The 57671-nt window shown below is 37.8% G+C and carries 45 protein-coding genes and 1 other RNA gene (2 of these 46 cut by a window edge); 25 read left to right on the plus strand and 21 right to left on the minus strand.

All coding sequences use genetic code 11. The features are described from left to right. From murD to ligA, 13 genes are all read left to right on the plus strand, one after another. Positions 1-411, plus strand: partial view of a UDP-N-acetylmuramoyl-L-alanine--D-glutamate ligase gene (murD, locus tag ACFIMW_RS03490; protein ID WP_375608232.1) — the final stretch only. It extends 984 nt beyond the left edge of the window; 411 of the gene's 1395 nt are visible here — the last part of the coding sequence; its start codon lies off the left edge, out of view; it ends in the stop codon at positions 409-411. 141 nt (positions 412-552) lie between these two features. Continuing rightward, on the plus strand, positions 553-1707 hold the full coding sequence (locus tag ACFIMW_RS03495) for an FtsW/RodA/SpoVE family cell cycle protein (RefSeq protein ID WP_375606967.1): 1155 nt from the start codon (positions 553-555) through the stop codon (positions 1705-1707). Beyond that, positions 1700-2836, plus strand: a complete 1137-nt coding sequence (locus ACFIMW_RS03500) for a UDP-N-acetylglucosamine--N-acetylmuramyl-(pentapeptide) pyrophosphoryl-undecaprenol N-acetylglucosamine transferase (protein ID WP_375608233.1) — start codon at positions 1700-1702, stop codon at positions 2834-2836. Before ACFIMW_RS03495 ends, ACFIMW_RS03500 begins: the two co-directional genes overlap by 8 nt. Beyond that, positions 2820-4247 carry a UDP-N-acetylmuramate--L-alanine ligase gene (murC, locus tag ACFIMW_RS03505; RefSeq protein WP_375606969.1) on the plus strand — a complete coding sequence of 476 codons (1428 nt, stop codon included), beginning with the start codon at positions 2820-2822 and terminating at the stop codon, positions 4245-4247. Before ACFIMW_RS03500 ends, murC begins: the two co-directional genes overlap by 17 nt. Beyond that, positions 4225-5202 carry a UDP-N-acetylmuramate dehydrogenase gene (gene murB, locus ACFIMW_RS03510; protein ID WP_375606970.1) on the plus strand — a complete coding sequence of 326 codons (978 nt, stop codon included), beginning with the start codon at positions 4225-4227 and terminating at the stop codon, positions 5200-5202. The genes murC and murB overlap by 23 nt, the downstream gene beginning before the upstream one ends. Before the next feature lie 239 nt (positions 5203-5441). Continuing rightward, positions 5442-6362, plus strand: coding sequence for a D-alanine--D-alanine ligase (locus ACFIMW_RS03515; protein WP_375608234.1), 921 nt, complete (start codon positions 5442-5444; stop codon positions 6360-6362). After that, complete coding sequence (locus ACFIMW_RS03520) at positions 6350-7261, plus strand: cell division protein FtsQ/DivIB (protein WP_375608235.1); 912 nt, start codon at positions 6350-6352, stop codon at positions 7259-7261. The genes ACFIMW_RS03515 and ACFIMW_RS03520 overlap by 13 nt, the downstream gene beginning before the upstream one ends. After that, a complete protein-coding gene (ftsA, locus tag ACFIMW_RS03525) occupies positions 7258-8559 on the plus strand; it encodes a cell division protein FtsA (protein ID WP_375608236.1) in 1302 nt (433 codons plus the stop codon). The genes ACFIMW_RS03520 and ftsA overlap by 4 nt, the downstream gene beginning before the upstream one ends. A 63-nt stretch (positions 8560-8622) precedes the next feature. Beyond that, a complete protein-coding gene (gene ftsZ, locus ACFIMW_RS03530; RefSeq protein WP_375608237.1) occupies positions 8623-10386 on the plus strand; it encodes a cell division protein FtsZ in 1764 nt (587 codons plus the stop codon). Between the two features lie 213 nt (positions 10387-10599). Then, positions 10600-11484 carry a UDP-3-O-acyl-N-acetylglucosamine deacetylase gene (gene lpxC / locus ACFIMW_RS03535; RefSeq protein WP_375608238.1) on the plus strand — a complete coding sequence of 295 codons (885 nt, stop codon included), beginning with the start codon at positions 10600-10602 and terminating at the stop codon, positions 11482-11484. Between the two features lie 158 nt (positions 11485-11642). After that, complete coding sequence (locus ACFIMW_RS03540) at positions 11643-12536, plus strand: outer membrane protein assembly factor BamD (RefSeq protein ID WP_273790773.1); 894 nt, start codon at positions 11643-11645, stop codon at positions 12534-12536. A 6-nt stretch (positions 12537-12542) separates the two neighbouring features. Then, positions 12543-14204 carry a DNA repair protein RecN gene (gene recN, locus ACFIMW_RS03545; protein WP_375608239.1) on the plus strand — a complete coding sequence of 554 codons (1662 nt, stop codon included), beginning with the start codon at positions 12543-12545 and terminating at the stop codon, positions 14202-14204. A gap of 113 nt (positions 14205-14317) precedes the next feature. After that, on the plus strand, positions 14318-16477 hold the full coding sequence (gene ligA, locus ACFIMW_RS03550) for an NAD-dependent DNA ligase LigA (protein ID WP_375608240.1): 2160 nt from the start codon (positions 14318-14320) through the stop codon (positions 16475-16477). 419 nt (positions 16478-16896) lie between these two features. Here the strand turns inward: ligA and ACFIMW_RS03555 are convergent, their stop codons facing one another. From ACFIMW_RS03555 to ACFIMW_RS03570, 4 genes are all read right to left on the minus strand, one after another. Continuing rightward, a complete protein-coding gene (locus ACFIMW_RS03555) occupies positions 16897-17592 on the minus strand; it encodes a hypothetical protein (protein WP_375608241.1) in 696 nt (231 codons plus the stop codon). Positions 17593-18498: 906 nt separating this feature from the next. Next, on the minus strand, positions 18499-20325 hold the full coding sequence (locus ACFIMW_RS03560) for an aminopeptidase P family protein (protein WP_375608242.1): 1827 nt from the start codon (positions 20323-20325) through the stop codon (positions 18499-18501). 17 nt (positions 20326-20342) lie between these two features. Beyond that, positions 20343-21212: a 50S ribosomal protein L11 methyltransferase gene (locus ACFIMW_RS03565; protein ID WP_375606978.1), complete on the minus strand. Its 870-nt coding sequence runs from the start codon at positions 21210-21212 to the stop codon at positions 20343-20345. A 26-nt stretch (positions 21213-21238) separates the two neighbouring features. Further along, the gene (locus tag ACFIMW_RS03570) at positions 21239-21820 is read right to left on the minus strand and encodes an SCO family protein (protein WP_375608243.1); all 582 of its coding nucleotides are present in this window, start codon (positions 21818-21820) and stop codon (positions 21239-21241) included. Between the two features lie 139 nt (positions 21821-21959). Here ACFIMW_RS03570 and ACFIMW_RS03575 point away from each other — a divergent pair, with 139 nt between their 5' ends. After that, complete coding sequence (locus ACFIMW_RS03575; RefSeq protein ID WP_375608244.1) at positions 21960-22589, plus strand: DapH/DapD/GlmU-related protein; 630 nt, start codon at positions 21960-21962, stop codon at positions 22587-22589. 56 nt (positions 22590-22645) lie between these two features. On the opposite strand, the gene ACFIMW_RS03580 is transcribed toward ACFIMW_RS03575, so the two are convergent. The 5 genes from ACFIMW_RS03580 to ssrA all read right to left on the minus strand — a co-directional run bounded on the left by ACFIMW_RS03580 (position 22646) and on the right by ssrA (position 26644). Further along, positions 22646-24985, minus strand: coding sequence for an ATP-dependent helicase (locus tag ACFIMW_RS03580; protein ID WP_375608245.1), 2340 nt, complete (start codon positions 24983-24985; stop codon positions 22646-22648). A 120-nt stretch (positions 24986-25105) separates the two neighbouring features. After that, complete coding sequence (locus tag ACFIMW_RS03585) at positions 25106-25357, minus strand: ribbon-helix-helix domain-containing protein (protein ID WP_375608246.1); 252 nt, start codon at positions 25355-25357, stop codon at positions 25106-25108. 10 nt (positions 25358-25367) lie between these two features. Continuing rightward, entirely contained in the window at positions 25368-25550 is a 183-nt protein-coding gene (locus ACFIMW_RS03590) for a DUF4169 family protein (protein WP_375608247.1), read from the minus strand. A gap of 8 nt (positions 25551-25558) precedes the next feature. Further along, positions 25559-26104, minus strand: coding sequence for an SspB family protein (locus ACFIMW_RS03595; RefSeq protein ID WP_375608248.1), 546 nt, complete (start codon positions 26102-26104; stop codon positions 25559-25561). A gap of 183 nt (positions 26105-26287) precedes the next feature. After that, positions 26288-26644: a transfer-messenger RNA gene (gene ssrA / locus ACFIMW_RS03600) on the minus strand. A 96-nt stretch (positions 26645-26740) separates the two neighbouring features. On the opposite strand from ssrA, the gene ACFIMW_RS03605 reads away from it, so the two are divergent. After that, on the plus strand, positions 26741-27046 hold the full coding sequence (locus ACFIMW_RS03605; RefSeq protein ID WP_375608249.1) for a DUF2853 family protein: 306 nt from the start codon (positions 26741-26743) through the stop codon (positions 27044-27046). A 68-nt stretch (positions 27047-27114) separates the two neighbouring features. Here ACFIMW_RS03605 and ACFIMW_RS03610 read toward each other — a convergent pair whose 3' ends face one another. The 3 genes from ACFIMW_RS03610 to ACFIMW_RS03620 all read right to left on the minus strand — a co-directional run bounded on the left by ACFIMW_RS03610 (position 27115) and on the right by ACFIMW_RS03620 (position 32633). Next, positions 27115-28422 (minus strand): MFS transporter, encoded by a 1308-nt coding sequence (locus ACFIMW_RS03610; protein WP_375606985.1) that lies wholly within the window; start codon positions 28420-28422, stop codon positions 27115-27117. 683 nt (positions 28423-29105) lie between these two features. Continuing rightward, positions 29106-30416: an MFS family transporter gene (locus ACFIMW_RS03615; protein WP_375608250.1), complete on the minus strand. Its 1311-nt coding sequence runs from the start codon at positions 30414-30416 to the stop codon at positions 29106-29108. A 909-nt stretch (positions 30417-31325) separates the two neighbouring features. Further along, complete coding sequence (locus ACFIMW_RS03620) at positions 31326-32633, minus strand: MFS family transporter (protein ID WP_375607008.1); 1308 nt, start codon at positions 32631-32633, stop codon at positions 31326-31328. Between the two features lie 221 nt (positions 32634-32854). Between ACFIMW_RS03620 and ACFIMW_RS03625 the strand changes: the two genes are divergently transcribed. The 7 genes from ACFIMW_RS03625 (at position 32855) to ACFIMW_RS03655 (ending at position 41677) form a co-directional block, all read left to right on the plus strand. Then, positions 32855-33649, plus strand: coding sequence for a thymidylate synthase (locus tag ACFIMW_RS03625; RefSeq protein ID WP_375606987.1), 795 nt, complete (start codon positions 32855-32857; stop codon positions 33647-33649). Continuing rightward, on the plus strand, positions 33646-34155 hold the full coding sequence (locus tag ACFIMW_RS03630; protein ID WP_375606988.1) for a dihydrofolate reductase: 510 nt from the start codon (positions 33646-33648) through the stop codon (positions 34153-34155). Before ACFIMW_RS03625 ends, ACFIMW_RS03630 begins: the two co-directional genes overlap by 4 nt. Positions 34156-34273: 118 nt before the next feature. Then, the gene (gene hflK / locus ACFIMW_RS03635; protein ID WP_375608251.1) at positions 34274-35413 is read left to right on the plus strand and encodes an FtsH protease activity modulator HflK; all 1140 of its coding nucleotides are present in this window, start codon (positions 34274-34276) and stop codon (positions 35411-35413) included. Positions 35414-35415: 2 nt separating this feature from the next. Beyond that, positions 35416-36354 (plus strand): protease modulator HflC, encoded by a 939-nt coding sequence (gene hflC, locus ACFIMW_RS03640; protein WP_375608252.1) that lies wholly within the window; start codon positions 35416-35418, stop codon positions 36352-36354. Between the two features lie 151 nt (positions 36355-36505). Continuing rightward, positions 36506-38029, plus strand: a complete 1524-nt coding sequence (locus ACFIMW_RS03645; RefSeq protein WP_375608253.1) for a Do family serine endopeptidase — start codon at positions 36506-36508, stop codon at positions 38027-38029. Positions 38030-38733: 704 nt separating this feature from the next. Beyond that, a complete protein-coding gene (miaA, locus tag ACFIMW_RS03650) occupies positions 38734-39606 on the plus strand; it encodes a tRNA (adenosine(37)-N6)-dimethylallyltransferase MiaA (RefSeq protein WP_375608254.1) in 873 nt (290 codons plus the stop codon). A 271-nt stretch (positions 39607-39877) separates the two neighbouring features. After that, a complete protein-coding gene (locus ACFIMW_RS03655; RefSeq protein WP_375608255.1) occupies positions 39878-41677 on the plus strand; it encodes an acetolactate synthase 3 large subunit in 1800 nt (599 codons plus the stop codon). 760 nt (positions 41678-42437) lie between these two features. On the opposite strand, the gene ACFIMW_RS03660 is transcribed toward ACFIMW_RS03655, so the two are convergent. The 4 genes from ACFIMW_RS03660 to ACFIMW_RS03675 all read right to left on the minus strand — a co-directional run bounded on the left by ACFIMW_RS03660 (position 42438) and on the right by ACFIMW_RS03675 (position 45728). Further along, complete coding sequence (locus tag ACFIMW_RS03660) at positions 42438-43340, minus strand: TauD/TfdA family dioxygenase (RefSeq protein WP_375608256.1); 903 nt, start codon at positions 43338-43340, stop codon at positions 42438-42440. Next, positions 43330-44016, minus strand: a complete 687-nt coding sequence (locus ACFIMW_RS03665) for an MFS transporter (protein ID WP_375608275.1) — start codon at positions 44014-44016, stop codon at positions 43330-43332. The genes ACFIMW_RS03660 and ACFIMW_RS03665 overlap by 11 nt, the downstream gene beginning before the upstream one ends. Then, positions 43977-44330, minus strand: a complete 354-nt coding sequence (locus ACFIMW_RS03670; protein WP_375608276.1) for a hypothetical protein — start codon at positions 44328-44330, stop codon at positions 43977-43979. Before ACFIMW_RS03670 ends, ACFIMW_RS03665 begins: the two co-directional genes overlap by 40 nt. Before the next feature lie 471 nt (positions 44331-44801). Continuing rightward, on the minus strand, positions 44802-45728 hold the full coding sequence (locus tag ACFIMW_RS03675) for a D-2-hydroxyacid dehydrogenase family protein (protein WP_375608257.1): 927 nt from the start codon (positions 45726-45728) through the stop codon (positions 44802-44804). Between the two features lie 1012 nt (positions 45729-46740). Between ACFIMW_RS03675 and ACFIMW_RS03680 the strand changes: the two genes are divergently transcribed. The 3 genes from ACFIMW_RS03680 to ilvC all read left to right on the plus strand — a co-directional run bounded on the left by ACFIMW_RS03680 (position 46741) and on the right by ilvC (position 50990). Continuing rightward, positions 46741-47862, plus strand: coding sequence for an ATP-dependent RecD-like DNA helicase (locus tag ACFIMW_RS03680; protein ID WP_375606996.1), 1122 nt, complete (start codon positions 46741-46743; stop codon positions 47860-47862). 84 nt (positions 47863-47946) lie between these two features. After that, positions 47947-48681 carry a pyridoxine 5'-phosphate synthase gene (locus tag ACFIMW_RS03685; RefSeq protein WP_375606997.1) on the plus strand — a complete coding sequence of 245 codons (735 nt, stop codon included), beginning with the start codon at positions 47947-47949 and terminating at the stop codon, positions 48679-48681. A 1289-nt stretch (positions 48682-49970) separates the two neighbouring features. Beyond that, complete coding sequence (gene ilvC / locus ACFIMW_RS03690; protein ID WP_375608258.1) at positions 49971-50990, plus strand: ketol-acid reductoisomerase; 1020 nt, start codon at positions 49971-49973, stop codon at positions 50988-50990. A 116-nt stretch (positions 50991-51106) separates the two neighbouring features. Here ilvC and ACFIMW_RS03695 read toward each other — a convergent pair whose 3' ends face one another. From ACFIMW_RS03695 to ACFIMW_RS03715, 5 genes are all read right to left on the minus strand, one after another. Beyond that, positions 51107-52498 (minus strand): amino acid permease, encoded by a 1392-nt coding sequence (locus ACFIMW_RS03695; RefSeq protein WP_375606999.1) that lies wholly within the window; start codon positions 52496-52498, stop codon positions 51107-51109. 951 nt (positions 52499-53449) lie between these two features. Next, the gene (locus ACFIMW_RS03700) at positions 53450-54850 is read right to left on the minus strand and encodes an amino acid permease (RefSeq protein WP_375608259.1); all 1401 of its coding nucleotides are present in this window, start codon (positions 54848-54850) and stop codon (positions 53450-53452) included. A 758-nt stretch (positions 54851-55608) separates the two neighbouring features. Next, complete coding sequence (locus tag ACFIMW_RS03705; protein ID WP_375608260.1) at positions 55609-56241, minus strand: LysE family translocator; 633 nt, start codon at positions 56239-56241, stop codon at positions 55609-55611. Further along, positions 56238-56846, minus strand: coding sequence for a fumarylacetoacetate hydrolase family protein (locus tag ACFIMW_RS03710; RefSeq protein WP_375608261.1), 609 nt, complete (start codon positions 56844-56846; stop codon positions 56238-56240). Before ACFIMW_RS03710 ends, ACFIMW_RS03705 begins: the two co-directional genes overlap by 4 nt. After that, on the minus strand, positions 56839-57671 hold the 3' portion of the coding sequence (locus ACFIMW_RS03715) for a C-terminal binding protein (protein WP_375608262.1). It continues 157 nt past the right edge of the window; 833 of the gene's 990 nt are visible here — the last part of the coding sequence; the start codon falls outside the window, past its right edge — the gene reads right to left on this strand; it ends in the stop codon at positions 56839-56841. Before ACFIMW_RS03715 ends, ACFIMW_RS03710 begins: the two co-directional genes overlap by 8 nt.

Genomic DNA, 57671 nt, shown 5'->3' on the forward strand with positions numbered 1-57671 from the left:
CAGCAGGTGCGTAAAATGGGGGCGGTTTTGTTTATCAATGATAGCAAGGCGACTAATGCAGATGCAACAGCTCCTGCTCTTTCCACCTTTAATGATATTTTTTGGATTGTTGGGGGACAGGCGAAAAAGGGAGGAATAGAGTCTCTTAGAGAATTTTTTCCTAAAATTCGTAAAGCCTATTTGATTGGGAGTGCGGCGGAAGAATTTGCTCGCATTATTGGATCTGCTTTTCCCTTTTCTATGAGCTTAACTTTGAAAAATGCGGTGCGTGAAGCAGCTGTTGACGCAATAGGTTGTAAGGCAAAAGAGGTGACGGTTCTTTTGTCACCTGCTTGTGCAAGTTATGACCAATTTAAAAATTATGAAGAACGGGGCGAAGCATTTGTCTCTTTTGTGATGCAGTTACAATAAAAAGCATCAGTTATAAAAAAATATTTTTGCGTTAAGACTCCAGAATCTTTTTTTGTGTAATTTAGTTTTTAAAGTGTTTGTTAAACAGGCGGGGAACCATATCACTTTGAAACAATTTATAAAACGGATAAGGCGGATATCATGGTTACGCGTGCAGATAGAGACCCAATTGCTAATTGGTGGTGGACGATTGACCGCTCTGTCTTTGCAGCTTGTTTAATTTTAATGGGGATTGGCATTATGTTGTCTTTTGCTGCCAGCCCCACGATTGCAAAAAAAATCGGAATTGCTGATAGTTTTTATTTTGTTCGGTGGCATATCATTTTCAGCATTTCAGCATTTTTTACGATGGTGACCATTTCTTTTTTTTCAATTCCTAATATTCGTCGTTTATGTGCTCTTTTGCTTATTGTAACGCTTGCTCTTATGGTTGCAACCTTATTTTGGGGTCCAGAATTAAAGGGAGCACGGCGGTGGATTGTGCTCTTTGGTTTTTCTGTACAGGCTTCAGAGTTTATGAAGCCAGCTTTTGTGGTTATGTCCGCTTGGCTTTTTTCGGAACAGATACGCAGGAGGGGAATTCTAGGTTATACGTTAGCGATTGTACTTTATGGCATTTGTTGTGTGCTTCTGGTTTTGCAGCCTGATATTGGACAAACACTTTTAATAAGTGCAACATGGGGTGGTTTGTTTTTTATTGCTGGTGTGCCTCTAGCCGTTATTTTTCTCTTTCTCATTTTAGGTGCTGGAGGAATTGTTTTAGCTTATCTTTTTCTGTATCATGTGCGTGAGCGTATCAATGGTTTTTTGACAGGTGAAGGAGATACCTTTCAAGTAGATGTTGGACGTGAGGCTATTTTGAATGGTGGTTGGTTTGGGCAAGGTCCTGGGGAGGGAACAGTAAAACGTATTATTCCTGATAGCCATACAGATTTTGTATTTTCCGTTGCTGCTGAAGAATATGGTATTATTCTTTGTTTATTAATTATGATGCTTTTTGGTTTTATCGTTATGCGTTCATTGTATATAGCAATGAATACACGTGATTGCTTTATACGTCTTGGTATTACTGGCATAGCAATGATGATTGGCTTTCAATCAGCTATTAATATGGCCGTTAATCTTCACTTAATTCCTCCAAAAGGCATGACATTGCCTTTTATTTCTTATGGTGGTTCTTCGATGGTGGCGATTGCGTTTTCAATGGGCATTTTGCTCAGTTTAACACGTCGTTGGCCAGAAGCACGCCTTTCAGCTTTTTCTTCCTCTTCTGTCTTGGATACGCCTTATGAATGATAAAAAAGTTATTGTTTTGGTGGCTGGTGGTACAGGTGGACATCTTTTTCCTGCTGAGTCCCTTGGTGTTGAATTAAGGGAGCGTGGATATGATGTTCATTTAATAACAGATGAAAGAGCACGCCCTTTTGTTCGGTGCTTTGATGAAGAGCATACACATATCGTTTCATCGGCAACATTTATACGCCGCCATCCTTTTGCTCTGATAAAGACGTTTTGGTCTTTACTAAGGGGAATGGGGCAATCGTTGGCGTTGTTTTATAAATTACGTCCTGTTCTTGTTGGAGGATTTGGGGGATATCCGAGCTTTCCTCCTCTTTTTATTGCGGCTTTAACAAAGCGTGTGACATTTATTCATGAACAAAATGCTGTTATGGGGCGTGCCAATCGGATGTTGGCAATTTTTGTGCGTGCAATCGCTGGTGGTTTGTTGTCGCCAAATGGCGCTTATGCCCATAAAATGCTTTTAACGGGGAATCCTGTCCGTGAGGCTGTGCTGAAGGCGGCCGAAATTCCTTATCATTCTTCAGAGGGGGAAACGCCATTTAATTTTTTGATTTTTGGTGGTAGCCAAGGGGCTTCTGCTTTTTCACATATTGTTCCAGAAGCCATTGCGTTACTCGATGATAAGAACCGTAAACGCTTGCGAATTGTACAGCAAGTTCGCGGTGAAGCAGGAGGGTTGATCAAAATCTATCGTGATATGGGCGTACAAGCAGAGGTTGCTCCTTTCTTTGATGATATGGCTGAACGTATGGCACATGCTCATTTTATTTTGTCGCGCGCTGGGGCTTCATCCGTTTGTGAGATAGCGGTGATTGGTAGACCTGCTTTGCTTGTTCCCTATCCCCATGCTTTAGATCATGATCAGGCTGCCAATGCAGCTCTGCTTGCTCGTGTAGGTGGTGCGCAAATTGTATCAGAAAAAGATTTAAATGCACAAAAGCTTTCTTCTCTTTTAATGCACGCTTGTTGTGCGCCCCATTTATTAGAAAAACAAGCGCTTGCTGCAAAAAAAGTTGGGCAACCTCATGCAACCCGTTGCCTTGCTGATATGGCTGAATCCTTAATTGCAGGGCGATTGTTGTCAGATATAAAAGAGGAGCTTTTTAATGAAAATGCCACTTGATATAGGCGTTATCCATTTTATCGGAATCGGGGGGATCGGTATGAGTGGAATTGCGGAGGTTTTTTATAATCTTGGCTATAAAGTTCAAGGGTCAGATCAAGTTGAAAGTGCAAATGTTGAACGTTTACGGAAAAAAGGAATTAACGTTCATATAGGTCATTGTGCTGAAAACTTAGGGAATGCAGAGGTTGTTGTTTTTTCTACTGCCGTTAAAAAAACAAATCCTGAGTATATTGCTGCAAAGGAAAGACATTTGCCGCTTGTCAGACGTGCAGAAATGCTGGCGGAGCTGATGCGGTTTCGGCGTGCAATTGCAGTGGGTGGTACACATGGTAAAACAACAACCACATCAATGGTCGCAGCCCTTCTTGATGCTGGTCATTTTGATCCAGTGGTGATTAATGGCGGTATTATTAATGCTTATGGTACGAATTCTCGTACAGGAGATGGCGATTGGATGATTGTTGAAGCTGATGAAAGTGATGGTACATTTTTAAAGCTGCCTGCTGATATTGCTGTTATTACTAATATTGACGCTGAGCATTTGGATCATTATGGAAGTTTTGATGCTGTGCGTGAGGCTTTTCGGCAATTCGTAGAAAATGTTCCTTTTTATGGTTTTGCTGTTTTGTGTCTTGATCATCCAGAGGTTCAGTCATTGGCGGGCCGTATTGATGATCGTTGGGTGATCACTTATGGTAAAAATCCACAAGCGGATGTTCGTTTTCTTAATCTTTCGATGGATGGTCAAAAAACGCATTTTGATGTTCTTGTTCGCTCACGCAAAACAGGAAGAAAGATTGAGTTAAAAAATTTGCTTTTGCCCATGGCAGGGCAGCATAATGTTGCCAATGCAACGGCGGCGATTGCTATTGCGCATGAACTTGGCATTTCAAATGAAGCTATAAAAAGGGGCTTAGCAGAATTTGGCGGAGTAAAACGGCGTTTTACGCGAATAGGAAGTTGGCGTGGCATTGAAATATTTGATGATTATGGACATCATCCTGTTGAAATAAAGGCAGTTTTGCGTGCTGCACGTGAGAGTGCAAAAGGGCGTGTTATTGCGATTGCACAACCCCATCGGTATTCGCGTTTGTATCATTTATTTGATGATTTTGCTGCTTGTTTTAATGATGCAGATACAGTGTTGATTACGCCCGTTTATGCGGCTGGTGAAGAACCTATTGTAGGATTTGGTTCTCAAGAATTGGTAGAGCATATTAAAATGGCTGGTCATCGTGATGTGCGCTTAATACATGGTCTGGAAGATGTTGTGTCTCTTGTCTCAACATTTGCTCAGGCAGAGGATTATGTGGTTTTTCTTGGTGCTGGCAATATCACACAATGGGCGTGTGCATTGCCTCATCAGTTGTCGGTATTTGATGGTCATGATAAATTTTCAGCACATTGATGGTGAGGCGTTATTGGCGCAATTGCAACCACTGTTGGGGGGTATAAGAGGCAAGCTTACACCTAACGTTGAGATGCGTAAGGTGACGTGGTTTCGCACTGGTGGGTTGGCAGAACTTTTTTATCAGCCTGTTGATGAGGAAGATTTAGCTCTTTTCCTTCAAAATTTGCCTGAATTTATTCCTGTAACAATTGTAGGAATAGGTTCTAATCTGCTGGTGCGTGATGGGGGTGTTCCTGGTGTTGTGATTCGTCTTTCACCAAAAGGTTTTGGGCAAGTGCAACAAGTTTCTCCAAAACGTTTTTTAGTTGGTGCAGGTACGGCCGATAAACATTTAGCTACCGCTGCTTTAAAGGCAGAAATCGCGGGTTTTCATTTTTATCACGGTATTCCTGGTGGTCTTGGAGGGGCACTCAAAATGAATGCGGGTGCAAATGGTGTTGAAACCGCAGCACGTGTTGTTGAGGTTTATGCGCTGGATCGTAAAGGAAAACGTCATATTTTGAGTTTGAAAGATATGCATTATTCCTATCGCCATTGTGATATTCCTGAAGGGTTTATTTTTACTGCTGCTTTATTAGAAGGACAAACCGGTAATAAAGATGATATTCGTGCTGCTATGGATGAAGTTGCCCTCCATAGGGAAACAGTGCAACCTATTCGTGAAAAGACCGGTGGATCAACTTTTAGAAATCCTGAGAATATATCTGCGTGGCGCGTGATTGATGAGGCAGGGTGTCGTGGTTTACGGATTGGTGGTGCTCAGATGAGCGAAATGCACTGTAATTTTATGATCAATACAGGGCAAGCAACAGGATATGATCTTGAAGCATTGGGAGAAACAGTGCGTGCACGTGTTTTTGCACATTCAGCCCACCTTTTACAATGGGAAATAGAGCGTATTGGTCAATTTGAGCGTGGTCGAAGTGTTCCTCCTTTTGATCCATTTCATTGATTTATTGTTCACTAAAAAAGTGAAAATAAAAAATTGAGTCATTTCAAAGAGATAATAAAAAATTTCTATTAAGAATCAATAAATTAACAAAGAATCTCTTGCATCAAGCTTTTGAGTCTGATTCATTATGCAAAATGCTAGGTTATTGATTCGCAAGGATAAACTTTGTTTTTTCCTGTATGTGGTGCTGATGTATTCTATATAGACTACATATAGTATGCGAAAGAGGGTGATTTATTATGAAAGATAAACATATAGCTGTATTAATGGGAGGTTTTTCTTCTGAACGGTCTGTAAGTTTATCTTCAGGGGCGGCTTGTGCTGATGTTCTTGAAATGCAGGGGTATCGCGTGAGCCGCGTGGATGTTGACGCTCATATTGCTTCTGTTCTTGAACAGTTGCAGCCTGATATTGCCTTCAATGCATTGCATGGTCCATTTGGTGAAGATGGCCGGATTCAAGGGATTCTTGAATATTTAAAAATTCCTTATACTCATTCTGGCGTGATGGCATCTGCTTTGGCAATGGATAAGGGACGTGCAAAAATTATCGTTGCAAATGTTGGGGTTTGTGTTGCTCCTTCTCGTATCATGAGCCGCTTTGCTTTGGGTCGAACACATCCCATGGAGCCTCCTTATGTAATTAAACCTGTGTGTGAAGGATCAAGTTTTGGTGTTGTCATTGTTCAAGGAAATGAAGCTGCACCGCCGCATAATATTGGGGGAGCTGAGTGGGGATATGCGGATGAGGTAATGATTGAAAAATATATTCCTGGTCGTGAATTGACTTGTGCTGTTTTGGGGAACGAAGTGCTGGATGTGTGTGAAATTCTTCCCGATAAACACTTTCCATTCTACGATTATGACTCAAAATATAAAACGGGTGGTTCTCTTCACATTTGTCCTGCACAACTTTCACTAAATATTTACCAAAGTGTGCAAAGAATGTCTTTAGCAGCCCATCAGGCGATAGGGTGTCGAGGTGTTAGCCGTTCTGATTTTCGTTTTGATGAGAAAACAGGAGAATTGGTTTGGCTTGAAATTAATACGCAACCCGGTATGACCTCGACGTCTCTTCTTCCTGATATTGCAAAAGCGAGCGGTCGTACTTATGGCGATATTGTTCAATGGATAGTGGAGGACGCATCATGCATGCGTTGAGTATTAATAAAACGAATATTCCGATGGAGGTGCTTTCAGTGCCGGCTTTGCCACGTCTTTATCGTCGTTTTCTTCGGTTTATGTTTGAGTTTGTTTTTGTCAATATTCATATTCCACGCCATTATGGCTCTTTTGCTGTTGTATGGTTTTTCTTGGTGACGGCCTTTTATGGATTGTCATCCAGTGGTCAGATGGGTGTGATTGTAAAAACGATAATATCAGATATTGGTTTTGTGGTTGTAGATGTCGATATAAGAGGGAATAACCGCTTAGCAAAGCAGGATATTTTGAAAATTTTAAAACTTGATGTTGCATCCTCTATATTCACTTTTGATGTTGAAAGAGCACGCTCTCTTTTGGAAAAACAGCCTTGGGTTCAATCCGCTAATGTTCAGAAGATTTATCCTAATAGAATGCGGATTTCCATCGTGGAGCGTGAACCTTATGCCATTTGGCAACACGATGGCTTGGTCGATATCGTTGATTATACAGGTCGTGTCATTGTGCCCTTTAAAGGGAAAAATGTTTGGAATTTGCCGCTTGTGGTTGGGCAGGGAGCGCAAAATGCTGCTAAAGTGTTTATTCAAGCGCTGTTAGTTTATCCGGAAATATATAATCGTGTTCGTGCTTTCGTGCGGGTAGGGGATCGGCGTTGGGATCTTGTTTTGGATAACGGAATGCGCGTTATGTTGCCTGAAAGTGGTGCGCTTGAAAGGCTTTCTTCTCTTGTTTCGTCCGGTACAATGCAAGATCTTTTATCTCGCGATATTCTCAGTGTTGATTTACGCCTTGCTGATCGGATTACTGTTTCTTTATCAGATGAAACGTTGGAGCGTTATAATGCTACTGTAGTAGAAGAAGAACGTATTTTAAAAGCGCGAAAGGCAGGAAGCCTATGACATTGCTCAGATCACATCATCTGGGGGGACGTAAAACACGTTATTTAACGGTTCTTGATATCGGTTCAAGTAAGATTGTTTGTCTTATTGCTTGTTTGCGTCCTTTGAAGCATGCGCACTATTTACATGGTCGTACACATTCTACGGAAATTCTGGGCTTTGGAGTGCAGCGTTCACGCGGTATTAAATCTGGTGTTGTGATGGATATGTTTGCAGCAGAGCAATCAATACGCTTGGCTGTTGATGCGGCAGAAAAAATGGCGGGTTTGGTGGTGGATTCAGTGATTGTGAATTTTTCCTCAAGTCGATTACAAAGTGCTTTGATTAATGGAAAGGTCCATTTGAATGGTCGTGAAGTCACCAAGCGTGATATGCGTATGGCCTTTTCAGATGTTTCGCGCAAAGCCTTTGATGCTGAACGTCATGTTATGCACTCAGTTCCAGTTTCTTATGTATTGGATGGAGATAAAGGAATTTTTGATCCTATTGGCATGGCAGGGGAAACATTTGGTGTTGATGTGCATGTGGTAACAGCAGAAACAGCATCTTTGCGTAATTTAGAAACTTGTATTAATCGTGCACATTTGAGTGTTGAAGCAATGGTTGCTACTCCCTTTGCAAGTGGTCTTGCTGTTTTGATGAATGATGAGGCGCGTTTAGGGGCTGCATGTATTGATTTTGGTGGTGGAACAACAACATTTTCAGTGTTTTTTGAGGGGAAATTTATTCATGCAGATGCTCTTGCTGTTGGGGGGCATCATGTCACTCTTGATGTTGCGCGCGGATTTTCTATGTCTTTAACAGAGGCGGAACGTTTAAAAGTTGTTTATGGTTCAGCACTTTTAACAAGTGCTGATGAGCGGCAAATGATTAATGTAGCAGAAATTGGGAGTGAACAGCGTGAAACTCAATATCCTCGCGCAGTTCTTGGGCGTATCATTCGTGCGCGTGTTGAAGAAATTTTAGAAATGGTCCGTGATTGTTTAAATCGTTCTGGTTTTGGTCACATCATTGGTAAACGTGTTATTTTGACTGGGGGAGCAAGCCAGTTAACAGGATTGCCAGAAATGGCACGTACTATATTAGGAAGAAATGTTCGTATCGGGCGGCCTTTAGGTATTTCGAGGCTTCCTTCTCTTGCAAAAGGGGCGGCGTTTACATCTGCTGTTGGGTTGTTAATTTATCCGCAATTGGTGGGTTTTGAAGAAAAAACAATGCAGGCGGCAGGAAATCATTTATCGATGGGCACGCGTGGGTATTTTCAGCGTGTTGGTCAGTGGTTGCGTGAGAGTTTTTAGTTAAGTCTAGTTGGATAAATTTCATCGCTTTGGCTTGCGGTGTCTTATGAGAAGGAAAAGAAAATGACGATTAATCTGCATCGGCCAGATATCGCGGAATTGAAGCCACGCATTACCGTTTTTGGTGTTGGAGGTGGTGGCGGGAATGCCGTGAATAATATGATAAATGCTGGTCTTCAGGGAGTTGACTTTGTTGTTGCAAATACGGATGCACAGGCTTTGGCTATGTCAAAGGCTGAACGTGTTATCCAACTTGGGGCAGCTGTGACAGAAGGTTTGGGTGCTGGTGCTTTACCGGAAGTTGGGCAAGCGGCGGCGGAGGAATGTATTGATGAAATTATTGATCATCTTGCAGACTCTCATATGGTTTTCATTACTGCTGGTATGGGGGGAGGAACTGGAACAGGAGCTGCTCCCGTTGTTGCTCGCGCAGCGCGTGAAAAAGGTATTTTGACTGTTGGTGTTGTGACAAAGCCTTTTCAGTTTGAAGGGGCACGTCGTATGAAAACGGCAGAGGCTGGTATTGAAGAATTACAAAAGTCTGTCGATACATTGATTGTTATTCCCAATCAAAATCTTTTCCGTATTGCAAATGATAAGACAACATTTGCTGATGCTTTTGCTATGGCTGACCAAGTGCTTTATTCTGGTGTTGCTTCCATTACGGATTTGATGATTAAAGAGGGTTTGATTAACCTTGATTTTGCTGATGTTCGTTCTGTTATGCACGAAATGGGTCGAGCCATGATGGGAACCGGTGAGGCATCTGGTGATGGGCGTGCTTTGGCTGCTGCTGAAGCTGCTATTGCGAACCCATTGTTGGATGATACTTCTATGCGTGGGGCGCGTGGTTTACTGATTTCTATTACGGGTGGTCGTGATATGACTCTCTTTGAGGTTGATGAAGCTGCTAATCGTATTCGTGAAGAAGTGGACGCTGATGCGAATGTGATTTTTGGCGCTATTGATGATGAGTCATTGGAAGGTGTTATTCGTGTTTCTGTGGTTGCGACCGGTATCGATCGTGAAGTTAGTGATGTGGTTCAGTCCTCTCATCCTCAGATTCAAAGGCCTGCTTCTTCAGTACGCAAGAGCGATCCTGGAACGTCACACAGTTCTTTTCATGTTCAATCATCGCCTCTGCGTTCTGAGTCAATGGTAGAAGTGATCGAATCACTTGAAATAGAGAAGGGTAAATCAACCGGAGAACAGTTCCGTCCCAAAAGTCAAATTTTTGCACATCCTGTAGAAGCAATGACGACACGAAGTGCGACGAGTGCTGTTGCGTATGGCTCAAATGCTGTTCAGGAACAGAAATTAAATGTGCCTCGTATGCAAGTAAGCCGCGGTTCTCAACAGGCGATGGCGGCTCCCGTGAGTATGGAGGCAACAGCGCATGTTCTTGATGAGATGACAGGGGTTGTGAAGCAAACAGAAAAGCCAGTGCAACCAAAACAAATGCAAGCGCGCGCTCCAATGCGTATGCCTGAGTTAAAGGATTTTCCTCCTGTTGCTCATGGACAAAGCCAAAGAACATTTGTGACTGATCAAGGTCCTCGTAATCTTTGGCAGCGTTTGAAACAGAGCTTGACACATCGTGAAGAAGCTGAGCCAGAAGCGAGGTTGGAGCCTGCTGTTAGATCGTCTCAGCAGAAAGAGTCTCATGTTTACAATAAAAACTCTCAGGCGCTTTCTCAAGATGCTTCTGTTTATGTTCCACGTCGTTCTGGTGAGCTGCATCCTCAGGTACCACAAGATCAGCGTACTTTTATAAGTGAAGAAGATCAGTTGGAAATACCAGCATTTTTACGTCGTCAAGCAAATTAATTGATGAAAAATGAGGTAAAGTGAGAGATTTTATTATTTCTTTAATGCTCAGTCAAAAATTATATAGTAAAATATATTACTGTTTTTTGAATAAAATACTTTGTTTAAAAAAAACCGCTTACAATAAGCGGTTTTTTTTATTATTTACTATGAATATTTTTTATAGTTTTATAAATTTTGTTAAAAGATGTACAAGCAATTTAATAAAATGATATGATGAGTTTAGTACCAAAATATCAGTCTACTCTTAAAAAAGCAGTAACATTTAAGGGGATTGGCGTTCATAGTGGCTGTTTGTCAGTGGTAAAGGTTTGTCCAGCGGATGTTGGGTGCGGTATTGTTTTTAAGCGTTGTGGATTAGACGGAACAGAGAAAATATTTCAAGCCCATGCATCGCAAACAGGAAAAACTGAATTATCAACAGTACTTGGAGATGGAGATGTAAGGGTTGAAACAATTGAACATTTGATGGCAGCAATTGCTGCTTATAATTTGGATAATCTTATTATTGAAGTGTCACATAATGAGATTCCTATTTTGGATGGTTCAGCGCGGCTATATTGCCAAGCTTTTGAAGATGTTGGTATTGTACAGCAAAATGCCTTGCGTTCTTATTTCATTATAAAAAAGCCGTTGCGGGTTGAAGGAGCTCATGGTGTTGCAGAGCTTTTGCCATTTAATGGACGTCGTTTTGATATAACGATCTCTTTTCCTTCTTCTGCTATTGGTAAGCAACATTTCAGTTTTGATCTTACCACACGAGGGTTTAGGGATGATTTGTCACGTGCGCGCACTTTTGGTTTTATCAAAGACGTGGAAGAATTAAGGCTTTCTGGAAAGGCGAGAGGTGCTTCTTTGGAAAATTCTCTTGTTATCGACCTTAATGATAAAATTTTAAATCCCGATGGTCCTTATTGGGAGAATGAATGTGTTCGGCACAAGATGCTTGATGCGATTGGTGATACTGCTTTGCTTGGTGCACCTTTTATTGGATTATTTCGTTCTTATTGTAGTGGGCATAGAATTAATGCGCAATTGGTGAAGGCTGTTTTGGCAGACGAATCATATTATGAAAAAAGCTTTTTAGAGAAAGAGTAAAAAAATTGACAAGATTTTTTTATTATTTATTTGATTTTTAAGGGGATGATTGACCTGAACTGCTAAATTGGTTATGTGGATTTTATAGTGATATGGTATAAAACCTTTGATAAATTGTTTTTGCTACAAGGTGATATTCTGTGGAGGCCGGAAAAAATATGAAAAAATCTCATGTGTGCATTGGAAATATGACATATAGAAAATCTAACATTGTACGCAAGATATTGGGGGTGGTGCTTTTGGGAAGCACTTGTATGTTAGCGGGATGCCTCTTTAAAGAGAAAAAGACCCTTGATCCATCTGCTTATGTTTTGAAAATAGAGCCACCAGATGTTCTCTATAATCAAGCGCTTGCTAGCCTTGAAAGTGGGCGGCTTGGGGACGCATCGAAAAAGTTTTTGAAGATTGAAAAACAGTACGCTTATACAGACTGGGGGCGCAAATCTCTTGTGATGGGTGCTTTTACTAATTATCGACTCGGAAAGTATGATGATTCAATTAGTATGGCTCAACGCTATATTACGCTTTATCCAGGGTCGACTGACTCGGCTTATGCGTACTATATTATTGGTCTTTCTTCTTTCCGTCGGATTCCTGATGTTACGCGTGATCAACGTGACACGAAACGTGCTATTGCTGCTATGCAGCTTCTTATAGAGCGTTATCCTAATTCTGAGTATGTCAAGGATGCTAAGGATAAAATCCGTTTTGGTCGCGAACAGCTAGCTGGTAAAGAAATGCAGATTGGCCGCTATTATGAAGAGGGGCGGCGCTATCTTGCGGCAAGTAGACGGTTTCGTACCGTGGTTGAAGAGTATTCTGATACAAATCAAATTGAAGAAGCACTTTTCCGCTTAACGGAAGTTAACTTAGCTCTCGGCTTAACGGCAGAAGCACAGACGGCAGCAGCTATTTTAGGACGTAATTATCCCAAAAGTGAGTGGTATAAATTTTCTTATAATCTCTTGCAGAAGAATAAAATATCGCCACGTGAGCATAAATCTTCTTGGATCTCAAATGCTTTAGGTGGTGATAAGAAGAGGGTACGTTGATTCTCTATGTTGGTACAGCTTTCGATTCATAATATTGTTTTGATCGAAACGCTCGATATTCATTTTACAGCGGGGTTGACGGTTTTAACTGGAGAAACGGGTGCGGGGAAGTCTATTCTCCTTGATGCTTTATCACTTGCTCTAGGGGGGCGGGGTGATGCTTCGCTTGTGCGTCATGGGGTTGACCGCGGGCAGGTTACAGCTGTTTTTGATGTGTCTGTTTCACATCCTGCACGTCAACTTATTCGTGAGAATGGTCTTGATGATGAGGGTGATATTATTTTACGACGTGTGCAATCAAGTGATGGACGTAGCCGTGTTTTTATCAATGATCAGGTGTCTAGTGTTGCATTGATGCGGAGTGTTGGCCGTTTGTTGGTTGAAATCCACGGACAACATGATGATCGTGCGCTTGTTGATGTTGCTACACATCGCCAATTATTAGATGCCTTTGGTGGTCTTGAAGATGAAGTGGAAAATTTGTGTCAGTGTTATCACACATGGCGTGAATTTGAGGAGCGTTTGCAACGGCAGCGTCTTAAAGTAGAGAGTGCTGTACGGGAGGTTGATTATCTTCGTGCGTGTGTAGAAGAGCTTGAAAAGCTTGATTTTAAAGTTGGTGAAGAGGAAGCTCTTTCTCTTCGTCGTGCTGATATGCTTAAATTAGAAAAAATAGCGACAGATATTAAAGAAGCGGATGATCTTTTAACGGGTCAAAAATCACCAATTCCAGTGCTTTCTAATTTGGTGAGGCGTTTGGAGCGGAAAATTCCTGAGGCGCAAGAACTTATTGCACCAGTGGTGAAATCTATTGATGAGGCATTGCATGCACTTGCAACAGCACAAGAAGGTATTGAGACGGCAATACGAGCATTAGATTTTGAACCTGATGAATTGGAACGGATAGAAGAGCGTCTTTTTTCTCTTCGGGGTTTTGCTCGTAAATATCAAGTTTCTGCGGATGAATTGATTCAGTTATGCGATAAAATGGACGCAGAACTCGCTGATTTTGAAGAGGCTCAGACTATATTGACACGTTTTGAAGATGAGGCAAAGCAGGCAAAGAAAAATTATGATACATTGGCGCAAGCCTTAACAATAAAGCGTCGGGAGACAGCAAAGCATTTATCTGAAAGTGTTATGGCTGAGTTGCCGGCATTGAAGTTAGAGAGGGCCGAGTTTATTGTTGAAATGCAAAGTGATGTGGAAAAGCGGAGTGCTGAGGGATGTGATCGTATTGAATATTGGGTGCGAACAAATCCTGAAACACGAGCTGGACCGATGCTTAGTGTGGCTTCTGGCGGTGAATTGTCTCGTTTTTTGTTGGCATTAAAAGTTGTTTTGTCTGATCGAGGATCAGCACCGACGCTGATCTTTGATGAAATTGATACAGGTGTTGGGGGGGCTGTTGCAGCGGCTATTGGACAACGGTTGCAACGCTTATCAGAACGTGTTCAGGTTTTTGCTATTACGCATGCACCACAGGTTGCATCGAAAGCGCATGGTCATTTTCTTATTTCGAAAATTGAGAGTCATGATAAAGGACGCTTTGTTACTGCTATTCATAAAATGGAAGAGCATGAACGTGCAGAAGAAATTGCTCGTATGTTGGCAGGAGAACAGATTACTGAAGAAGCGCGTGCAGCGGCTCAAAAGCTTCTCGCATAAAGGTAATTAGCCAGTGATAAAAATACTGGAAAGCTTATTTTTATTTGCGATTCACTTTATAGAGGAAGCGTGGAAGTCCTTATGGCAGTAACTCGTAATTTGGAATAGATTTTATGAACAAAGATGCAGTTAAAAATCTCTCAGCTGTTGAAGCAGAAAGTGAATTAGAGTGGTTGGCAAAAGAAATTGCGCGTCATGATGTGCTTTATAATCGTGATGATCAGCCTGAAATTTCTGATGCAGAATACGATGCATTGCGCCGCCGTAATGCAGAAATTGAAGCTCTTTTTCCAGAGCTTATTCGTGTTGATTCTCCTTCACATAAAATTGGGGCACCAATTTCTGAAAAGTTTGAAAAATCTGTTCATGCACAGCCTATGCTTTCACTTGATAATGCGTTTAGCTCTGAAGATGTTACTGAATTTATTGAGCGTATTCGTCGTTTTTTACGTCTTCCAGAAACACAAGTGTTGGAAATAACAGCGGAGCCAAAAATTGATGGTTTATCTTTGTCTTTGCGCTACGAAAAGGGGCGGCTTGTGCGTGCGGCAACGCGTGGGGATGGAACTGTCGGTGAAAATGTGACGGCAAATGCTCGAACAATTGCTGATATTCCACAAGTTTTGCAAGGTGATTTTCCTGAGGTAATCGAGGTTCGCGGCGAAGTTTATATGGGACGGGAAGATTTCCAAGCTCTTAATATAAGCCAACAAGAGAAGGGAAAGTTAACCTTCGCCAATCCTCGAAATGCAGCGGCTGGTTCGCTCCGTCAGCTTGATTCACGGATAACCGCCAGCAGAAAGCTTCAATTTTTTGCTTATGCTTGTGGTGAAGTGAGTGAAGTATTTGCAGAAAGTCAAATAGAGATGATGAAAAAGCTAAAAGAATATGGCTTTGTTATCAATCCATTAATAAAAGTCTTTAAGAGAGTAGAAGAAATTATTTTCTATTATCGTGATATAGAAGAACGCCGTCATTCTTTAAGCTATGACATTGATGGCATTGTTTATAAGGTTAATGATTTGATGCTCCAAAAGCGTTTGGGGTTTGTTTCTCGTTCGCCGCGTTGGGCAATAGCCCATAAATTTCCAGCAGAAAAAGCAATGGCGCTTTTGGAAGATATTGATATTCAGGTCGGTCGTACGGGAGCTTTGACGCCTGTTGCACGCCTTACACCTATTACTGTTGGTGGGGTGGTGGTGACCAATGCCAGTTTGCATAATGAGGATTATATTAAGGGAATTGGCCATAAAGGAGAGCCCATTCGTGAAGGGCGTGATATTCGTGTAGGCGATACCGTGATTGTACAACGCGCTGGTGATGTAATCCCTCAAATTGTTGATATTATTGCTGAAAAACGTCCAAAAGATGCTTCTGCTTTTGTTTTTCCTCATCTATGTCCCGCTTGTGGGAGTCATGCTGTTCGTGAAGAAGGAGAAGCGGTGCGTCGGTGTAACGGTGGGCTTATTTGTCCTGCACAAGCGATTGAACGTATTCGTCATTTTGTTTCACGCAATGCGTTTGATATTGAAGGCTTGGGTAAAAAGCAGGTAGAATTTTTTTTCCATGCTCAAGATGAGGCGCTTTGTATTCATACACCAGTTGATATCTTTACTTTAGAACGGCGCCAAGAAAAGTCTTTGATCCGTTTGGAAAATATGGAAGGTTTTGGTACTGTTTCAGTGCGGAAACTGTATGATGCCATTAATGCACGCCGCGAAATTCCTTTAAGCCGTTTTTTGTTTGCATTGGGGATTCGTCATGTTGGAGAGGTGAATGCACGCCGCCTTGCACGAGCATATCAACATTATACAGCTTTTGAAACGGCGGCTATGGAAGCACTTATGCCATGTGAGCAGGAAAACAAAGAAGGCAATGAAGCTTGGATGGAACTTACCAATATTGAAGGAATTGGACCACAGGTAGGGAGCGCAATTGTTGATTTTTATAGAGAAGTGCATAACCGTGAAGTTTTGTCTGTTTTGCTTGAAGAAGTAACACCTCTTGATGAAGCACCTATCATGATAGCTTCTTCACCAATAGCGGAAAAGATTATTGTTTTTACAGGAACTTTAGCACATATGTCACGTGATGAAGCAAAAGCATTGGCAGAGCGATTAGGGGCCAAAACATCTGGTTCACTTTCTAAAAAAACAGATCTTCTTGTTGCAGGACCTGGAGCGGGCTCCAAATTGGCTAAAGCTGAAGAATTAGGTGTTGAGGTTATCGATGAAGAGGCTTGGCTACAGCTGATTGAGAAACATAATGTTTAGAGGATGTTTTCTAGAAGATGCATATGCTGTTTGTGTGGTTATCTCTCTTACATTTTTGGGGGGGATGAAATCAAAAAGGAGATAAAGGGGCTATTTTTTGCAAACATAGAACGCCAATATATTTTGATATTTATTAAGTTATTAAAAATGATTAACGCTGAGCTTAAATATTAAACTTAAACTATTATGATGAAGAATATGCAAGGTTATTATTAGTAAAAGATATAAATTATTACTGTGAAGAAAGGTAAAATTTTTGAACAAATATGTAGAATTTAATCCAAAATGCCGTAATAAACCGATTATAATGACGTAATAGAAATGTAACGCGGAAGATTACAAAATATAATAAAACATTCCGCTATAAATGAATAAGGGATATAACTGCGAGTTGTTTATTATATTGAATTTATAAAAGATTACTGGTATCTATGCTTATCAGGCATTATTAGATGGTACACTTGTCCAATTTCATTACAAAGTTTCGGATATTCGCTAATGCGTCTAGCAGCATAATTTTTTTTCTGACTTCCTTCATCTCTCTCAAATTTCTCAGCATCGGAAATTTCGTTTATTAGAGCTAGTATTTGGACTGAGAATATTTCAGAATTAAATACCATTCGTGCATATCCAAACATTGGATCTGTCGAGTTCATGACCAAATTTTTTGCCCAAATGAAATCGCTTTCTTTCCAATTATATTGAGAACGTAGCTTATGTATGTAGGTAGATAGGGATAATGCTGGAAATTTCTTATTATACTCTCCCTGTAATAAGTCCACAAGGCATGCACACCAAACAACTTTCGCATGGATAAGATTTATATTTTCAGGAATTAGCACTATCATACCAGGGCTTAGAACATGATATACACCATAACTTTTATTATCCAGATATTTTTTCGCAATTTCTAGGCGTTCTTCGTATATATTATCAGGATATTGTGTCTTTACGTACTCTTCGTATAATTTATCGTACTGATTTGGAGTAATGACTTGATTTTCAGAAAATACAGCAATAGGAACTCGCTTAAATTTAGTAATTTCATTCAATACAGAAGGTCCAATATAGTATCCAAATAATAATATTACGGAACAAAATAAAATTACACGCATTAGGATAATCACTTTATTGCTAAAATACTGGATAAGGATATAGATTATTAAGATCTGTGCTTAAAGTTTGTTACTATGATAAGCCGTAAGATACATATTTTATTGTGTCTTTTTCAAAGTATTTGTGAAATTTTGTAGAGAGCTTGAATCTCCTTTATTTATGTGATTGTTTTTGTGTTATGTAGTTTTTCATATCCTCTGTTGTTGTTAATTTTTTAGCTGAATAATACGTTCAGGTAAAAACATATACCTCCATATATATCATTTTCATACTGTGCAGTTGGAAACTATCTATATTGTGGATAACGTTTTTCAACAATAAATAATAGTCTAGAAAATAATATTGTACTGTTAACTATGCAAATAAATAAAAAAACTCACCGCTGATGTTATCATCATGCTCTTTCTGTTAAATTCTAAATACTTAACTTTTATTTCATAACAGATTCTATTTTATTGAGCAATATATATTATAAGGAATTACTGCTATTGAAAATAACTCAAGAATTTAAAAATATAAATTATCATTATGAAGCAAACAAAAAGGTAAAATTTATTTGAATAAATATGCAGAATTTTTGAATCTAAACGGCGTAATAAGTTGGTTATAATGGGCGTTTTAGAAATGTAACGCGGAAGATTACAAAATATAATGAAAATTTCTATATAGCAGAATAAGGCTATAACTCATGTGGAGATGGTGGAGGATAATTGATAAGCATTATCTTTTGCGAGTGTATCCCGTTCTGTTTCAATTTTGGAAGGCTTTTGTCGTATCGGCAAAAAAACTTGAAGTATTTCATAGAAGCATTTTTTGTGTTTGCTGATGGTAAATTCGCACTTCTCTCTTTAAAAGAGAAGGGTGTAATGTTTTGTAGAAAGAGTAAAAGTTATACGTTGCTTCATTTAAAGGGGCATTGTTGCTTCTTTTGCCCATTTTTTATCTTCTTCATTTAAGTAAGGTGCATTCATCTGATAAACCCGCGCATGGTAATCATTGAGCCATTGTCGTTCTTCTTGTGTCAAAAGCTCTGGAAGGATTAACCGTCGATCAATGGGGCAATGTGTGAGTGTTTCGAACGAGAGCATTTCTATATCTCCACCATCAATTTTTTGTGCTGGCTTCACAATCATCAAATTTTCAAGACGGATACCAAAAGCGCCTTCGCGGTAATAGCCTGGCTCGTTTGAAAGAATCATACCGGAGATGAGTTCTTGGCACCCTTTGCGAGAAATATTTTGCGGTCCTTCATGGACAGAAAGATAAGATCCAACACCATGACCGGTGCCATGGGCATAATCAAAACCAGCTTTCCACAATGCAATGCGTGCAAGAGCATCAATGTCTTGTCCGCGTGTGCTTTTTGGAAATCTTGCAGTTGAAAGAGCAATCATGCCTTTGAGGACAAGCGTAAAACAGCATTTTTCTTCTTCTCCAATATTCCCAATTGCTACTGTGCGTGTGACATCAGTCGTGCCATCACGATATTGTCCACCTGAATCAACGAGGTAAAGTTCACCAGCATTGAGTGGTTTATTTGTTTGCGTTGTTACACGATAATGAATAATGGCACCATTTGCCCCTGCGGCTGAGATTGTATCAAAAGAAAGATCTTTAAGTTTTTCTCCCATTTCGTTTGCTGTATTTATGCGAAATTCTTCTAATTTTTGAGCAGCAGAAATTTCACTTATTGACCCTGGTATTTGTTTATCTAACCAAGAAAAAAAACGGGTTAGGGCAACACCATCGCGTAGGTGTGCTTTGCGTGTGCCATTGAGTTCTGTGTCATTTTTAATGGCACGTGGTAGAGCGGCAGGATCGGTAAGTGTGATAAAAGAGCTATTTTTTTCTTCAATAACAGTTCGTAATTTTTCGCATGTTAGCTGTGGATCTAAGGCAAACACTGTCCCTTTTTGAATATACTCTTTGATCTTGGGAATAAGCTGTTCTGGTTCATATAATTTTGCATAACGTTCTAGATATTGTTTCTGTTCTCCACCAAGTTTTTTGCGGTCAATGAATAAAGCTGGTGTTTCGTTAAGTGGAATGAGAGCAAAACAAAGGGAAAAAGGCGTGTTGGAAACATCATTGCCCCGTATATTGAATGTCCATGCAATGGAAGAGGGGTCTGTAAAAATAAAAGCATCTGCATTTGCTTTTTGTATATATCTGCAAATCAATGCCAACTTTTCATCTGTATCGCACCCAGCATATTTGAGAGGATGAATTGATAAGGCAGATTGTGGTAATTTTGGTTGATTATGCCAGAGCAGATCAATGGGATTATGTTGAACTTCTACAAGTTTTCCACCTGCTTTCATTTCTAATGCGTTTCTCAATGCATCGGTGGCAGCAATCGTGTGGAGCCATGGATCAAAGCCAATAGAAAGTTTTTGACCATTTTTTTCAAGCCATTGTGAGGGAGGACAAGTTATGAGATCTTCATAATTAAAAATATCAGGATCAGTTTGTTGGCGAACTTGGAGCTTATATCGCCCATCTGTAAATATGATGGCTTTGTTTTTTAAAATCAGTGCAATCCCAGCTGATCCAGTAAAGCCGGTTAACCAGCTAAGGCGTTGAGCATGAGGAGGGACGTACTCTCCTTGATGTTCATCGCACCGTGGAACAAGAAAACCATCGAGCCCAAGGCGATCAAGTTCTTTACGAAGGGAGGCAATGCGTTTTGCAGCATGCGTGGGATTTGTTGTTGCCTCAAAAGATTGATACATAACAACGTCCTTTTATTTTATTTCAGATGTATCGTTACCCATCCTTGACGGTGGTATGTTTCGATATGCTTGAGTCCTTGTTTTATATAAGTATCTAAAACGTAGGCGTGTTGCTCTTCAAGAATTCCAGAGAGTATAAGTGATCCCCCTTTTTTAAGGGCTTTTACCATTTCTTGCGCAAGTTCAATGAGAGGATTGGCAAGAATATTGGCAACAATGAGATCAAAAGGCGCACGTGTTGTAATGTGTTCATGGGTAAAACTTGTTGCTGTAACAGCTGTAATATACTCTTTTACGCCATTAAGCTCGATATTATGTTGTGCAACTTGAATAGCAATAGGATCAATATCGGAGGCGAGAATACTAATGGGCTTGAGCATTGCTATGCCAATGGCTAAGACTCCACTACCAGTTCCAAGATCAAGGGCATTTTGTGGATTTTCGTGTTTCATTACTTTGGCAATCATTTCCAAACAACCAGCTGTTGTCCCATGATGTCCTGTTCCAAAGGCTTGATTTGCTTCAATTTCAATAGGGAGAACATTAGCTGGAATGGCGTTTCTGTTGTGACTTCCATGAAGGAAAAAAGGACCAGCATGTACAGGTTTTAGTCCTTCTAGACTTTTTTGTACCCAATCAATATTGGGTAAAACTTCCATATTAATTTTATCAGAATCTATAGAAAGAACGCTTGCAAAACGTTTCAATGCGTCTTCTTGATTGTCTTGATCAACATATAGAGAAAGCTCATATATAGCATTTTGTTCATCTATCTCTATAAGAGCAAGAGGATATCCTTCTTCATCAAAAGCTCTTTCTATAAGGGTATAAAATTGCTCTGCTTCACTTTTGAAAGCAGTATAATAGAAGCGAATTTGTTGCGACATGCTGTTCTTTCTTTTGATTGGCTTTTTTAGTTTGATATGAGTTTTTTTAGCCGTTCAATGGCGATTTCATCTTTTAATTCGCTATCGCTTTCTTTCGTGTCATAACGGATAACGCCAGCTAATTTTCCACCTTTTTTGAGTAAAAAAATTGCTGCTGTATGGTTATAAGTATAGCTTTCATCTGTTTCAGGGACTTTTTCAGCAACGATGTTGAAAGAATTGACCATTTTATGAACTTTATCAGGATCTCCACTGATACCAACGATTTTATTGTTAAAATTGCTGAGATAATTATGGAGTACTTCTGGTGTATCACGTTCGGGGTCAACAGTCACAAACCATACTCCTAACTTATCAGCTTCAGGTCCAAGTGCTGTAAGCCATCGATCAAGATTCATCAGTGTGGTAGGGCAGATTTCAGGACACATAGTGAAGCCGAAAAAAATTATTGAAGGCTGGCTTCGAATATCAGCTTCGGTAATCGTTTTTCCATTTGAATCAGTGAGCGTAAAGTTATCACCTAAAGGCTTATTTATAAATGCATCATAAATAAAAATCCCCGTAAGAAATATAACTGTTAGCCCTAAAATGCGGAGTACATTTTTCATAGTTTGACTCTCTTAGATAGATCAAGAAATTGTAACATCGGCAGGTTTGTTTTGCAATGTTTGTTTCATGGTTGATTTTATTGGTTTGGTTGGTATGTCTTTCCATATTTATTGATGAAGCAATTGATGGAAGGTAAGAATGAATATTGAAAACGATCTTCGATTTCATGAAAGTAAACCTCGTATCCATACGACAGCACAGCTGCATGGTTGCAAATTAGGGCGCTATGTGGAAATTAATGAGCGGGTAGTTTTGCGTGATGTAACCATTGGAGATTTTTCTTATTTAGAACGTAACAGTGAGGCTATTTATAGCGATATTGGGCGTTTTTGTTCTATTGCATCTCATGTACGAATGAATGCGTTGGAGCATCCTATGGAGCGCGTTTCAACGCATAAAATAACCTATCGTCCAAACGAATATTTTCGTTATATGGCATTAGATAGTGGTTTTCGTGAAAGGCGTTGTGTAAAACGTGTTATTATTGGGCATGATGTGTGGATTGGGCATGGGGCTGTTATTATGCCTGGGGTAACAGTTGGACATGGGGCAATTATTGGAGCAAATGCCGTTATAACAAAAGATGTTATGCCTTATACGATTGTTGTTGGGGTTCCTGCTAAGCAATTGCGGATGCGTTTTCCCAATCATGTGATAGAATGCCTTTTAGATATGGCTTGGTGGGATTGGCCGCTTGATAAAATTCACAACGCATTGCCTGATATGCAAAATTTGCCCATTGAAGCCTTTGTTCGCAAATGGAAATGACATTCAGAATAAAATAAAGTGGTTTCTTGAAAAAACTGATCGTGGTTTGCTTGTAATTAAGCTTTGTTTACAAAATTATCTAGTACACGCTTTTCTCCGGCTTTTTCGAACATTATTGTCAATTTATGATCGTCTATTGCTGTAATATGACCATAACCAAATTTTATGTGAAAAATCTGATCATTGACAGAAAAATCTGATGGTGCATGAGAGAGTGATTGAGAGATAACTTTCCCTTCAATATTTTTGTTTTTTTGTGCACGCTTTTGTCTTGGTGTTGCATAGTCATTATAAAAGGAATCGTGATGTTGAAAGGAAGATTTTCCATAACCACCATAGGATGTTTCCATTTCTACAACTTCTATATGTTCTGCTGGTAATTCATCTAAAAAACGGGAGGGGAGAGCAGGTTGCCAAAGTCCATGAATTCTTCGATTCGATACAAACCATATATGCAAATGTTTTTTTGCTCTTGTTAGACCTACGTAAGCAAGACGCCGTTCTTCTTCTAATCCTGAACGTCCACCTTCATCTAATGAGCGCTGGTGGGGAAAGAGTCCTTCTTCCCAACCTGGAAGAAAAACTGTTTCAAATTCAAGTCCTTTGGCTGAATGAAGGGTCATGATGTTGACTGCATCCATATTTTCATTATTTTCCGTTTCCATAACGAGTGCAACATGTTCCAAAAAACTTTGAAGATTTTCAAATTGTTCCATGGAACGAATCATTTCTTTAAGATTTTCTAATCGTGTAGGAGCCTCTGGTGAGCGATCTTCTAACCACATGTTTGTATAACCAGAATCATCAAGGATGATCTCGGCAAGTTCTCTATGAGGAGTGTCTTGAAGCATATTTTGCCAGCGGCGGAAGTTTTCAATGAGGCTTCGTAAAGCAGTGCGTGCTTTAGGTTTTAGCTCGTCTGTTTCAATGATGTCAGCGGCAGCAGAAAAGAGAGGAACAGCACGTGCACGTGCACTCTCATAAAGAATGCGCAGGGTTGCATCTCCTATGCCGCGTTTTGGTGTATTAATAACACGCTCAAAAGCTAAATCATCAGTAGGTTGGACAACAACGCGTAAATAAGCCATGGCATCACGTATTTCCATTCGCTCATAAAAACGAGGACCACCAATGACGCGATAATTAAGGCCAAGTGTTACAAAGCGATCTTCAAATTCACGCATTTGAAATGATGCGCGTACCAATATAGCCATATGATTTAATGCATGACCGGTTTGTTGTGCGCGTTCGATCTCTTCTCCGATTGCTCGTGCTTCTTCTGCCGAATCCCATGCTGAATGAATTTTTACCTTTTCTTCCTCACTCTTTATTTGAGCAGAAAAAAGGACTTTTCCCAGTCTTTCTTCGTTATGAGCAATGAGATGGGAGGCGGTTTTAAGAATATGGGATGTTGAGCGATAATTGCATTCTAGACGAATAATTTTAGCAGAAGGAAAATCTTTTTCAAAACGTAATATGTTTTCGACTTTTGCACCACGCCATCCATAAATGGATTGATCATCATCGCCAACACAACAAAGATTAACATGTTGACCTTGAGGATGTTGGGCCAAAAGGCGAAGCCAAAGATATTGTGCTGTATTTGTATCCTGATATTCATCGACAAGAATATAACGAAATTGAGAATGATATTCGCGAAGAATATCTGGATTATGTTGGAAGATAGAGATAGAATGAAGTAGAAGGTCACCAAAATCACAAGCATTAAGATCTTTTAATCGATTTTGATAACTGTGATAAAGTTCACGTCCCATGCCGTTACCAAAGGAATGAGCATCACTTTTTGAGATATGTGTTGGTGAAAGTCCTTGATTTTTCCAAGAATCAATCATCATGGCAAGGTTTCGTGCGGGCCAACGCTTATCGTCTAATCCTTCAGCTTGAATAAGTTGTTTTAAAAGTCGAAGAACATCATCGCTATCGAGAATTGTAAAGTTTCTTTTTAAATCAACAAGCTCTGCGTGACGGCGTAAAATTTTAGCTCCAGTGGAATGAAAGGTTCCAAGCCAAGGCATACCTTCAACAACTTCTCCAATAAGTTCACCAATACGTGTTTTCATTTCACGGGCTGCTTTGTTGGTGAAAGTGACAGCAAGTATTTGTTGAGGTGAGGCGAGTCCAGAGCGCAGAATGTGAGAAATACGGGTTGTTAAAACGCGTGTTTTTCCAGTACCAGCACCTGCAAGAACTAAAAGAGGCCCCTCAGTATTCATAACAGCTTGTTGCTGTTCTGGATTGAGCTGTTCTAAATAGTTTGTATTATATGATTTTTTTTCTTTTAGGACAGGGGAAGAAAACCCAGAATTTTCCTTATCATGGTCTGGAGGGGAATCTTCTTCAAAGAAAGGTATGGTGTGATCAGAAAAATTACTCATTGTATCTCTTTTGTAGTCTTTTTTTCATTGAAGTTCTAGATTAAAAAAACTTCTCTTAAAAAGTCACAACAGTTTCAGTTGAACAGACAGAAAGAGAACGTAAAAAAATAAGCACAAACATTAAAGGCGTTGGGTGAGAACGCTTTGAAGGGCATAAACGCGTAACGAGGCCGAAAGATTTACTTGTTGTGGTCTTTTGCTATCAATATCGGTAATAATAAAGGCTAAAGATTGTCCTTTTTTGCGGGCTATATCTTTTAGAATATCTAAAAATGGTGATTCTAAAGAAACGCTTGTTGCGTGTCCATCAACGCGAACAGATATCTTTCGTGGAATGACTTTTGACCAATCGATAGAATTATTTTCGTGCATTTTTCTACCTTTATTCGTCATTTCGTAAACGATTTTGATCAAGAAATTTTTGCGTTTTTAAAGATTTTTGTTGCTCAAAAAGTTTTTTAGTTTTTGTTCGTCCAAAACGATAACGATTTTGCTCAGCATGAAGAGCTTTCTCTGTACGCTTTTTTTGTTTTCGAAATTGGCGAAGGTTAATTAATTCAGGCATGAGAAAGTTTATTTTTTCCGAAAAGAATCTAAAGAGACAACATCAGCACTTTGTTTTGTATCGTTATTTGAAGGTTCTTTATTGGTACTGAGATTTTGTTCTTCTGTGAGCGTATTTTCTTTTTTTTGTTTGTTTGATAGAGTAATGGGTGCAGGTAAGGTGTTTTCTGAATTTTCACTTTCTCCAGAGGTAAGACTTGAGGGCAGGTCAAATGCTGCTTCAAATGCTGCTACAGGATCATAAAAGACCTGAATGGAAGTAAAAGGAATCACCAGTTTTTCTGTTATTTCCCTGAAAGAGAGGGTTACTTCGAAGGCTGTTTCTGAAACACTGAGATCTCTAAACTGATGTTGCAAGACGATTGTCATTTGCTCAGGATAGCGATTTTTTAGCCGAGAAGAAATTTTAACGCCTGGGGAATTCGTCAAAAAAGTTATAAAAAAATGATGATTTCCCGGAAGACCAGCTTTAGAAACTTCCGATAAAACTTTACGGATAACTCCACGAAGCGCATCCTGAACGAGAATATCGTAACGGATTTGATCTTTAACCATCGAAGTTTATTCCTTTTATTTCACGTAGCAGAATGGGTCATATTGATGTTGTGTAATAGAAATGTATTTTAAAACTAGCAATATTTTATCTACGATGCACCTCAATGAATTGAAAAAACGCGAAACTCTAAGATAAATAATGTCTGATAATGCCTGAAAGATCAATCAATAACATTTAAAAAAAGTGAAGGCTTCTGTTGCCAGGTGCCTCCGAACCCCGCTTAAACCTGCGACGGTTTAAGACTCAATTTGAAACATTCACACCACCTTAAGCGGCGAGACGTGCTTCCGCATAGTTGTCATTTGCAACTACTCATTTAGCCCGATAACGGTGGTACAATGCCGAGTAAAAGAGCGATCTTTACACCCTTGTCGATCCTATTTCGCCCCCAGCAAAATATAATTTGGGTTTCTTATATTTTGGTGGAGGCGCCGGGTACCGCCCCCGGGTCCAATAGGTTTATTTCACCGTCCATTTATTACCATAGCTGGTAAGCCAGCCTCTTAAATATAGATGAAGAATGGTCTCAGGAAAAGGGGGGTTGTTAATATTTTTAATCCTCTAGTTATTTATGGAGCTATATGATGCGGTTTTAAAGTATAGGCCGCTCGTTTTTGGAGAGGAGATGATGAAAAATGACAAATAATTTAGCAGATATTAAACTATATGATCCAAATCCTGATGAAGCAGCAGTAGAACGACTTAGCCATCGTTTAGCTTTGGTGATGAAAAAACAGGATGCAGCGCTTGTTGCTACAACAGATCCAAAAGAGTTAGAACGTGTTGAAAAATGGGTTCAAGATGTTTTAGAAGCTGATGAACAGAGTGCTAAAATGGCCGTTTCAAAAGTGGCTGAGATGATGTCTGGAGAGCGTAGAAAAAGTCGACTGACTTTTTATTATCTAGTTGCTAAGCACCTTAATGCACTTCATAAAATTTAAACAATATTAAATTTGCGATAATGATAAAAAAGCCCAATCTCTTGGGCTTTTTTCGTTTATAAAAAGGGTTAATGTTTTTCATCTTCTTGGAGGTATCCCCCTTTACGCATACTCGGGACAAAGAGAAGAGCAATGAATGCCATGATCATCACGACGGTTATATAAAAATAAAAGAGTGATTCATGACCGTACTTTTTTAATCCAAGCGCAACGTATTCAGCAGAACCACCAAATAAAGCGTTACCAATGGCATGAGAGATACTAACGCCTAATCCACGTATTGAAGAGGGAAACATTGCTGATTTTACGACACCAGAGATGGATGTATACATGCTCATAATGAAGAGCAAGCCAATAATGACCGATAAGGCAACCCATAGACTATGCGTATTACCGATTATCCAGAGTCCAGGAAATGTAAAGATGACAGAGAGTATACTCCAAATGATAAGTAAAGTTTTTGTTCCAATTTTATCGGCTATGATACCAGCTATGGGTTGGAATAGGATGAAAATAAATAGTACAGCTGTCATAATCGTTGTTGCGGTATGTTTATCAAAGCCGGTGGTTGTGATCAGATATTTTTGCATATAAGTCGTAAAGGTGTAAAATGTGAGTGATCCTCCTGATGCAAAGCATGCAATTACGACAACGGCTTTTGTATGCTTGGTGAGAAGTTCCTTAAGACTGCCAGAGTGTTTGTGAGAGCGGCTTTCTTTCGTGGTTGTTTCGTGGAGAGAACGACGCAGATAAATCGCAATCACTGCCCCGAAACCACCAATCACAAAAGGAATGCGCCATCCCCATGCTTTTAATTGATCTTCAGAGAGATAAGATGCTAGAATAAATATAATGAAGCTGGCAAGAAGTTGACCTGTAATAAGGGTGGCTGATTGGAAAGAAGCAAAAAGCCCTCGATGTTTTTTGAGAGCAACTTCGCTCATATAAGTGGCTGCTGTACCATATTCACCACCCGCTGAAAGTCCTTGCATCATCCGAGCTAAAAGTAAAAGGATTGCTGATGTTATTCCTAAGGTTTCATAGGTGGGAAGTATGGCGATGAAAAAAGAGCCACCACACATCATAAAAATGGATATAAGCATCGAGCGTTTACGTCCATAACGATCGGCGATAAATCCTAAAAACCAAGCTCCAATAGGGCGCATAAGAAAGCCAATAAAAAACACACCCGCGGTTTTTAACAGTGGCGTAATCGTATCACCATCGGAGGGAAAGAATTGTGATGCAAAATAAATTGATGCAAATGAGTAAACGTAAAAATCATACCACTCTACGAGATTTCCTGATGCGCTTGCTATAATAGCAAAAACACGTTTTCTTGCATCCTGTGATGCTGAAATTGTTTCATTTTCCATGAATTGTTCCCCTTTTGGATTTATAGTCCATATATTTATTTCTAAATATAATTTCTAAACATAATTTTTTATGATTTCCAGAAAAATCCAATTGTATCATGATAATTTCTTAGAGAAATTCTTTAAGATGATTTATTGGAGTTATATTGTTATTGTTTTTAAGAGTTTTACTTTTTTATTAGAAAAAATTATCATATTAATTTTAATTGTGTTTATATGACAAATATACATTGAAAATTATATAAGTATATCTTCAAACCTTATGATAATAATACTATATTAATTATTTGAATGATAATTTGATGTCATAAAATATATGGATTTTACAAGAAGTAATAGCAAAAATTAAGTTATTTCATAAGGGTTAAATAGTATAAAATGGGACTTTTAAGTCCTTACTTATCGTTTTGCGCCATAATACATTATTTTTTAGGGGGGGGAAGGATTCAGATAAGGTTTTCCGTATGAGGTGTTTTTCAGATATACATGATAAGTATTTAGGGTAGGGCTTGCCCATAGAATCTTATCAAGTAAATTACATAAAGAGGGTAGTAACTATAGATAATTTAAGAGAAACTGAGTTGTTTGTAAGACGAATGCGGGGCGGGTTTTCGTTCTTTACTAGGGTGGAGAAGAGATCAAAAAAAGCCCAAGAGTTGGGCTTTTTTATTCAGGAAATGAATTTAATGAAGTTTATCGTCTTGATCGAGATAGCCCCCTTTATCAATATCGGGCATAAGGAGAATAGAGATGAGTGCAATGACCATCATACCAACGATGTAAAAAAAGAAAACAGATTCGTATCCCATATTTTTTAATCCAAGCGCTACATATTCAGCAGAACCGCCAAACAGTGCGTTGCCAATGGCAAAAGCAAAGCCAACACCAATTGCTCGGATTGAAGCAGGGAACAATTCTGCTTTTATGATACCAGCAATGGACGTATAAAAACTCATAACACAGAGTATTCCAATAATGATTAAGAGTGCTGTCCATGGATTATGGGCATTCCCGATCATTTTAAGTACAGGAATGGTGCAGATAATGGATAATACACCCCAACTGATGAGTGAAGCTCTTGCTCCAATTTTATCGGCTAGCGAACCAAAAAGCGGTTGGAGTAACACAAAAACAAAGAGGGCGGCAGTCATTATTGTTGTTGCGGTTTGTTTATCAAAGCCAGTGGTTGTGATCAGATATTTTTGCATATAAGTGGTGTATGTATAAAATGTGAGTGATCCGCCAGCTGTAAAGCCAACAACCAAAAAGAACGCTTTTTTATGATTACGAAAAAGTTCTTTAAGACTACCAGCGTGTTGTTCAGAGCGGCTTTTGAGGGTTGTTGTTTCATGAAGCAAGCTACGCAGATAAATTGCAACGATTGCTCCAAAGCCACCAATGACAAAGGGAATACGCCATCCCCATGCTTTTAACTGATCCTCGTTAAGGTAAATGGCTAAAATAAATATTATAAAACTTGCCAGAAGTTGACCTGAGATCGTTGTTGCATATTGAAAAGAAGCAAAGAGACCACGACGATTTTTGGGCGCAACTTCACTCATATACGTTGCGGCTGTACCATATTCACCGCCAACGGAAAGCCCTTGAAACATACGGACAAAAAGGAGAAGGAATGCTGCTGTTATTCCCAAAGTTTTGTAAGTGGGAAGTATGGCAATGAGAAAAGAGCCCCCACACATCATAAAAACAGAAATAAGCATTGAGCGTTTACGTCCATAACGATCAGCAATAAACCCAAAGAGCCATGCTCCAATTGGACGCATAAGAAAGCCAATAAAAAAGATTCCTGCCGTTTTTAACAATTGTGTAACGATATCTTCATCTTCAGGAAAGAATTGCGAAGCGAAATAAACCGATGCAAAGGAGTAAGCGTAAAAGTCGTACCATTCTACCAGATTACCGGATGCACTGGATATAATAGCAAAAATACGTTTCCTTGTATCATGTGGATCTAAAGTTGTTTGATTATTCATGAAGTATTCCCCTTTTAGATTTATAACTTTTCTTCTTTTTAAAGCTATTTACGATGTGCATTATAAAAACGCCATTGTATCATGATAAATTTTTAGGGAAACATAAAGATTTTTTCTAGATCTATCAGTGCTGTTTTGGGCTCATGGTGTTGTTATATTGCGTAAATCTATCCTTAAGGAAATATTGTTTTTTGTTTGATTGTGAATTATTTGCATATGCAGAGTATTTATGAAGATATGATACTCTTTAGTTTATATGCTTGATGTTGTTTCGTAAAATGATGTTATTGACTATTGCATGCGAGGTTGGTGTATCAGTTAAAATACTTTTTAGAAATGATCTTAAGTGTTAAGGGGGAGTACAATATTAAGAGTTCGTCAATAGTATAATAATAGCGGCTTGCACTTTTATTAAGTGTAAAGAGAGTGATGACCATGTTTATATTTTACGGGGCTTTTACGTTATGTCATTCACGGGTGCCGTTGTGAAATGGAGTTGGGTATATTGAGAAATGTTTCTCAAAAAAGTGTGCGAATTCATAATATAATTGTATTTTCTACTTTTCATGAAAGGATTTGTGTTTCATGAGGGGTACCATTAAGAACGTATTAAACAAAATCATGAGTGGAATCTTTATTATTGATAAAATTTCTTGAAAGATAATCACTTTTCTTCGATTTTGAGTGGGAATGGGGGGTATTAAAATAAATCAAAAATTTTTTATCTTCAGCAAAAGAAGCATATTATTCATAATAATATGCAGCTGTTTATTTTTATAAGCAGTATATGCAGGAGAGAAAATTTCTTCTTTAGGTGTTTGAAGAGATAAAAAATCGTGCGCTTTAAGCTTCTATGGGAAAGAATTACAAAAAGCCCAGAATACTGGGCTTTTTTGTTAACATCAAAAGTTAATGAATATCGTCTCCTTGTAAATATCCTTTTTTGCGCGCATCGGGCATCAAGAGAACCGCAATGAATGCAATAATCATCATGCCGGTTATATAAAAATAGAAGACAGATTCGTATCCAAGGTCTTTTAATTCAAGCGCTACGTATTCAGCAGAGCCGCCAAACACTGCATTGGCAATAGCATAAGAGAATCCAACACCTGTTGCTCGCACTGAAGCGGGAAACATTTCTGACTTTACAATACCAGAGATGGATGTATAAAAGCTCATAATGCATAGCATTCCAATAATGACTGATAGAGCAATCCATGTTTCATTAGTGTTACCAATTACATGAAGTCCAGGAATCGTAAAGATAATAGATAAAACACTCCAAATAAGTAGTGAAGTTCTTGTTCCAATTTTATCAGCCATAAAACCAAATGCAGGTTGAAGTAACATGAAAACAAAGAGCGCAGCAGTCATGATTGTTGTTGCAGTATGTTTATCAAAGCCGGTGGTTGTGATCAGATATTTTTGCATATAAGTTGTATAGGTATAAAATGTGAGCGATCCCCCAGCTGTAAAGCCAACAACTAGAAAAAAAGCTTTCCTGTGATTGCGTAGAAGCTCTAAAAGACTACCAGCTTGCTTTTTAGAACGATTTTCTTCTGTGGTTGTTTCATGAAGTGTACGACGGAGGTAAATTGCAACAACTGCTCCTAGGCCCCCAATGGCAAATGGAATACGCCATCCCCATGCTTTTAGTTGATCCTCTGTGAGATAAAGTGCTAGAATGAATATAACCAGGCTGGCTAGAAGTTGTCCACCAATCAGTGTGGTATATTGAAAAGAGCTAAAAAATCCACGGCGGTTTTTGAGTGCCACTTCACTCATATAAGTGGCTGTCGTACCATATTCACCCCCGACAGAAAGTCCTTGAAGCATTCGGAGTAAAAGTAAAAGAATTGCTGCTGCCATTCCAATAGTTTCATAAGTAGGAAGTATGGCGATTAAGAAAGAACCACCACACATCATACCAACAGAAATAAGCATTGAGCGTTTACGTCCATAGCGGTCAGCAATGAAGCCAAAGAGCCATCCGCCGATTGGGCGCATAAGAAAACCAATAGCAAAGACACCAGCGGCCTTTAAAAGTTGTGCAACGACATCGCCATCTGAGGGAAAAAATTGTGATGCAAAGTAAATGGATGTAAAAGAATAAACATAAAAATCATACCATTCTACTAGATTACCTGATGCACTGGATACAATAGCCCAGATACGTTTTTGCGTATCATGTGATGCTAAAGATTCTTGTTTTTCCATAGTCAATCCCTTCATTTCACGTTCACCATTTTTGTTCATTATCACTCTATGTTCTTTTCTTCAGAAGCTGTCTATAGTATTTTATCTTTTGCATAAAAATTTTAGTCAGATCACGATAATTTCTTGTGTAAGATGTTTTCGGATAAAGATTTGAATTATGTTTGTACGAATTTTACAGTTTTTATTTTCTATAATGAGGAGAATCGGACATAATAACCCTCATGAAATTATATCTGGCTCTTTTATCCCACGTTTTAAATCAGGGTATTGATCGTACAGATCGGACGGGCGTTGGAACGCGATCTATCTTTGGGTATCAGATGCGCTTTGATTTACAAGCAGGATTTCCATTGTTGACAACAAAAAAACTACATTTACGTTCAATTATTTACGAGCTTTTGTGGTTTCTTAAAGGTGATACAAATATTGCATGGTTGAAAGAGCATGGTGTATCAATTTGGGACGAGTGGGCTGATGAAAAAGGAGATCTTGGTCCTGTTTATGGTTATCAGTGGCGTTCTTGGCCTGCTCCTGATGGGCGCCATATTGATCAAATTAGTAATCTTTTAACAATGATTAAGGAAATGCCAGATTCTCGTCGCTTGATTGTATCTGCTTGGAATCCTGCATTAATAGAAGAAATGGCTTTACCTCCGTGCCATTGTCTTTTTCAATTTTACATTGCGGAGGGAAAATTGTCCTGTCAGCTTTATCAGCGTTCGGCGGATATTTTTTTAGGTGTTCCATTTAATATTGCATCCTACGCACTGTTAACGATGATGATTGCGCAAGTAAGCGGTCTTAAAGTAGGCGACTTTATTCATACTCTGGGGGATGCTCATCTTTATTCTAATCATTTTGAACAGGCAAAATATCAATTGTCTCGTAGACCAAATGCTTTGCCATGTATGCGCATAAATCCAGCGGTAACAGATCTTTTTTCTTTTCAATTTGAGGATTTTGAATTGCTTAATTATGAAGCACAGTCCCATATTAAGGCGCCGGTAGCAATATGATGATTTCCATTTGTTTCATTGCTGCGGTTGCAGAAAATGGTGTTATCGGTCGTGAAGGTGCCATGCCTTGGCATTTATCAACGGATTTGCAACGCTTTAAAGCTTTGACATTGGGTAAGCCCATTATTATGGGAAGAAAAACTTGGGATTCTCTTGGGCGCCCTTTACCAGGGCGTACAAATATCGTCATTACGCGTGATTGTACCTTCAACGCTGAAGGGGCTGTTGTTGCTCACTCTTTATCGCAAGCTTGCTCTCTTGCAACAAGCGTTGCTTCTCAAAATAATGTAAAGGAAATTTTTATTATTGGGGGAGGGGAAATTTTTCAACAAGGATTGCCTATGGCTGATAAAATATTCCTTACAGAAGTTTTAGCCTCTATAGAAGGTGATAGTTTTTTTCCTGTTTTTGATAAAGAAAAGTGGACTATTGTGCAAACACAAGATATTCCAAAAGGGGATAAAGATAGTCATCCGACACGTTTTGTTGTTTATGAGCGGAAATAATTTTTGTAATATGAAGTGGAAGGGGTTATCAGTTGTATTATAATGAGGTAATAGGCACCCTATAAGATCAAGCAAATGGTTGGTGTTCGAGTAGTGGTAATCAGTTAAAGAGGTGATAATGCCCTGGACAAATCAAAATGGTGGTGGCCCGTGGAGTGGCGATAAAAACAGTGGTGAAAAAAAAACACCAGCTAAGAATATCTTTGGTTCTGGTGGCAATCATGGTAGCGAAAATGGTCCTAATCTTAATGATATTTTGCGCAAAGGGCAGGATCAGTTTAAACAATTTGGGAGAAGTAGTCTTTCTGTTTTGTTCCTTCTGCTTATTGCGTTTTTTTGGTTATACCAGTCAATTTATATTGTTCAGCAAAATGAACAAGCGGTAGAGCTGCGCTTTGGCATCCCTAAAGAAGGCATTATTGGTGATGGCTTGCATTTTCATTTTTGGCCAATTGAGACCTATATGAAAGTACCTTTAACGGAAAAAACAATCGCGATTGGTGGAAAGCCTGGTCAAGCGCAACAAAGTGATGGTTTAATGCTTTCGAGTGATCAGAATATCGTTAATGTTAATTTTTCTGTTTACTATCGGATTTCATATCCTAGTCAGTTTTTATTCAATGTGAATGATCAAGAGGGAACTGTCCGCCAAGTTGCTGAGAGTGCAATGCGTGAGGTCATTGGTTCGCGGCCGGTTGATGATGTTTTACGTGACAAGAAAGAAGAAGTTGCTAATGACGTTAGAAAGATTATCCAGTTGACTGTCGATAAATATCAACTTGGTGTCGAAATAAGCCGTGTGTCTATCAGTGAAGCTGCTCCTCCAACAAAGGTTGCTGCTGCGTTTAATTCTGTTCAGCAGGCGGAGCAGGAACGTGGAAGAATGATTGAAGAGGGGAATCGTGTGCGTTTTACGAAAATTGGTTTAGCAAATGGTGAAGCTTCACGCACACGGGAAATCGCAAAAGGTGAAAAGGCACAAATGGTTGAAGAGGCAACAGGGCGTGCTGAACGTTTTCAGGCAATAGCTCGAGAGGCTGCGATTTCACCAGAAGCTGCGCGCTATCGTCTCTATATGGAGACGATGGGGCGGATTCTTTCTTCACCAAATAAGCTGGTTCTTGATCAGGCAAATTCTCCAGTGGTGCCTTATTTACCTTTGAATGAATTGTTGCGTAGCAAGTCATCAGAAAAAGTAAAGGCAACATCAGCGCGTCCTGCGTTACTCTTAGATTCTCGTATTGCTGGAGGAGATTAATTATGCAGCAATCTCGCTTTTTGTTTGTTTTTAGTGCTATAGTGTTTGTTTTGATGATTTTGTGGATGTGCGTTTTTATCGTCTATCCTCGTCAACAAGTAGCAATTAAGCGTTTTGGACAAATTGTTCAGGTAGAATCTAATCCTGGAATCTATTTCAAGGCGCCCTTTATCGATAAGATGATCATTGTTGATAATCGGTTATTGCGTTACGATGTTCCTACACAATCTGTACAGGTTCGTGGTGGTGCGTATTATGAGGTGGATGCGTTCTTTATTTACCGTATTACAGATCCTAAGTTGTTTTTACAGCGCATTGCTTCTGGGCGTCCACAAATTGCGGCACGTGAAAACCTTGCACCACGGTTTATTGACGCTTTGCGTGCTGTTTATGGTAAGCGAGAATTTAAAGCAGCCTTATCGGATGAACGAGGCGCGATGATGGCTGAAGTACAGAAGCAATTTTCTGTAGATGCAGGTTCGTTGGGTATTACCATTGTTGATGTGCGTATTCGTAAAACCGATTTGACTGATGCTGTTTCAGAAGATGTCTATCGGCAAATGGCAGCTGAACGTGAAGCTGCTGCGGAAAATATCCGAGCTCGTGGTCAGCAGGAGCGAGATCGTATTGTGGCAGAAGCTAATCGTGAATATGAAGAAATTGTAGCAGCTGCAAAGCGTGATGCTGAAATTACCCGTGGTGAAGGTCAAGCTGAAAGTATTCGTCTTTTATTGAATGCGAGGGAGGCTAATCCGTCTTTTTACGATTTTTGGTTGGCGATGGAACAATACAAGAATTTAGAAAGAACACCGATGGTGATTTCTCCAAATGAGGATTTCTTTTTCTATTTTCGTAATCCGCCGCAGGCAAATAAAGCATTCTTACCGACAATGAATACGGGCCTCAGTAAAACTGATCCAAAATCGGGAGAGAATAGATAAAATAATGGATTGCAGATACGAGATTTTGCATGAAAAGAATGATCTGTGACCATTTTCTTTTATGGTAAAAGTGGTAGAGAGTATCGAGCCGTGCTGGTTTTACGTAGATAAATTTAGTAGGGCTCTTTGCATCTTTGATTAAAGGCATGTCATGGATAGAAGTGTCGTGAGTAAAAATACGTTTTTAAAGTTTTTTATCACAAGAGTTGTTTTTTGTGTGACTTTGTTTCTATCTGGATCAGTGAGTTTGTCTTGGGGAGCCGAGACAAGCAAGGCATTGCTTTCTATTCCTGATTTAGCTTCTGAGCTTTTGGAAACAGTTGTGAATATTTCCACGGCGCAGACTGTTGAAGGAACAGAACAGGATGAAAATACTGCGGTACCCATTATCCCAAAAGATTCATTGTTGGAGGAATATTTTAGTGATTTCTTTACACCTAAAGATGGTCAAAAAGATAGTCAATTTCAAAAGGTGCGTTCTTTAGGGTCTGGTTTTGTGATTGATGCGCAAAAAGGGATTATTGTTACAAATTATCATGTTATCGTTGATGCTGATGATATTGAAGTTAATTTTACGGATGGTACAAAACTAAAGGCAAAGCTTCTTGGAAAGGATAGCAAAACTGATTTGGCGTTGCTTCAAGTCGATGCAGGAAGTAAAAAATTAAAAGCTGTGCGTTTTGGTGATTCAGAAAAGGCACGTATTGGTGATTGGGTTATGGCTATTGGAAATCCTTATGGTTTTGGTGGAAGTGTAACAGTTGGCATTATTTCTGCACGTAACCGTGATCTTAATGCTGGTCCCTATGATAATTTTATTCAAACAGATGCAGCAATTAATCGTGGCAATTCTGGTGGTCCGTTATTTGATAGAAATGGTGAAGTCATTGGCATTAATACAGCAATTGTTTCACCTTCGGGAGGATCTATCGGTATTGGATTTGCTATTCCATCGGATATGGCTCTTTCTGTTATTAATCAATTGCGTGATTTTGGAGAAATAAGGCGTGGTTGGTTGGCTATTCGTATTCAGCCGGTAACAGAGGATATTGCAAAAAGTTTAAAATTGGACAATGCTGTGGGAGCATTGGTGGCTGGTAAAATAGAACAGACGAAAGAAAATAATGTAGATAATAGCCAGTTACAAACTGGAGATATTATTCTTTCCTTTGGTAATTCCAAAATTAAGCATGCACGTGATTTGCCGCGTTTAGTTGCAGAAAGTTCAGAAGGAAAAGTGGTGGACGTTACTGTTTTACGCAATGGGCAAGAAGAAACAGTAAAAGTTAAGCTTGGACGTTTGATTGAAACAGATCCAAATGAAGATACAGAAGAAGTTGATGATAAAAAAAATCAAGATCTGTCGAAAAACGTGACAATGCAATTTATGGGCATGACGTTATCTGAACTGACAGAGGATTTGCGTCATCGTTATTCAATTTCAGATAAACTTCGAGGACTAGTGGTGACAGCTGTTGCACAAAATAGTGCAGCGGATAAAAAGCGTATTCGCGTTGGTGAAGTGATAGTTGATATCAATCAGAGTTCTATCACAACAATTGATGAGGCTAAGAGACGTATTCATAAATTACGTGAAGCTGGACGAAAAAATGCTCTCTTTATTGTTGCGCGTCCAGATGGAGAGTTACGGTTCGTAACGATTTTAATGGATTGATGTTTGAAAAATTATTTTTTGTTTTTTAGCAGCTTTAGTATATGGGGTCTTTTGCAAGTCAGGCATGTGATGTCCAATGTTTCTCAAGCTCATTTCACGATAGAGAGCATGGGGTGTGCAATATAAAGTCTATAGGAAATCATTATATCTTTATGCTGGATATAAAGTATAAATTGGTGCCATCATAGTATTTTTCAGTTATCAATATTGTAACAGCCTAGACTTTGAAATGCTGCATAAGAGATATTGGTACACCTTTCTTAAGTCCATTTTTATCTCTGCTTGTGATGCGCAAGTAAATAGTATTGATATGATGCTTTATAAGGCTCTGATTATAAACCGGCGTAGCATGCTATTTTTATAGGAAAAAATAAAGCTATTTGATTGTATAGATTAAACTCAGTATTATTTTCATAAATGATGACAAAGAGTATGTTTTTAATGGCCTTAACGGACAGAATTATTATAGCTGTGGTTTGTTATTGAATTATGATAGCAAAAAATGCTTGGAAATTCCTTTGGTGTTGTTATTAAGTCCATTTTTTCTTTTTTATAAGTTTCATAGGATTTTCTTTGTATTAAAGAGAATTTGTGTTCGTATTTTTGTTTGAAGTATTTACTCTATGATCATGGAGAGAAAATACAGTGGCTTTGGGGGTGTCTGCATGTTGCAATAAGTTATTGATTGGGAGAAATTGCTATTCATGACACAGAGAACAGTTACATTAATAGCGGGGCCAACGGCAAGTGGGAAGTCAGAACTTGCCTTGCAAATGGCTAAAGAAAAAAATGCTCTCATTATTAATACTGATTCAATGCAGGTTTATGATGTTTTAAATATTTTAACAGCACGGCCGAGAGAGGCTGATACTGCGATTGTTCCCCATTATCTTTATGGTCATGTGAGTCCTACGTTGAATTACTCAGTAGGGCAATGGTTGTGTGATGTTGAGAAGCTATTGGCTACTTTTTCTTTGAGATCAGTTATTTTTGTTGGCGGAACAGGACTTTATTTTCGTGCTCTTTTGGAAGGGATTGCGGAAATTCCTCATGTTCCAGATGTTGTGCGGCAGAAATGGCGTCTGCTGCTTGATCAAGAAGGACCTGAAAGTCTTTATGGCCAGTTGTTACAGATTGATGCTGATGTTGCTGAAAAAATTTCTTCGCACGATAGACAGCGTATTGTCCGTGCTTTGGAAGTTTATGATGCAACCGGTAAGACGCTCAGTTGGTGGCAGAAACAAAAAACAACACCTATCATTGCGCCGAATTTGACCGAAAAAATTCTTCTCATGCCACCACGTCCTCTGCTTTATGAACGTATTCATAAACGCTTGGATTCTATGATTGAAAGAGGAGCTTTAGAAGAAGTGGTGGCTATGAAAAAACTTAAACTTTCCCCTTCATTACCAGCAATGAAGGCTATTGGTGTACCTGAATTTATGGCTTATTTGGATGGATATAGAAGCTTTGAGAATGCTCTTGAAGCGGTAAAAATACAAACGAGGAGATATGCAAAAAGACAAATGACATGGTTTCGTAATCAATTTGATGAAGAATGGATGCTTACTTTTTGATAAAAGAGTTATAGCTTTGCAAAAAAACTTATCGAAAGATAAAAGATAATTCGTGAAAAAGAAATTTTTTAGAAAATATAATTTTTTATTGACGAATGGTATCAATGGAATTAAAAATCTTTCTACAAGGAATTTTTTATATATTTTATACGTTGGAATAATGGGGGTAATCATACAGTATGTGTTGTGTAATAGGCTCCTTTGGGGGCTTTTTTTATGGGCTCCGTTAGGGGCTTTTTTTATTGTCCTATAAAGTAGGTGAGTGGGAAAAATGAGAAATGATCCAAGAAAGCAAGAGAGTGCAGATGGAAAAATAATGTCGGGCGCTGAAATAGTGGTTCAAGCTCTTATAGATCAAGGCGTTGAACATATTTTTGGTTATCCTGGTGGGGCTGTTTTGCCTATTTTTGATGTTCTTTATCACCAAGATACACTCCAGCATATTTTGGTGCGTCATGAACAAGCTGCAGGGCATGCGGCTGAAGGCTATGCACGTAGCACAGGGAAGGTAGGGGTTATGCTTGTGACTTCTGGTCCAGGGGCAACGAATGCTGTTACACCTTTGCAAGATGCTCTTATGGATTCGATACCTCTTATTTGTTTTTCTGGGCAGGTGTCAACAACGGTGATTGGAACAAATGCTTTTCAAGAGGCAGATACAGTTGGAATTACAAAGCCTTGTACGAAGCATAATTGGCTGGTTAAAAATGTCAATGATCTTGCAGCTATTATTCATGAAGCTTTTTCTCTTGCTCAATCAGGTCGTCCTGGGCCGGTTTTGATTGATATTCCTAAGGATGTTCAATTTGCTTCAGGATTTTATAGAGCACCTCAAGTTCAGGAGTCTTTACATTCTTTTCCATCGTTGAAAGGGAATACTAAGGCTATTGAATCTGCCGTTTCTCTTTTAGTTGAGGCAAAACGCCCTATTATTTATTCTGGTGGTGGTGTTATTTCATCAGGGATGAAAGCTATACAGCTTTTACGTAATTTGGTTCAATTGGGGGATTTTCCGATTACTTCAACATTAATGGGACTTGGTGCTTATCCTGCTTCCGGTAAAAATTGGCTTGGAATGCTTGGAATGCATGGAACCTATGAGGCTAATATGGCCATGCATGATTGTGATGTCATGTTAGCTGTTGGAGCACGATTTGATGATCGTATCACGGGGCGCCTTGATGCATTTGCACCTCATGCGCGTATTATTCATATTGATATTGACCCTTCTTCTATCAATAAAATTGTAAAAGCAGAAGTTCCAATTATTGGTGATGTGGCTTGTGTTTTAGGAGATATGACGCAACTCTTAAAGATACAACAACCAGCGTTTAACAGTGAAGTCCGTGAGGCGTGGTGGACGCAAATTAACCGTTGGAAAGCTCGTAATTCATTGGCATATGCGGAGAAAAAAGATGTCATTATGCCGCAATATGCTCTTGAACGACTTTATGCTCTTACCAAAGATGCGAATGCTTATATTACAACGGATGTCGGGCAGCATCAGATGTGGGCAGCGCAGTATTATCATTTTGATGAACCAAAACACTGGATGACTTCTGGTGGTCTTGGAACGATGGGGTATGGTTTACCTGCTGCTATAGGTGTTCAAATAGCGCATCCTAATGCGCTTGTTGTATGTATTTCTGGTGATGCCTCCATTCAGATGAATATTCAAGAGCTTGCAACAGCTATTCAGCATGACACACCGGTGAAAATTTTCATTTTAAATAATCAGTATATGGGAATGGTCCGCCAGTGGCAGCAATTGCTGCATGGTAATCGTCTTTCTCATTCTTATACGGAATCTATGCCTGACTTTGTGAAATTGGCACAAGCTTATGGAGCGGTAGGGATTCATTGTTCAAAACCCGATGAACTTGATGATAAAATTCAGCAGATGATTGATTGTGATAAGCCTGTTCTTTTTGATTGTCGTGTTTATCATTTAGAAAACTGTTTTCCTATGATTCCATCGGGATGTGCCCATAATGAGATGTTATTACCCGATGAAGCAAGCGAAGAAGCTATTGCAAATGCTATTTCTTCCGAGGGAAAGATTCTTGTATAAAATGAATATGTTAACAAAATGGTGAAGGATGGTGATGATGAAGTCTTTGGAGGCTTCATCTCTGTCTCTTCTTTGTGGAGAGTTTCTATTATTCTTAGAACTCATTTTATTATTTTCATTCTGTGTTTAAAGACATGGGGTGTATTATTATTTGTTTATCTAAAAAATGTTATAAGTCGTGTGCCAAATTATGTTTGAATTTATTTGTACGCGATGTTTGTTTTTTTTAAATTCATATGTTCACATTAATAGCTATATCGTTGCATTTTTTAGATAATACATTGAATTATCTGTTATAAATTAATTATGTTGTCTCATATATGAAAGATTTCATCGTGCAAGAAAAAAAGCCACCATGCTTGAAGGGTGCAACCATGCAAACCGTCATACTTGTGAAAACAATAGAAAAGTTTGTCACTATGTTTTGGTTTTGCATTATGAAACTACTCCAAATAGCTCTTTCAAGGGCTTGATAGGAAAATCCCCCTAGAGGCTTGAAAGGAATGGCGAAAATAACAAAAAGCGAATGCAGCCATAGAAAATCAATTGGCCACCATAGCTTATAATTAGCTAGTAACCTCACCTGATTATGCGGGAAAAATCTATACATATGAGATGTATCGTCAATATATATAAACCAGAATAATACTCACCATTATATCATTATCAGGACATTAACATTGAAAATTAAATACTCTTTCTTTTATTTGTTCTACATATCTATGATTCCATAAATCTGCAGACCAAACACTCTTTGAATCTATCGCATTGGATTTTCATAACTATCAAATGATCCAAAAAATTTATCTCTAGAGTGTAGAGCCATTCTATTATCAATGTATAATAATCTTCCCTGTTGTACATCAATTCCAAAAGATACAGCCTTAAAATGATCTGAAGCTTCCTTGGCTTTTTTTGACTGTGGCTCTAACATGCCCGGATAAAAAACAGCGCTGATATCTGGGAATTCACCGTCCCCTTGAACGAGGGGCACTTTACTTGTAGAGGTTACTCCATTTCTTCTCCATCTATAGGGAACATTAATTATATATAAATTATCCCTTAAGTTCCTCAAATCCTCCTCACTTAAAAGTTTTAGAGCGAGACGTGCATCAGATATTCTCGTTAACGGACCATTAACATCATTGCGAACACCAGATAAAAGTATCCCTTTAGGAGATAAATTTAAACCTGTTATAAATTTTAGCGCAGCATTTTCTATATGAAAATCTAACTCAACTTCAGATCCTAATCCTGTATAATCTTTTTTATTATCTTCTAAAGGAACTAGGTTATTTACTATATGTTCGCCTTTAAACTTAATTGCATAAGGCTCTCCAATCAATAAAGAAAACATCATAATTAAATTTTCGCTAATATAGCCACTTTTACAAGATTCATCTAAATTATAAGGATTAGGTGACGTATTAATTTGTCTATCAATTGGAAGATTTTCAAAGATTAAATATGGTTTAGGGGTAATAGATACCTTTTGATTCATAAGAATTGTCAATATTCTATGGGGTAGCAGCGAAAATGCTATTTTTTTTAGCTCAATCGAATATTCAATACCACCGTATGGATCATAAATAACATGGTCTAAAGCCTCCAAAAGTTTGTCTCTCTCGACATTGCTCAACTCAAAAGTATTTTCATTGATCATTATAATTTCCTCCCCAATTATCTTTCCCTACTTTCTTATTAAGAAAAGTGAAAAAACAATAATTAAAATCAGCCATGTTAGTAAATAAGTGTCTGTAAAATCTTGGATTAATCCAAATAATGGTGGAGCAGTAATAATTGCGATTTGATTTACAGACATTGCTAAACCCAGAGAAAAGCGAACGCTTTCTTTCGGTGAAGAGTCTACAATATAGGCGACCCAAGGGCCATACCATCCCATTCCAAAAAACTAACCAAGCAGATAAAATAGTTAAATAAATTATCGATCCACTTATGCCCAAAATTAATATTAAAAATCCAAAAACGACTGCAATCATGCAAAACAAGACAGGAAAAAATCGTCCTTTTCTACAATGATCACTCCACGCTGCTAAAATAATTCTTCCTAAGGCACCAGAAGCCTGTGAAACAAAAAACAAATAAGCACTTTTATCTAAAGACAGGTGATAGATTCTATAAAAATAAATCGTTATAAAAATGGTTAAAACATATTGAACGATCACAAGTGAAACGCCTGAAAAAATAATATTCTTCATATGTGGTGCAGTTAACATCGCAAGATGAGACTTTACATTTGCATAGAACGAAACTTTTGCTTTGCTTTCTGGAGCGATAGCTACAACTTTTGTTGGTGAGTGATAAAAAATAATAAATATACATCCCCCCTAAAAAAGAAACGATGGCACCGACCAAAAACGCACCTTGTATGCCATAGATAAGCGCACTCGCAGGAAGAACTATCCCAGCTAATACCCCCCACACTTAATGGTAGCTTCGCCTGCTTTATTCTCATTGCAAATCCGCGCTGCGATTGTGGAAACCATGACGAAACGGATTTAGCGCCACCAGGTTGAGCAGAACTATAAAATCCCTCTACAATTAGTAAACAGACCAAAAGGGAAATAGAGTTATCTGCAATTGCTCCCAACAAAAGAGCGAAAGAAACGCCGACCGCGCCAACTCCAACAATATAGCGATTGTTAAACTTGTCTAGTAATTAGCTTGCTACAAGTAACCCAATAGGTAGGAACTGCGCTGATGAAGACAGTAAACCTATCTGAGAGTCGCTAAGCGAAAAATCATTCTTAAAAAATTCAGCTAAAGGACCAATCCCTTGAACAAAGAAGCAGGCTGATGCTTGAGCGATCGTGGCAACAAGCGATATAATCCATCTATAATAATTTTTTCTATAATTTTATTATTGCTCACTCAGCCCCCCTCCAATTAAAGTGTATTCCAATGAAGTAGCCTTTTTTAATAATGCTTGGAACAATAAATTAGGTATTTTATGCTGATTACATAAAAAATCTGTCAATACGATTGGTATGAATATGAAAACTAAGGAATATGCTTAATTTAAGGAAATACGCTATTATGTGTAATGCAAACTTGATACGCTAGCGATATAAGATAAATTTTACAAACATTGGCTCAGCCGGCATTAAGTGCTCTTCATAAAAGAAGCTATATTTTGGCAAGCTTTTTCAAAATAATTCTCAAAGCTTTCTTCAGTCACATAGCCCAGATGCGGTGTGCAAAGAACTCTATCTGATTGCAATAATTTGCTCTCATATACTGGTTCGCTGTCATAAACATCCAGTGCAAAGTAAGTTGAATTTTCCAAACTGAGTATTTTTTCTATCGCCCCTTTTTCAACCAAAGCTGAACGCGCTGTGTTGACAAAAATAGCATGAGTTTTCATGCTCAATAGATCATCTAATTTTATGATTTCTCTGGTTTTATCGCTTAAACGTAAATGGACGGATATAACGTCAGGACGTGTAAAAAATTCATCTTTTGAATGCGTAAAATGATAACCTAAATTTTTTGCTTCTTGCGTTGAACGCTCGCTCCCATAAACCAAAATGGACATGCCAAAAGCTTGAGCATATTGAGCAACCATTTTACCAATACGCCCAAATCCGAATATTCCAAGAGTAGCCCCTTTCATTTGGTTGCCAAATGTTGTTTGCCATCGTCCTTTTTTCATATCAGATACAGATTTATAGAGTTTCCTACGCGCAGACATAATTAAGAGCCATGCAAATTCAGCAGCAGAAGTTGGGTCTCCACCACCGTCTAATATTTTAATTCCTAAATCTCTACAAGCTTCTATATCAATATGTGAACCTATAGGGCCTGTTTGGCAGATCAATTTTAAATTTGGCAGTTTCAGGAGAAGATTTCTATCAACTATAGTCCGTTCTTTGATTAAGATCAGAATATCGATCCCTTTGAGCTTATCTTCTAAATCACATTCTTTAGCTAAATTATTTATAACCAGCACTTCATGTGATTTCATTAATTTTGTAATAGACTGTAATGTTAGGGTGGCTTTTTGATAGTCGTCTGGAATTAATATTTTCAATTTAAACCTCCTGTTTCATTCATCAATATTTGAGTTCATTATTTCATTTCTAAAACAAACAAAAAGCAATATTACCGCTGATATTTTGGCATAACGCCAAGCCTATTAACAAATTATCCCCCTTGATTTCATTGTTATTTTATAGCAATAAGAATAGCATTAATCAGTTAGTTTTTATAAACTTTAAAACATTGCGACAAAAAGAAAAAGTTTGACTCAGTAGATGGAAAATTGCGCTTTTCTCATATTCTAGAGGACAAACCTGAAGTGCTACGCTGGACTGAAACCATGTTCCAGTTTTCTTATAATAGACTATCAAGAAGGACATATTTACGAACCATATTTTATTGTTGAAACAGAAAAAGCTCCATATTTGTGCAAGATAAAGCGTGCTTCATATAAGCGTTATTTGTAGCATGAAGAGTAAATTTATTAAAATCATGATAAGAGGGAAATAGGAACTTTAGAGGTGTATCATCATAGGATTAAGTAGTTTTGTTGAGAGCTATTTTTATTTCTGCCAAAATGTTTTTAATATATTTAATTATTATTTCAGAATAGTAGATATACTTTATTTTTATGTGCAAGAAAGCTGATTTTTTGTGTAAAATAGTATTCATAAAATTACATTATTTTTATCCTGTTAAGGACATTTTTCTAGCTAGGGTTTTGCAAAGGCAATACTCTTTTTCTCATTCTAAATTTTGGTTATAAAAAGCGTATACTAGGTGTTATTTTAACTTTAAGATATGCATATTCCATTGTTGGTGTTACTATTGTAAAAAATGATATTTTATTCGATAAGTATAAGGTATTACCAAGAAGATCGATGTATAGATAAAATTTAGATTGTTACACTATCTTGAAAAAGTAATGGGTAAATAATTGATAATTGTGCTACGAAAGTTGTTAGATGGGCGTGTATCAGCAATTCTTAATAAAAAAGTTTTTTTTTATAGTCGGTTTTTTTCAAAATACTGCTCTTTTTATGCAAAACTTATATTGGTAAACTATGCAGTTTTCACGGGAACAGGATAATGCATTGAAGGCTGTTGCCGCGTGGTTGAGGGAAGGGCGTTCTCCTCTTTTTCGCCTTTTTGGCTATGCGGGAACGGGTAAGACGACGCTTGCACGCTATTTTGCAGAGACAGTTGATGGTTCTGTTCAATTTGCTGCTTTTACAGGGAAGGCGGCGCAGGTTTTGCGTTCTAAAGGTGCAAGCAATGCTTGTACTATTCATTCGCTAATTTATAGTCCACGTGGAGAAGAGGAAGTTTCCGATGAAATAACAGGAAAAAAGTCTATTGCTCCAACATTTACGTTAAATCGAAGAAGTGCTGCTGCACAAGCTAAACTCATTATTGTTGATGAGTGCTCGATGGTCGATGAAAAATTGGCGCGTGATTTAATGAGTTTTCGAACGCCAATTCTTGTTCTTGGTGATCCAGGTCAATTGCCTCCTATATCTGGTGGAGGCTTTTTTTCTAATGGAGAACCAGATTTTCTTCTTTCAGAAATTCATCGGCAAGCGCGAGATAATCCGATTATACGTCTTGCTATGGACGTGCGCGAAGGACGCGATATTGCTTATGGTGACTATGGAGAAGCGCGCGTTGTTACACGTAAAGAGGTCAATCAACAATTGGTTTTGGATGCTGATCAGGTCTTGGTAGGGGTTAATCGTACACGCCACCTTTATAATCAGCGTTTGCGTGTGTTAAAGGGATTTACAGCAGATTATCCGCAAGCGGGAGATAAGCTGGTGTGTTTGCGAAATGATCCCATTAAAGGTTTGTTGAATGGCTCTTTATGGAAGGTGATGACTTCACAGAAGGAGACCGTTAAACCAAGTATTAATCTTCTTGTGAAACCAGAAGAAAGTGAGCGTGGGGTAGCAAAGATTAAACTTTTAAAAGCAGCGTTTGAAAACCCTGATCAAGAAATTTCATGGCAATTAAAAAAGCGATATGATGATTTTGATTATGGGTATGCATTAACGGTTCATAAGGCGCAAGGTTCTCAATGGAATAACGTCGTTTTGTTTGATGAAAGTTTTGCATTTCGTGATATGTATGCACGCTGGCTTTATACGGGAATTACCCGCGCAGCAGAGCATTTAACGATTGTTCGATAGAGAAAATGTGTGTATCATCCCAGTTTCAGATAGAAAATGCCTTTTTTCTATCTTGTTACACACTATAAAAAAATGGAAATGGGCATGGCGGTAAAACTTTCGGTTAATCTTAATGCTGTTGCTGTTTTGCGTAATCGACGTAATCTTCCGTGGCCAAGTATAACAAATATTGGGCATATAGCGCTTGCTGCTGGAGCAGCAGGTTTGACGGTTCATCCACGCCCTGATGAAAGGCATATTCGTTTTGCGGATTTGTCAGATATATACTGTTTAATAAAGAACAATTTTCCTACGGCTGAGTTTAATATTGAAGGTTATCCAAGTGATCAATTTTTGGATATCGCTGAAAATTATGCGGACCAGATTACCCTTGTTCCTGATGATCCAGATCAGTCAACGTCTGATCATGGGTGGAATTTTGCTCATGATGCAGAATTTTTAGCACCTATTATTCAGAATTTAAAAAAAAGAAAGATTCGTGTATCCCTTTTTGCTAATCCTGCTGTCGATGGTCTTGATATTGCTAAAGCAATGGGTGCTGATCGTGTGGAATTTTACACGGGACCTTATGGTGGTGAATTTCAGGATAAAACAAAACAAGATCAAGAGCTCAATAAACTTGTTTTAGCAGCAAGAAGAGCTAAAGAGTTGCAGTTAGGTATGAATGCTGGGCATGATCTGACACTTATGAACCTTCCTGCTCTGGTCAAAAGTATTCCTTGGCTTGATGAGGTTTCTATTGGCCATGGGCTTATTGCTGATGCATTAGAGTATGGAATGCATGATACTGTTCAGCGTTTTATCCGGTTATTATCGTAATCTTTGTTTCTCTATAAAATTGGGAAAAAATTTTTATAAAGCTTTATCAATTTATCTAAAAAAACAATTTTATATATGTTGAGATAAATAGCACTATTAGCGTACATTATAAAATATTCTATTTTCCTCTGTTTATTAGTAGCTTTCTATTTTTTGTGTTTTTTAGGGTATGAAATGCTTTTTTATATACCATCCATTATGAGGAAATTTTACCAAATCTACTTACTATAATTTTTTCGAAGGAATATAGTTTTTTAGAGTATTTTTCTTATAAGGGATTGGCGAAGAAATTTAAATGGATCAGTGCACAAAATTTATTGAGCGTCATAAGGTGTTTGAGAGATATCTTTTAATATGTTTGAGCTTATTTCACAGTGTTACTTGTGAAAAGTGTAACGTAAAACCTCTTATGCATCACCATTTTACGTCATAAAGATATAAGTTATCGTCTTCATTTTTGGGCTCGTTTAATGTTGCGGCAGCTTTTGCCATGCGATGGTTCATAAGACATATTCACATGCAATTCTGCTTGTGACGCGCAAGGGGGATGATTTCATCGAACAGATTTAAAGTCACAAAATGCTTTTTATGAATAGGCTCAATGTAATATGAGCTATTGCAATATTGGGAGCGAGAAAATAGAATGATGATTATCAACTTGTAACTTTATAAAGTAAAGGGGGGCGTGTACGATAAATCTTAGATTATTATAGAGGACTATTGAAAAGAGTTCGAGCGCATTAAGAATTTTTTAATAAGCGCATGAATGAATAACACAATGGCATTCTGTTTTGCGTGAGAGGCGTGGTTATTAAAGAATGTAACAAGTAAAAGCGTCTTCTCTATTATTCTAAAGATATTGCTGTGTATGCTTTTGAAGGTTGTACTAAAACAATACTTGTTATTTTGTAATTTTTCTTGCTATCTATATTGATTTGGTTCATGTTAAAAATTGTGTGTTGTATCTTAATTTTTAGAATATAGCGTTTTGTTGCACGATAAAAGAGTAGAATATTAGCTAAATTTTCTTTAGAAATCTTATTTTGTGTAATTATTGTTTTTGTAGAATAGCAGTTGAAGTTTATTTGGGGATCCGTATATGTTTTAGGAATGTTTGGAGACTACAGTTTTTTCTATGCAATATGTAAACTTTAAAATTATTCAATTGCTGTGTTCTTATAAGCGGTGTTTTTTGTCTTTATAAGTGTGTGATGCACTGTAGATAATGTTTCTTATTGAATAAAAGTAATCTGAAATCCAGTTTAAATAGAGAAAGAAGGAATTTTTTTATGCGTGTTTATTATGATCGTGATGCGGATGTTAATCTCATTAAAGGGAAAAAAGTAGCCATTGTTGGTTATGGTTCTCAAGGGCGTGCGCATGCTTTAAATTTGAAAGATTCCGGTGTCCAAAATGTGCAAATAGCTTTGCGTCCAGGGTCGGAAACAGTTAAAAAAGCCATGGCTGATGGTTTTGAAGTGGTGAGTGTTGCTGAAGCAGCAAAATGGGCAGATCTCATCATGATGGCAACGCCAGATGAATTGCAAGCTGATATTTATAAGGAACATATTCATGATCATTTACACGATGGGGCAGCGATTGCTTTTGCGCATGGTTTGAGCATTCATTTTGGCTTGATTGAACCTAAAAAAAACGTTGATATTGTGATGATTGCTCCTAAAGGTCCAGGGCATACAGTTCGTCATGAATACCAACGGGGTTGTGGTGTTCCTTGCTTAATAGCGGTGGCGCAAGATGCTTCAGGGCATGCTCATAATGTAGCATTATCTTATGCATGTGGTCTTGGTGGTGGACGTGCTGGGGTGATTGAAACAACTTTTAAAGAAGAGTGCGAAACTGATCTTTTTGGTGAACAAGCGGTTCTCTGTGGAGGTCTTGTTGAATTGATTCGAGCTGGTTATGAAACATTAACGGAAGCAGGTTATGCACCAGAAATGGCTTATTTTGAGTGTTTACATGAAGTGAAACTGATTGTTGATCTCATGTATGAAGGGGGCATTGCAAATATGAATTATTCGATCTCTAATACAGCTGAATGGGGTGAATATATCTCTGGTCCACGTGTGATTACGGATAAAACCAGAGCAGAAATGAAACGTATATTGAAAGATATTCAAACGGGTAAATTTACATCGAATTGGATTCAAGAATATAAGGCTGGTGCTGCTCATTTTAAAAGTATGCGGCGTTTAAATGATAATCATCCTATTGAAGAAGTTGGTAAAAAACTTCGTTCTATGATGCCTTGGATAAAATCTAACGCTTTGGTTGATAAAGAGCGTAATTGAAGCTTCTACAGAGATATTTGATCAATAGCTTTTATAATTTTATAGATAAATATCAAAAAAAAGGGTAACTTTAGTTACCCTTTTTTATATGTTTTTGGCAACATAAGCTTTATTTTTTAATTTTTTGCATAATTCTTTCTTCCAAAAAGAAAGTATACAATCCCTAAAAATATAAACCACGCTGGAGTATATTTTAAAGCTATGGCAGTGTCAGCTTCTAATGACAATAAATAAATAATGAATGCAAAGAAAATAAGAAGCGCCCAACACATAACAACACCTCCTGGCATTTTATAAGGAGAGACAGTATGTTGGAGAGGACGATTGCGACGATAGACGATATAGCTGATCAAAATGATAGACCATACAAATATAAACAAAGTTGCGGCAATTGTCGTAACAATTGTAAAAGCAGCTATGAGTGTTTGAGATAACGATACAACGGCATAACCAAATAAGATGCATAAACATGAAAAGAATAATGCATTGGCTGGAACGTGGTTACGAGAAAGTTTTCCTAAAAACTTAGGAGCACCTTTTTGTGTTGCTAGCCCATATATCATACGGCTGGTAGAAAAAATTCCACTATTTGCTGAAGATGCGGCTGCTGTGAGGACAACAAAGTTCATCAAACCTGCAGCAGTTGGAATACCAATAAGTGCATACATTGTTACAAATGGGCTTTTTTCTGGACTGATTTGATCCCACGGCGTCACAGACATAATCACAAGAAGAGAGAATATATAAAAGAATACAATGCGGATTGGTATTGAATTAACAGCCTGTGGTAAAGCTTTTTGAGGCTCTTTTACTTCAGCAGCAGCTGTTCCAGCGAGTTCAATGCCAACAAAAGCAAAAATAACAATTTGAAATCCAGCAAAAAAGCCTGTAATTCCTCGCGGAAAAATATTCCCACCGTTCCATATATGGCTAAGAGAAGCAACCGTACCGTTTGGAGAGACAAAACCGGTAAAGATCATATAAAATCCTACAACGATTAGGACTAGAATTGCTACGATTTTGATAAAACCAAACCAAAACTCAAGTTCGCCAAATAGTTTTACTGCGACGAGGTTAAGAATTAAAAAGGACATAAGACCAATTATAACAGGAATCCACGGATTGAGTTCAGGCCACCAAAAGTGTGTATAAGTGACAATAGCAATAATTTCAGCAGTTCCAGTGACAATCCAACACAACCAATATGTCCAGCCGATAAAGAATCCGGCACATGGCCCTAGAAGATCGGTTGAGAAATCAATAAAAGATCGGTATTGTGTATTAGAAAGCAATAACTCTCCCATAGCACGCATGACAAAGTATAGAGCACAACCAATAATTGCATAAACGAGTAGAATCGAAGGCCCTGCTACACTGATTGTTTTTCCTGATCCCATGAAGAGACCTGTTCCAATCGCTCCACCAAGGGCTATAAGTTGTATGTGTCGGTTATGTAGTCCACGTTGCAATTTCTTCTTAGGTTTTTTTTCTAAATTTTGTTTATTCATTTTTGGGAGGTTCCCTTTAGTTATTTTAAGATAAAATTACCCTAAAAAAGGTAATCCCTTCTATCGAAACATGATATAGCTAGGGAGTAAAGGAATATTTTTTGCAATTCCATGTGAATAAAGAAAAAATATTACAAATTAATGATATAATTATTTTATAAAATCATTAACATAATATAAATTTAGTATAAAATTTTAATTTTTGATGATTTATACATAGTAAAAGATATTATATATTATAATATATTATGAAATAATTATTTTTATATTATTAATTTAATTTATTTATATTAAATAATATATTAATGATTTATATATTTTATATTTAAATTAATTATTTATAAAATTTTTATTTTAAATAAAAATATAGTTATTTTAAAATACTTTAACTTTTTTAATAAAATTAAATATATCTGTATAATAAATTTGAAAAATAATAATTAAAAGTTATTCTACATAAAAAATATTTTCATATAATCTTTTTTATTGTAGATAATTGTTGGGATATATTCTATTTAAAGCTGTATTTTTAATTTTGAGAAAAAGTTGAATGCAAACTTTGTTTTTCTGATGTTTTAGATAAAGTTTAAATGCTTGGGGAATAAACAATGTAAGTGAAGTTTATAGAGAATTCTTTGCAAATCGCTTACGTCTTATCCTTATTATGCCGTAAAACACCGTTGTTTAGAGTGGTGATATGAGGCATGATAAGCTTTAGATATTAAGTGTTTTTAGATATTGTGACCCGTATTCAGGGTAGGGCTTGCCCGTGGATCCTATGAAGTAAACTGCATGAGTGGTTATCAGGTGAAATCCGCCGAGAGAAGCTGGACTGTTGACAGACCAGAGGCTGGTGGGAATCCTCCTCCTTTGAGGTGTGGGGAGGAGGTCAAGCGCGAAAAAAGGATAACTTTAGTTACCCTTTTTTGAGATGTTTTTTATGTACAAATTTTATTTATTATTTTTAGATGCGTATTTTCTTACGAACATGAAATACATTATACCTAAGAAAATAAACCAGACTATACTATATTTAAAGGCTATTAGAGTATCAGGTTCTAATGTCAATAAATAAAGCATGAAAGCAAAGAAAACTAAAATGATCCCACACATGATAACACCTCCTGGCATCTTATAGATGGATTCAGCGTGTAGATGAGGGCGATTGCGACGATACACAATATAGCTAATCAAAATGACAGACCATACAAATAAAAATGCAATAGCCGAAATGCTCGTTACAATTGTAAAAGCACTTATAAGGCTTGGAGAGAGTGAGGCAATTGTATATCCTATTAAAATACATAAGCAAGAAAAGAATAGAGCGTTGGCTGGAACATGGTATTTAGAAAGTTTACCTAAAATTGGAGGAGCACCTTTTTGTGTTGCAAGTCCATATATCATACGGCTGGTAGAAAAAATACCACTATTTGCTGAAGAGGCAGCTGAGGTGAGAACAACAAAATTTACCAAGCCAGCAGCTATTGGAATGCCTGCAAGCCAAAACATCGAGACAAAGGGGCTTTTATCTGGAACAATTTGATCCCAAGGTGTGACAGACATAATTACAGCGAGAGAAAAAATGTAAAAGAGTACAATACGGACTGGTATTGCATTAATTGCTTTGGGGAGAACTTTTCTAGGTTCTTTGACTTCAGCAGCAGTTGTTCCAGCAATTTCTATGCCAACAAAAGAAAAAATGGCAATTTGAAATCCAGCAAAAAATCCTGTCATTCCTCGTGGGAAGATATTTCCATCGTTCCATACGTGATTGAGTGAAGCAACCGTACCATTGGGAGAAGTAAATCCTGTAGCGATCATATAAAAACCAACAATAATTAATGCTAAAATTGCTACGACTTTAATAAGACCAAACCAAAACTCAAGCTCACCAAATAGTTTTACGGCAAAGAGGTTAAAGATTAAAAAGACACTAATACAAGCAAAAACAGTAAACCATGGATTGAGTGTTGGCCACCAAAAGTTCATATAAGTGATGATGGCAATAATATCAGCAGCTCCCGTTACAACCCAGCTTAACCAATAGCTCCAGCCAACAAAGAAAGCGATTCCCGGTCCTAGCATATCGGTTGAAAAATCAATAAGAGATCGGTATTGAGAATTAGAAAGCAATAATTCTCCCATAGCGCGCATGACAAAGTATAGAGCAAAACCGATAATAGCATAAACGAGTATGATGGAAGGACCTGCTACACTAATTGTTTTTCCTGATCCCATGAAGAGACCTGTTCCAATCGCCCCTCCAATGGCTATAAGTTGTACATGTCGGTTGTGTAGCCCACGTTGCAATCCATCGTGAGAATTATCTTTTAAATTTTGTTTGTAGTCCATTTTTTGGGAGTTCCCTTTAATTATTTTGAGATTAAATTACACTGAAAAAACATTATTTTGTATCGAAGCATGATATAAATGAGGTGTAAAGGAAAAAAACGTTTTTTATGATTTTGTGTGGATAAAGAAAAGAATATAGTTTTGAAAAAAGAGAATATTTTCATCTTAAATAAAGTAACAGATATTTGAATATGGAGTTTTTTGCTATTTTGATAACAAATTATAGATGATTTTTAAAACTATTTCAGAAAGTTATCAGAAGTTTTTATGGTTTTCTAAAATTTATTATTTTAATCAGTATGTTATTTGTTTTTATTGGGATAAGGGGAGTTTTAATTTTTGCTCAAATAGCGCTAGACAGTTGTCATTTGAGTTTAGGAAAAAGTCTTTAATGATAGAAAATTTAAATGATTTCTAAAATCATTTTTCTATTTTTATGATGCTATCATAAGTGAGAAGGAATTACTTTTGTTTTACAAAGGAAAAGAAGAATATCATAGTTCTTTCTTTTAAAGTGGTGAATGAGATGTTCCTTTAGATATTGATAACACTTGAAAAATGTTGCGAGAAATTCGCATTCTTTATACAAAACGTCTTTATGCTATGATACTGAAATGCAGCGTAATTCAATTCTTCAGAGAAAATGAGAAAGAACTGGTGGTTCTATAAGTTCTGTTAGAGATTGGAATATTAATAGCGATAAAGAGAATCATAAAAAGATTGATCTGTTAGCTTTGCAATTTGTTATCGAAATAACATTATCCAAAGAAAATGAAAAAAGAAAATAGAGATAAAACTGTTCCTGTCGCAATATTAATGTATCCTTTTATTTTTTTCTTTTTTAAAGTGGCGCTTGCGAATGATATAAAAATGGTCATTAAAGTAAACCATGTAAAGATGTTGAAGGAATGTATCGTTACAAGTTCAAAGCCTTTTTTAATGCTACCGCCAGAAGCTAAGAATTTTGGAAAGGCTGCTATGTAAAATATTGATACTTTGGGATTTAGTATTTGTGTCAAAAAACCATCCATATAGCTGGTAAAAAGCTTTGTTGTACCGACAATGCTTTTTTCATCTGTTGATATTTTTTCTTTTGAATTTAAGCTGTGTATTCCAGATTTAATCGATTTAAAGCCCATATATAATAGATAGCAGCTTCCCATGAGTTTTACTAAAAGAAAGAGCGTTTTGTTGTTGAGAATGAGTGCTGATACCCCTAATATGGAAAATGCTCCATGCGCATATGTTGCTGTACATAACCCTAAAACGTTCATAAATGCGTTCTTTTTCCCCAATCTCGTTGCATTATCGATGATAAGGGCCATGTTCGGTCCTGGGGAGATGACTAAAAAAAATGAAACAATGAAAAAGGTTAGTATTTGATGACTCATTCTACTTTTAGCTCTGAGATTAATTGAGCTTCAAGATATAATTCTATTCTGTCAAATTTAGAGAGTTTTCCTACGCCCTGTGGAGTGCCTGTGTATATGATATCACCACGCCTTAGCTGAATGTAGTGACTTAAAAATGATATTATTTTCTCAAAGCTAAAGATCATATCTTTCGTATTGCCAACTTGCCTCGTTTCGCCATTTAACTTCATTGTAAAGGTTATTGGGTTGTTTATTTTTTCTTTGTTTATGAAGTCAGAGACGTATGCCGCTCCTTTAAATCCTTTAGATAAAAGCCAAGGAAGCTTTTTTTCTTTCAGTTTTGTTTGCAAGTCTCTTGCGGTAATATCAAGACCTATTGCTACGGCATCATAGCATTCTTCTGCTTCTTTCTCTGTGACCATGAAAGTGTCCTTTGAGATTCTGAGCACAATTTCAGTTTCAAAATGGATTTCTTTAGAAAAATTAGGAAGATAAATTTCATGACCTAAAATGAGAGAACTATTTGGTTTGCTAAAGATAACAGGTTCATCTTCAACAACATTGCCAAGTTCATGGGCATGTTCCACATAATTGCGCCCAACGCAGTAAATATTGTTAATCATAGGAAATTACCAAGTTTTTCATTTTCTTTTTGTATAGGCAAGATACAACTGTTGAAACAATATCTTTTCTCATATCGATGTGTGAGCTTTCTGAAAAATACGCATTGTGTGGATTAATGACCAATCTTGAGGATAACCAGCTAGCGTTGTCTCTCCAAGCTTTAATAAGAGGATGGTCATTTGGTGGTTCCACGGGAAGAACATCAAGGAATGCATGAAACTCAGGATTTTCCTTTAAATGCTTTTCTAAGCAATCAAAATCGCTGAGGATTTTTCCTCTTGCGGTGTTCACTAAAATAGCGTTTTTCTTCATCTTTTTAAGGAATTCTGAATTAATCATTCCTATTGTTTTGTTTGTAAGAGGACAGTGTAGTGATACCACATCAGATTTTTCTAGAAGGGTATTTATATCTTCTAAAAGTTTGAAGTTGAGTGATTTAGCAAGACCTTCATCAATGTATGGATCATAGACAATTACCTTGAATCCAAAAGGCCTTAACCGTTCTAGTGTTGCTTTTCCTATTTTACCTAGCCCAATCAATCCAATGGTTTTATGCTTTGGACGGAATGTTTTAAGATTGTTTTCTTGCCATGTTTTATCATATTTTTTTGCTAAATCATTATGTCTGGATATTTGCCTGCATCCTTCCAAAATCATTGTTAACGCAGTATCAGCTACTTCATCTATACAATAAGACGGGTTGTTAGCAAATTCAACACCGTGCTTTCTCAGCTCTTCGTAATCTACTTGGTCATAACCGATACCAAATCGTACTGCTATTTTACATTTACGCAATTTCTTGGCTGTTTTCTCTGTTATTTTTG

This window comes from Bartonella sp. AC329YNZD (genome assembly GCF_042196685.1).
Taxonomy (GTDB): domain Bacteria; phylum Pseudomonadota; class Alphaproteobacteria; order Rhizobiales; family Rhizobiaceae; genus Bartonella.

What these genes read in the sequence shown, in the direction of transcription:
- ACFIMW_RS03495 (WP_375606967.1), top strand. Translation starts at nt 553, where the DNA reads ATGGTTACGCGTGCAGATAGAGACCCAATTGCTAATTGGTGGTGGACG.
- ACFIMW_RS03500 (WP_375608233.1), top strand. Translation starts at nt 1,700, where the DNA reads ATGAATGATAAAAAAGTTATTGTTTTGGTGGCTGGTGGTACAGGTGGA.
- murC (WP_375606969.1), top strand. Translation starts at nt 2,820, where the DNA reads ATGAAAATGCCACTTGATATAGGCGTTATCCATTTTATCGGAATCGGG.
- murB (WP_375606970.1), top strand. Translation starts at nt 4,225, where the DNA reads ATGATAAATTTTCAGCACATTGATGGTGAGGCGTTATTGGCGCAATTG.
- ACFIMW_RS03515 (WP_375608234.1), top strand. Translation starts at nt 5,442, where the DNA reads ATGAAAGATAAACATATAGCTGTATTAATGGGAGGTTTTTCTTCTGAA.
- ACFIMW_RS03520 (WP_375608235.1), top strand. Translation starts at nt 6,350, where the DNA reads ATGCATGCGTTGAGTATTAATAAAACGAATATTCCGATGGAGGTGCTT.
- ftsA (WP_375608236.1), top strand. Translation starts at nt 7,258, where the DNA reads ATGACATTGCTCAGATCACATCATCTGGGGGGACGTAAAACACGTTAT.
- ftsZ (WP_375608237.1), top strand. Translation starts at nt 8,623, where the DNA reads ATGACGATTAATCTGCATCGGCCAGATATCGCGGAATTGAAGCCACGC.
- lpxC (WP_375608238.1), top strand. Translation starts at nt 10,600, where the DNA reads ATGATGAGTTTAGTACCAAAATATCAGTCTACTCTTAAAAAAGCAGTA.
- ACFIMW_RS03540 (WP_273790773.1), top strand. Translation starts at nt 11,643, where the DNA reads ATGAAAAAATCTCATGTGTGCATTGGAAATATGACATATAGAAAATCT.
- recN (WP_375608239.1), top strand. Translation starts at nt 12,543, where the DNA reads ATGTTGGTACAGCTTTCGATTCATAATATTGTTTTGATCGAAACGCTC.
- ligA (WP_375608240.1), top strand. Translation starts at nt 14,318, where the DNA reads ATGAACAAAGATGCAGTTAAAAATCTCTCAGCTGTTGAAGCAGAAAGT.
- ACFIMW_RS03555 (WP_375608241.1), bottom strand. Translation starts at nt 17,592, where the DNA reads ATGCGTGTAATTTTATTTTGTTCCGTAATATTATTATTTGGATACTAT.
- ACFIMW_RS03560 (WP_375608242.1), bottom strand. Translation starts at nt 20,325, where the DNA reads ATGTATCAATCTTTTGAGGCAACAACAAATCCCACGCATGCTGCAAAA.
- ACFIMW_RS03565 (WP_375606978.1), bottom strand. Translation starts at nt 21,212, where the DNA reads ATGTCGCAACAAATTCGCTTCTATTATACTGCTTTCAAAAGTGAAGCA.
- ACFIMW_RS03570 (WP_375608243.1), bottom strand. Translation starts at nt 21,820, where the DNA reads ATGAAAAATGTACTCCGCATTTTAGGGCTAACAGTTATATTTCTTACG.
- ACFIMW_RS03575 (WP_375608244.1), top strand. Translation starts at nt 21,960, where the DNA reads ATGAATATTGAAAACGATCTTCGATTTCATGAAAGTAAACCTCGTATC.
- ACFIMW_RS03580 (WP_375608245.1), bottom strand. Translation starts at nt 24,985, where the DNA reads ATGAGTAATTTTTCTGATCACACCATACCTTTCTTTGAAGAAGATTCC.
- ACFIMW_RS03585 (WP_375608246.1), bottom strand. Translation starts at nt 25,357, where the DNA reads ATGCACGAAAATAATTCTATCGATTGGTCAAAAGTCATTCCACGAAAG.
- ACFIMW_RS03590 (WP_375608247.1), bottom strand. Translation starts at nt 25,550, where the DNA reads ATGCCTGAATTAATTAACCTTCGCCAATTTCGAAAACAAAAAAAGCGT.
- ACFIMW_RS03595 (WP_375608248.1), bottom strand. Translation starts at nt 26,104, where the DNA reads ATGGTTAAAGATCAAATCCGTTACGATATTCTCGTTCAGGATGCGCTT.
- ACFIMW_RS03605 (WP_375608249.1), top strand. Translation starts at nt 26,741, where the DNA reads ATGACAAATAATTTAGCAGATATTAAACTATATGATCCAAATCCTGAT.
- ACFIMW_RS03610 (WP_375606985.1), bottom strand. Translation starts at nt 28,422, where the DNA reads ATGGAAAATGAAACAATTTCAGCATCACAGGATGCAAGAAAACGTGTT.
- ACFIMW_RS03615 (WP_375608250.1), bottom strand. Translation starts at nt 30,416, where the DNA reads ATGAATAATCAAACAACTTTAGATCCACATGATACAAGGAAACGTATT.
- ACFIMW_RS03620 (WP_375607008.1), bottom strand. Translation starts at nt 32,633, where the DNA reads ATGGAAAAACAAGAATCTTTAGCATCACATGATACGCAAAAACGTATC.
- ACFIMW_RS03625 (WP_375606987.1), top strand. Translation starts at nt 32,855, where the DNA reads ATGAAATTATATCTGGCTCTTTTATCCCACGTTTTAAATCAGGGTATT.
- ACFIMW_RS03630 (WP_375606988.1), top strand. Translation starts at nt 33,646, where the DNA reads ATGATGATTTCCATTTGTTTCATTGCTGCGGTTGCAGAAAATGGTGTT.
- hflK (WP_375608251.1), top strand. Translation starts at nt 34,274, where the DNA reads ATGCCCTGGACAAATCAAAATGGTGGTGGCCCGTGGAGTGGCGATAAA.
- hflC (WP_375608252.1), top strand. Translation starts at nt 35,416, where the DNA reads ATGCAGCAATCTCGCTTTTTGTTTGTTTTTAGTGCTATAGTGTTTGTT.
- ACFIMW_RS03645 (WP_375608253.1), top strand. Translation starts at nt 36,506, where the DNA reads ATGGATAGAAGTGTCGTGAGTAAAAATACGTTTTTAAAGTTTTTTATC.
- miaA (WP_375608254.1), top strand. Translation starts at nt 38,734, where the DNA reads ATGACACAGAGAACAGTTACATTAATAGCGGGGCCAACGGCAAGTGGG.
- ACFIMW_RS03655 (WP_375608255.1), top strand. Translation starts at nt 39,878, where the DNA reads ATGAGAAATGATCCAAGAAAGCAAGAGAGTGCAGATGGAAAAATAATG.
- ACFIMW_RS03660 (WP_375608256.1), bottom strand. Translation starts at nt 43,340, where the DNA reads ATGATCAATGAAAATACTTTTGAGTTGAGCAATGTCGAGAGAGACAAA.
- ACFIMW_RS03680 (WP_375606996.1), top strand. Translation starts at nt 46,741, where the DNA reads ATGCAGTTTTCACGGGAACAGGATAATGCATTGAAGGCTGTTGCCGCG.
- ACFIMW_RS03685 (WP_375606997.1), top strand. Translation starts at nt 47,947, where the DNA reads ATGGCGGTAAAACTTTCGGTTAATCTTAATGCTGTTGCTGTTTTGCGT.
- ilvC (WP_375608258.1), top strand. Translation starts at nt 49,971, where the DNA reads ATGCGTGTTTATTATGATCGTGATGCGGATGTTAATCTCATTAAAGGG.
- ACFIMW_RS03695 (WP_375606999.1), bottom strand. Translation starts at nt 52,498, where the DNA reads ATGAATAAACAAAATTTAGAAAAAAAACCTAAGAAGAAATTGCAACGT.
- ACFIMW_RS03700 (WP_375608259.1), bottom strand. Translation starts at nt 54,850, where the DNA reads ATGGACTACAAACAAAATTTAAAAGATAATTCTCACGATGGATTGCAA.
- ACFIMW_RS03705 (WP_375608260.1), bottom strand. Translation starts at nt 56,241, where the DNA reads ATGAGTCATCAAATACTAACCTTTTTCATTGTTTCATTTTTTTTAGTC.
- ACFIMW_RS03710 (WP_375608261.1), bottom strand. Translation starts at nt 56,846, where the DNA reads ATGATTAACAATATTTACTGCGTTGGGCGCAATTATGTGGAACATGCC.